The sequence below is a fragment of the Gilliamella sp. Pra-s52 genome, from assembly GCF_009795805.1.
Classification (GTDB): Bacteria; Pseudomonadota; Gammaproteobacteria; order Enterobacterales; family Orbaceae; genus Gilliamella.
In genome coordinates this window covers 288,357-346,027 of sequence record NZ_WTEY01000001.1, presented here as the reverse complement: position 1 = coordinate 346,027, position 57,671 = coordinate 288,357, and the positions used below count along the sequence as shown (strand labels likewise).

Here is a 57,671-nt window from a genome sequence, read left to right as displayed (position 1 = left end):
GACTTACGAGGATCTCTATCGCACGGTAAAGATGTTACGATTGATTGTAATGTAATTATTGAAGGCAATGTCAAATTAGGTAATAACGTATTTATTGGTGCTGGTTGTATTTTGAAAAATTGTACAATTGATGATGATTCAAGTATCAGTCCATATAGCATTATTGAAGATTCAACCATCGCTAAACAATGTACTATTGGGCCATTCGCCCGCTTACGACCGGGTTCACAACTTGATGAACAAGCTCATGTCGGCAACTTTGTTGAACTAAAAAAGACACATCTAGGCCAAGCAAGCAAAGCTGGACACTTAAGCTATCTTGGTGATAGCGAAATTGGCAATAATGTCAACATTGGTGCAGGCACCATCACCTGTAATTATGATGGTGCCAATAAATTTAAAACCATTATTGAAGATGATGTGTTTGTCGGTTCTGATACGCAATTAATTGCACCTGTAACAGTGGGTAAAGGGGCAACTATTGCAGCAGGAACAACGGTTACCAATAATGTGAATGAGAATGAATTGGTCGTAAGCCGAGTAAAACAAAAACAACTTGCTGGTTGGAAACGACCAACAAAGTCAACTGACGAGGAATAAACTATGTGTGGTATTGTGGGTGCTATCGCCAAACGTGATGTTGCTGAAATATTATTAGAAGGTTTAAAACGATTAGAATATCGTGGTTATGACTCCGCTGGACTTTCAATTATTTCACCACAAGGTGAATTACAGCGTATTCGCCGTGTTGGTAAAGTACAAGCACTAAAAGACGCAGTTGAGCAACATCCAATAAAAGGAACTACAGGAATTGCTCATACCCGATGGGCAACCCACGGTGAACCAGTTGAACATAATGCCCATCCTCATGTATCTAGTTTTATTGCTGTTGTGCACAATGGCATTATTGAAAATTTTGAACCACTACGTGAGAAATTGATCTCTAAAGGTTATCAATTCCGTTCAGAAACCGATACCGAAGTAATTGCCCACTTAATTCATAACATTATAACAACCGAAGATTGTTCCTTATTTGACGCTGTACAAAAAGCTATTCCACAATTGCGTGGCGCTTATGGTACCGTAATTATGGACACCCGCAATCCTGATATCCTTATTGCGGCACGCTCAGGTAGTCCTTTAGTTATCGGTTGCGGCATAGGCGAGCACTTTATCGCATCTGATCAATTAGCACTATTGCCAGTTACCCGCCGATTTATTTATTTAGAAGAAGGCGATATCGCACATATCACTCACCGAACAGTGACCATATTGGATAAAAATCACCAAGAAGTAACAAGACCATGTATAGAATCTGATGCACAATATGATGCGGGCAGCAAAGCAGGCTATAGTCATTACATGCAAAAAGAGATCTACGAACAACCTAATGCGATTAAAAATACGCTTGAAGGTCGCATGATGCATGGCAAGGTCGATTTATCAGAGTTAGGCGAGCAAGCGGAAGCCATTCTTAAACAAGTTGAGCATGTTCAAATTGTTGCCTGTGGTACTGCTTATAATGCTGGTATGGTTGCACGTTATTGGTTTGAAGCTTTAGCTGGAATTCCTTGTGATGTCGAAATTGCGTCAGAATTTCGTTACCGTAACCCAGCTCGCCGCAAAAATAGCTTATTTATCACACTTTCACAGTCGGGCGAAACAGCAGACACACTCGCGGCATTACGATTAGCGAAAGAAAATAATTACCTAAATACCCTTGCGATCTGTAATGTAGCAGCCTCAACACTCGTGCGTGAAGCTGATTTAGTGCTATTAACCAAAGCTGGGGTTGAAATTGGCGTTGCATCAACTAAGGCCTTTACCACACAATTAACGGTTTTATTGCTACTAGTTGCTAAATTAGGACGCATAAATAATATGGCAGAAAGTACCGAGCAAGCTATTGTGCATGCGTTACAAATTTTACCAAACCGCATTGAGCAAGTGCTCATGGCAGAACCTCAAATTAAGAAATTTGCTAGACATTTTGTCAACAAACATCATGCGTTATTCTTAGGTCGAGGTGATGAGTATCCAATCGCTATGGAAGCTTCGCTAAAACTCAAAGAAATATCTTATATTCACGCTGAGGCCTATGCTGCTGGTGAACTCAAACATGGTCCACTGGCATTAATTGATGCGGATATGCCTGTTATTGTTATGGCACCAACCAACGAAATGCTAGAAAAATTAAAATCTAATATAGAAGAGGTTCGAGCACGGGGTGGTCAACTGTATGTCTTTGCTCAAGAAGATGCTGGCTTTGTTAGTGATGATACCATGCATATTATCAATCTTCCCCATATTGAAGAGCCAACCGCACCGATTTACTACACCGTACCAACCCAGTTACTGGCGTATCATGTTGCTTTGATCAAAGGCACCGATGTCGATCAGCCTCGTAATTTGGCAAAATCGGTAACCGTGGAGTAAGTCTGGCTTTATAAGCTACAAAAGTTTATTATTGGTTTTGATATAAAATATCAAAACCAATAACGCATAAAAACCTTCCAGAAAACATATTGATTTTATTAAAATTTTTAATGAAATTATCGTCACTTAGTCAAAATTTGATTAACATTAATTACCTATTGGAATTAAAAGACACCTATTTATCACGTGAATTTATTATCCAATGGCAAGAAAGTGACTTTGTACTCATTCAGTAATTATTGAAGACTTTAACCTATAAGCATTAGGCGTTGAAATTACTGCTAGTTTACTCTGGCTACTAGAAAATACCTGCCATCTTAACAAGTTGGTGCGTTATCATAATTATCCATAAAAAATACGAGTAGATAATGAACCAAAATTTACTAGAAATACGCTCACCAGTTGGGTAAAACTTCATGATATCACTATTGATTATATTGAGCTTACAGCCAATATCAAAACAGTTACATTGAACAATACCACACTTATTTAACTGAAGTATTAGAATTGTATCTTTTTAACAATCTAGAGAAAACTTGGAGTATAACCGAAGAATGACTAAATATTCATAGCATATTTAATCAGTTGTCTTTTTAATAGTGGGCTATGATCTATGGTATTCATGCCAATTGTTCTTAACGTTTTTTTTAGTAAATTATCACCATTAAACATATCTTGAATAGTTCGCATAGCTGCAAGCATAATTAATGTATCTTTACGGCGATTAAACTGATACGATTTTAAATTACTAGCCAAACCTATATCTTTTTGTTCATTAACTAATGTTTTAATTGTAGAAACTAATAAAGCGGAATCTTGAAAACCTAGATTTACACCTTGTCCAGCTAAAGGATGAATAGTATGTGCCGCATCACCAATCAACACAAATCTATGCTTAACAAACTGTTTTGCAAAGCGTTCTTTTAAAGGAAATACCATACGCGAATTAATTAATTGGCATTTACCCACTTTATCGCCAGTTAACGCAAATAGTTTATTTGAAAATTCAAATTCAGAAATTGATGCTAAAACCGCAGCATGATCAGGTTTAGTCGACCAAACTAAACAACTTTTATTTTCCTGCCAAAGTGGAAGAAAAGCAATAATTCCATTTGGATAAAAAACTTGTTTAGCACAAGATTGATGAGGGTATTCTGTTTCAACCGTTGTAATGACAGCATTATGAAGATAATTGCGTTCAAATGTAGAAATATTTTCATATTTACGCACCCAAGAATGAGCACCATCTGCACCTATCATTAATTTAGCTTGTAAAACACTTTTATCAGCAAGAGTCAGAAAGACAAAGTCGTCATTAAAAGCACAATCAATTGCTTCACAATTATACATATTAATGTTAGGACAATTTAAAGCATATTGGTACAGATAATGAGAAATAACATTATTTTCTATAATATAACCTAAATTTGGGCAATTATAATTTTTAGCATGTGCGGATAAATGTGCTTGACCATTTTTTTCCCATACACCTATCTCAGTAAATTCTTGCACGCGATTGCTATTGCATAAATCATCCCAAATGCCTATTTGCGAAAAATACTGTTGGCTCGAACCATTAATAGCAGAAGCTCTAATACCGATTCCTACATGCGAAAAGAATTCGTGTTGATGAATTTTATTATCTATAATCGCAATATTTAGAGCATTTTTACTCAGTGCACAAGCGGTAGCTAAACCAACTAACCCACCGCCGACAATTACCACATCAAATTGAATATTCATTTGAATAAATGCAACTATTTAACTTAATCTATCATCATTCTTTGGTTCAACCTCATCATCATTCATCGCTTTTTTAAAGCCTTTCAATGCTGAACCAAGATCAGAACCTAAATGACGCAATTTTTTAGTGCCAAATAATAAAATGACCACAGCAAGAAAAACTAAAAGATGTGGGATGCTAAAAGACATAATCAAATCCTCTCAATAAATATAGCTCTTCATTAGGATAGGTTACAAAACAAATTTTATGACGAATTTATTATACTCTTTTTATTGTAGGATTTCATGAATAGTTCAGAAATAAAAAAAGCCTGTATAAAACTATACAGGCCAACATGAAATATAAGGAATATAAGGAAAGAAAACAATGAAAAATCCTTACCATTCTTATTATCCATTTTTTTTCGCCTACGTCAACGTTTTTATTTGTTTTTTTATTTATTTTTATTTGTTTAAACATTGCGCAAAAAAATAAGCCATTAAAAAACAATTAGATAAACAAAAACAAAACCACCATAAAATATTGATTAATATCAAAAACAATTAAAAAAATAAAATTTATCATTTAAATAAATATTTTTAGTATAAAAACACGAAAAACAAAATAAAAAAACACATTACCACTTTCATAAAAGTGATAAGAATAACAAATTAAAAACAGAAAAAAATAAAAAATAAAAGCATAAAACAAAAAAATCACGCAAATTAATAAATAAAAAATTTTTTATTGTATTTTCAATGTATTTACTATTTAAAATCAAAAAAAATACTTTATAATTAATAAAATTACACAAGAAAAATAATGGAGCAACGATGAAAGCAACTAAAAATAATAATGTCAAAACATTTAAAGATAGATTACACAGTTCAATGCAGGGGTTATCTGTTTCCGCTTTCGCTAAAAAATGCGATATGTCTGAAACAGTAATTAGAGATTATTTATCCGGGAAAACCTACCCTTCACTTACTCGTCTAGAAGTAATTGCTGAAAAATGTAATGTATCTTTCAATTGGCTTGCCACTGGTCATAGGCAAGAATTTGTGGACTCGAAAAATGAAGAAGATGTCTACAATGAAAATATTTATCGAATTCCTGTCTACAAAAAACAATTACCAACTAAAGAAGAAGCACAAAAAGAACGTTTTGTTAGAGAAACACCTCCGGTTATGAACTACCCTATTATTGAGGGTTGGGTAAAACATCGAGGCTTAGATGCAAAAAGATTAATCATATATTGGGCCAAAGGTGATTTAATGTCACCTGAAATAGAAAATAATAACGGTCTAATTCTTAATACTGAAATAAGTGATATTGTTGATGGAGCAATTTATTTAATTGAATATGAAGATATAACCTTTCTAAGAAAGGTACGCTTAACACTCAATGGATGGTTATTGATTTGTAATAATAGCCAACATCCTACCATCGAAGTACCCAAGAATGACTTCCATAAATATCATATTGTTGGACGTGTTGTACTAATTATTAAAGACATTTTTTAATGTTTTTAATAATTATATCAACTTCCAATACATAATCTAAAATTGAGGAAATATTTAACGTGTATTTCCTCATAGGTTTATTTAATATTTTTATCATCAAAAACTGCAAGAATATAATTAAGCATTCTTTGTTTAACATATTAAATACAACCTTAGTCTTAGTGAAAAAACATTTGTATTTATTTGCACTCCTTTTATTTTTCTATATTATTGACAACATCAACGGTGAAAATTTTTATTATTAATTAGGTCTAATATGTATCAATTTTTTGAAAAATTGGTGTCATCTTACCCAAAAGATGAACCTCAATCCATGTCTAAAAATTTTTTTAGTTTCATATGGCAATCAACCAAAGGGACTCGATTACTTTTACTGTTACTGATTATTTTTAGTGCTTTAGGTGGTGCTTTTGAAGCTTTTTTATACGCTATTTTAGGTAGAGTTATTGACTGGATTGCCTCTGTTGAACCTAACAAATTTTGGCAACAAGAGAAAACAACATTAGTACTATTAGCCTTAATCATTTTAGCAAGTACCTTTATTATTGGACTACAAACTATTATTAAGCATCAGTGCCTAGCTGGGAATTTTCCGATGAGAATGCGTTGGAATCTACACCGATTAGTACTAAATCAAAGTATGCATTTTTTTCAAAATGAGTTTGCAGGAAGAATATCAGCAAAAGTCATGCAAACAGCACTTGCGATTCGAGATACTTGTTTTTTAGTATCAGATATTTTTATCTATGTCTTGATTTCTTTTATTACCATGGCAACCATCATCGGGCAATTAAATATTTGGTTATTAATTCCATTTGTAACCTGGTGTCTAATTTATGGTATTGCCATGTATTATTTCATTCCCCGTTTAAGTAAGGTTGCTAGCATGCAAGCTGATGCCCGTTCTACAATGACAGGGCGAGTAACGGACGCCTATACCAATATTATGACAGTCAAACTATTTTCTCACTCGGGTAATGAGGCAAAATATGCACAAGAATCAATGGATGAATTTTTAGTTACTGTTAATAAACAAATGCGTTTAGTCAGTACTTTTGAAATTGTTAATCATTTATTATCAGTTTCGTTAATACTAAGTACAACAGGCGTTGCCCTATGGTTGTGGACAAATCAATTAATTGGTATTGGTGCAATAGCAACAACAACAGCTGTAGCGCTTCGACTAAATGGTTTTTCACACTGGATCATGTGGGAAATGACCGCCTTATTTGAAAATATTGGTGTTGTGAAAGATGGAATTAATACTTTTTCTATAACTAAAACAATAGTCGATCAACCTAATGCATCTAAGCTTAATATAACTCAAGGAAAAATCGAGTTTAAACATATTAATTTCAGCTATGATGAAAAAAAACAAATTTCAATAATTAAAAATTTAGATCTAACGATACAACCAGGTGAAAAAATTGGTTTAGTCGGTCGTTCAGGAGCTGGAAAATCATCGCTGATCAATTTGTTACTCCGTTTTTATGATTTACAAAGTGGCAAAATTATAATTGATGGGCAAGATATTACGTCTGTTACCCAAGAAAGCCTACGAGCTCAAATTGGTATGGTGACACAAGATACTTCTTTACTGCATCGAACAGTTCGAGAAAACTTGCTCTATGGTAACAATCAAGCTACTGAAGAACAAATGATTACCGCAGCCCAAAAAGCATATGCTGATGATTTTATTAAAACATTAGTTGATGCAAGTGGTAGAAAAGGCTATGACGCATTTGTTGGTGAACGAGGTATAAAATTATCGGGGGGGCAAAGACAACGAATAGCTATTGCACGCGTCATTCTTAAAAATGCTCCTATTTTATTATTAGATGAAGCAACAAGTGCCCTGGACTCTGAAATCGAACAAGCAATTCAAGAAAGCTTATACACGTTAATGGAAGGAAAAACAGTTATTGCCATTGCTCATCGTTTGTCAACTATTGCCGCAATGGATAAATTAATCGTACTCGATCAAGGTAAAGTTATTGAACAAGGAACCCACCAAGAATTACTTAAAAAAAATGGGTTATATGCACAACTTTGGAAACATCAAAGTGGTGGATTTTTAGGGGAAAATATTTAATTAAATACTTTACTAATAAATAAATCAGGACACATACTCATATAAAATCTATGTGTCCTTATTGAGCAATTAGTTCATAAAATTTTTATAAAATTCTGATTCAAATCGCATAATTGCACTATTTTTAGGACCATTTTGGCTATCCGCATGGTAACCCGATAATAACTGTACAAAAGCCATATATCTACCATCGGATTTTTGTATAAATCCAGCTAAATTATAGCATCCTTGAATATAACCTGTTTTAGCACGTATCAAGTCCTTAAATGGTGCTTGGTTAAAGCTCTTGCGATTTTGTAAGGTTCCATCAACCCCCGCAATTGGTAGCTTTTCAATAATTTTTAATTGTTCGTTATGGGCTGCAATATATTGTAAAACTTCCATTAATTTGTCGGCGCTCACCAAGTTTAATCGAGATAAACCAGAACCATCAGCAATAACTAAGTTTTCAAGATCAATACCCGCTTTTTTGCGTAAAATTTGCTTAACGGCATCCCCCCCATTACGCCATGTTCCTTGAACATTATAATAATGCGCACCTAAAGTTCTAAAAATAACATCCGCATACAAATTATTTGATTTTTTGAGCATCACCGTTAATAAATCAGAAAGTGGCGCTGATTGGTTAGATGCTAATAAATTTAACTTTGAGCTACTCCTTTGATTAACTTCAAATAGCGATCCTGTATAAGTTATCTTTTGTAATTTAAGTTCATTTTTTAAAATAGTAGAAAAATATTCAACACCATCAATCACCGCAAATTTTAATGGTATTTTATCTGAACTTGCGGAAATACAGCCTGATAGATAATATCGATTTTTATATGAATAATTAACATCTAATTCACAATACCTATCATTAATGTCTTTACTATTTTTTGCTATAGTTTTTACACTCCCGATCACCACAACAGGAATATTAGATGGGCCGGAGATAGAGGCTTTTTCACCTACTTTCCCTGGTGTCACTGTTGCATAAAAACAATTATCATCAATAATTGCTGCTGACGGGGAGGTATTATAACAAGCTGTTAAATTATTCCATGACCACCCTTGAGCTTTGTCATGACTAGTAAAAATTGAAGTATCTAAAATCACATTTCCTACAATTTTTTCAATACCTTTTTGGCGTAAAGTAGTAATCATATTTTTTAATTGAGATCGAGTAAACGTTGGATCACCACTTAATTGAATAATTAAATCACCATTTAACTGCTTTTGAGTTATTGCCCCATTGGTTTGTATACGCGTTATAAATCGAAAATCACTACCTAATTCAAGTTGAGCGGCTAAAGCTGTTATTACCTTTTGAGTGCTTGCTGGTTGTTTGAATTGATCACTTTTATATTTTGCTATTGTCTTAGGTTTAGTTCCAACCGATTGAACCAAAATGGATAAATCACTTCCTTTAGGTAAAGAAGATAGATAAGGTTCTACTGGTTGTGCATGTAATAATCCTGAAAAAAAAGGAAGGATGAAAAAAATAATTACCCTGAATTTTATCATGAATGTTGGCTCAAAATGTTATTAAATAAAAACAGTTAAATGTGAATTGCAAATATAACTTTTTTTGATATAGCTAGCAATATATACTCAAGCACTTTTATAATTATGTACTATTGAATAATTCAACATAATAATAAGAAAAATTAACTCCATATAACTTTTAAAACTAGGTAATATAATTATGACTCAACATTCATTAGGTTTTCCAATAGAAACGATGCTAGTATTTATTGGGTTAGCCCTGGCTGCAATTATTATTGATTTATACGCGCATCATAGCGATAAACCTATCAATTTGAAAAATGCCATTATCTGGTCATTATTTTGGATAATAGTCTCATTTGCATTCGCTCTATTTTTATACATTCATCACGGAAGTGAAATAGCTAGTTTATTTATTACAGGCTACGTTCTTGAAAAAACTTTATCAGTCGATAATTTGTTTGTAATTATGGCTATTTTTTCATGGTTTTCTGTACCAAATAATTATCGTCATCGCTTACTTTATTGGGGGATTATTGGTGCTATTATATTTCGTGCCATATTTGTTATTCTTGGTACAGGGTTACTATATTTAGGTCCTTGGATGGAGTTTGTGTTTTCAATATTGGTTGCTTGCACAGGAATAATGATGTTGAGGGGGCAAGATAATGAGCAAGATATAAAAGATTATTCAAATCACTTTGCATTTCGCATTGCTAAAGGTATTTTTCCATCTTATCCCAAAATTGTTGGTCATCACTTTTTATTATCACAAAAACAACTTGATGCTGAACTTATAAAACCTGAGAATAATAATTTAGTTGGTAAAATACCTAAAAGTTTTTTTTATGCTACACCGCTATTTTTATGTATTGTTGTAATTGAACTTAGTGACGTTATGTTTGCATTTGATTCAGTTCCTGCTGTAATCGCTGTTAGTCAAGAACCATTAATTGTTTATAGTGCCATGATTTTTGCTATTTTGGGCCTTAGAACAATGTATTTTATTTTACAAGCAATGAAGCAGTATTTAGTTCACATCGGTAAAGCGGTTACTTGCTTACTTTTTTTTATTGCAGGAAAATTAGCTTTAAATGCAAGTAATCATCTATTTGGATATGGTATCGATATAGATGCAACCACAAGTCTTTATATCGTTCTAGGTATACTAACCTTAGGTATTATTGCCAGTATTATTTGGCCAGAAAGAAATAAAAATTAATGTTACAAATCATAGGCAGGTTTTCCTGCCTTAATTAGGAACGTTTTAAAGATCGAATATAGTAACTCACACCTAAAATAATAAACCAAATAGGCGTTGCAACTAATGCTTGACGAGTATCAGCTTCTAAACTAAGTAACAAAACCATTAAAGCAAAAAAAACCAAACAAACATAACTCATCAAAATTCCACCCGGCATTTTAAATTGGGATTGTTTATGCAAGTTTTCTTTTTTACGACGATAAGCAATATAAGAAATAAGAATCATCGACCAAATAAACATAAATAAAATAGCCGAAATTGTAGTTACTATGGTAAAAGCCTCCATTACATTAGGTACTAGATAAATCAACACAACTCCACCAAATAAACAAATACACGAAAATAATAAACCATTTGCAGGAACTGAACGACTTGACAACTTACCAAAAGGCTCTGGAGCATCCTGTTTTTTAGCCAGCCCAAATAACATTCTGCTTGTTGAGTAAATACCACTATTAGCTGAAGATGCAGCAGATGTTAATACTACAAAATTAATGATACTTGCAGCTGCAGGTAGGCCAATTAAGGTAAATAATTCAACAAAAGGGCTTTTATTCGGAGAAATAAATGTCCATGGTGTTACACTCATAATAATGATCAAAGCAAAAACATAAAAAAAGATAATACGCACAGGCACTGAATTAATAGCACGTGGTAAATTTTTATTTGGGTCAACTGTTTCAGCTGCTGTTGTACCAACTAATTCAATTCCTACAAAAGCAAAAATAGCAATTTGAAAACCTGCAAAAAACCCCATAGAACCATGAGGAAAAAATCCACCATATTCCCATAGATTCGAAAATGTAGCTGATGTATTAGTTTGTTCTGAATAAAAAGTAGTTAAAATCATTACCAAACCAATTCCAATCAAGGCTAAAATTGCAATAATTTTAATCATTGAAAACCAAAACTCTGTCTCACCAAACATTTTTACTGTTAATAAGTTTAGAGTTAATAGCAACACAATAGTTAACAACATTGGTATCCATGACTGTAATTCAGGAAACCAATGTTGAGTATATCCAGCAATTGCAACAACGTCTGCAATCCCTGTAACAACCCAACAAAACCAATATGTCCAACCAGTAAAAAAACCAGCCCAAGAACCTAAAAGATCATTAGAAAAATCACTAAATGATTTATAATTCAAATTAGAAAGAAGAATTTCCCCCATCGCACGCATAACAAAAAATAAAATGAAACCAATAATCATATACACAAAAATAATAGAAGGCCCAGCAAGACTGATGGTCTTTCCTGAGCCCATAAACAAGCCGGTCCCTATAGCTCCACTAATTGCGATTAATTGAATATGACGGTTGGAAAGGTTTCTCTTTAGATCATGCTTTGAGGATGTAATGCTCATCGCTATTATTTCCTTTTATTTTCACAATTTTTAGGTTTTCTAGGAATATAGGACTATAAAGTCTATAGAATAAAATCGCAAGCTGAATCGTTATGAAAAATTTTTATAATTACATTATATTTATTGCTAGTTTCTTATAATAGAATTGTGTAGCATAAATAACTATATTCCTTAATTTATTATGACTATTTACTCAAATGAAAGAAAACATTCGTTATTATCGTTTTTATTTTTTATGCATTTTATTTATTTTATTTGTTCTATTTTTTATACTAAAAAATTCAAATAAACCAACTAATCAAGGCCAACAATATAAAGATGGAGAACTATCTTTACCACTTAACAGAAATCATCCTCAATTAAATATCCCTGTCAATATATCAGACTACATTATCCAAATTGAAAAAATTAAATTATCATCCCCTGCATTATATCGTAAAAATGAGCATATTTATAAAGCGATAAATGAGTGGATTGAACGCTCTTTAAAAACTGATGAATTTTATAAAGTTGGACTTAATAGTTATGAAATGGCTGGACAAGATGGATACGGTAATGTGCATTTAACTGGCTATTACACCCCTATAATCAAAGCAAGACATCAACCAACAGAAGAATTTAAATATCCGATTTACAAAATGCCAACTGATAATGGAGAACAATTACCAGATCGTGAACAAATTTATAATGGTTCATTAACTGGTCAAGGACTTGAAATAGCCTATAGCAACTCTTTAATGGATAACTTTACTATGGAGGTACAAGGTAGCGCTTATATTGATTTTGAAGATGGTTCACCTTTAGTTTTTTTCTGCTATGGAGGTAAAAATAATCATAGTTATTCAAGTATAGGAAGATTATTAGTTGAACAAGGTGAAATAAAAAAAGAAAATATATCTATGCAATCAATCAAGGATTGGGCCAAAAATCAAAACGAAGAACAACTTAAATCTTTACTAATTCAAAACCGCTCATTTATTTTTTTCAAACCACAACATAATGCTGAGGTAAAAGGCGCTGCTTCAGTACCTTTAGTTGCTAATGCTTCTATAGCCTCTGATAAATCATTAATACCAATTGGTTCAGTGGTATTAGTTGATGTTCCTCTTCTTGATGACAATGGAAAATACCACGGTAAGCGAGAAATCCGTTTAATGGTAGCACTTGATGTAGGAGGTGCAATTAAAGGACATCATTTTGACCTTTACCTCGGCATCGGAGAAAAACCGGGTAAATTAGCAGGATACTATAACCATTATGGGCGCGCATGGGTGATAAAACCTTAAACAACTAACATCGACGCAATCAAAAGAACCTGCTAAAATAAGGTTATATAAGCCCAATTAAGGATAACTCATGAGATTATGCGACCGAGATATCGAAGCGTATTTACGACATGGTAAATTAAAAATAACGCCACAACCTGCAACAAACTTTATTAATGGTGCAACCGTTGATGTTAGATTAGGTAACCAATTTAGAACTTTTCGAGAACATACCACTCCTTACATAGATTTAAGTGGACCTAAAGAAGAAGTCTCTGCAGTACTAGAACGGGTGATGAGTGAAGAAATGGTATTACCCGAAGGTGATGCCTTTTATCTTCATCCGGGTGAATTAGCATTGGCAGTAACATTAGAATCAGTTTCTATTCCTGACGATTTGGTCGGATGGTTGGATGGTCGTTCGTCACTTGCCAGACTTGGACTAATGGTCCACGTTACGGCTCATCGTATCGATCCTGGTTGGCAAGGACAAATTGTATTAGAATTTTACAATTCAGGAAAGATCCCACTAGCACTTAGACCAGGTATGACAATCGGAGCACTTAGTTTTGAAACATTAACAGGACCTTCTGCAAGACCATATAACAGAAGACAGGATGCAAAATATAAAGACCAACATGGAGCAGTCGCCAGTCGTATTGATAAAGACTAAACAGTTTATAACCTTAAAAAAGGAATATTAATATGATCAAAAAATTTTTGATTGCTCTATTTACCTTAATCTTAATTATCTCAATAAGTATTATTTCGCTTATTATCTTTGTAGATCCTAACAATTTTCGTGGATTTATTTCTAATACGGTAAAAGATAAAACAGGTTATGAATTATCTATTAATGGAAATTTACGCTGGCATATATGGCCACAAGTAAGCATTTTAACCGACTCAATAAAACTATCTGACGATGGTGCTGAAAAACCCATTTTAATAGCAGATAATATGAGGCTAGATGTTGAATTATTACCACTTTTCTCAAAAAAGCTATCAGTTAAAAACATATTTATAAAATCAGCGGTTATTAACATTACCGATGAAAGTATAGGAACTATTACAAAAAATAAAATAAAGACACCATCCAATACTGCCACTAATGAAACAACTAATTCAAAAAATCAAAAAAAAACATCCAATTGGGAATTTAACCTAAATAAATTTGAAGTTACCGATAGCACAGTAATGTTACAACATAATGATGAGCTTATTAATTTTAGAAAAATTAACCTATCACTAGAACAAAATAAAGATAAAAATATTTTCATTGATTTAAAAGGTAATATAGATAAAAACCAACAAAATATATCTTATCTAGCACACGCCTCTGTCGATTTGAATCAATTTCCAAAGCAAACAATAATCGATTTAAAAAAATTAGATTTTACTTATAAGGGCATCAGTAATTCGGAAAAAGAATTAAAAGGTAATATTACTTGTATATTCAACTACCAACAACTCCCAATGTTGCTAAAAAGCCAAAATTTATCATTTTCAATTAATGAAAATGATTTTACTGGAGATATAAGTGCCGATTTAACAAATAAACCATATATAGATTTACAATTAAATTCAAATAAAATAGATCTGACTTCCTTTTTAGAGATAAATGAGAAATCCGATAAAAAAGCAACTACCCAACAAACTTCACCTGTAGTATCAAATATCAAAAAAAATGATAATGAATTAAGCTTTCTAAATACTTTTAACGCCAAAGCTAGATTAAGTATTAAACAATTGAATGCCAACAAAATAATATTAAACAATGTTGATATTGCTCTAACAAATAATGATGGTATTGCAACAATTAAAAATGTTAATTTTGATTTTGCTAAAGGACATGTAGCAGTAACAGGTATTGCGAATGGCAAACAAAAAAGTACGCTAATAAAGCTTAATACCAAAATAACAAACATTGATTTAACCACATTTTTTAGCCAAATAAATATCACAAATGATTTAGAAGGCTTATTCAATGCTACGGGGAATATAGAAAGTAATAGTTTATCAAGCTCCAAATTATTAACTAACTTACGCGGAAATCTAGAGATTGCTGTCACAGATGCTAGACTTAAAAACATTAATATTCAAAGCATTATACAAAATGCAGTAGCTCAATATACAAAAGATATTATGACACCTGAAAACCAAGAGAAATACACCAAATTTCATAAAATTTTAGCAAATGCCTACTTAAAACAAGGTAATTTAGAATTTACTACATTAAATGCTAATTCAGAAACACTTGATGTCATTGATGGTTCAGGAAGAGTTGGAATATTAAAACAAGACTTAGATATTAATTTAAACTTAAAAATGCTTGGAGGCTGGAATGGTAAAAGTGAAACAATTGGAAAGTTACAAAAATTAACAATACCTCTGCGTATTTATGGTCAATTTGCTAATCTTCACTATCAAATCAATATTGGTAAATTAGTTTCCGATGTACTTAGTGATAAATTACAAGAACGTTTAAATAAACTTCGTGACAAATTAGAAAATCACGACTCTAAAAATAATTCAAAAGCAAAAGCAAAAGCAAAAGCAACCGATATCTTAGGAGAATTACTAGGAAAATAACAATAAAAAAGGTGAATTAAAATCACCTTTTTTATATCAAAATTAAAACTACCTTATAAAATAAACTTACTTAAATCTTCATCTGCTACAAGTTTATCTAGATGATCACTTACATATTTAGCATCAATAATGATAGTATTTCCATGAAGTTCACTAGCTTCAAATGAAATTTCTTCCATCAAACGTTCCAATACAGTATGCAGCCTACGAGCACCAATATTTTCATTTTGTTCATTTACTTGCCATGCTGATTCCGCTATTTTTCGAATACCATCAGGAGTAAAATCAATATTTACACCTTCTGTTGCCATTAATGCTTTATATTGAACAGTAAGTGAAGCATTTGGCTCAGTTAAAATACGTTCAAAATCTTCACTTGTTAGAGCTTGTAATTCAACCCTAATTGGCAATCTACCTTGTAATTCAGGAATCAAATCAGATGGATTTGCGGTTTGGAAAGCACCTGATGCAATAAACAAGATATGATCTGTTTTAACCGACCCATGTTTAGTCGATACAGTACACCCCTCAACTAATGGTAAAAGATCTCTTTGTACTCCTTCACGTGAAACATCAGGACCCGATGAGTTACCGCGCTTGCAAACTTTATCTATCTCATCAATAAAAACTATGCCATTTTGCTCAACTGCTTCAATAGCTGCATGTTTGAGATCATCAGGATTAACTAATTTAGCTGCTTCTTCTTCAATGAGTTGTTTAAACGCATCTTTAATCTTCATTTTACGTGATTTTGTTTTTTGCCCACCTAAATTCTGAAACATTGACTGTAATTGATTTGTCATCTCTTCCATACCTGGAGGAGCCATAATTTCAATACCGATATTAACACCAGCTATCTCAATTTCTATCTCTTTATCATCAAGAGAACCTTCACGTAGTTTTTTACGAAAAGCTTGTCTTGCTGTTGAATCATTATTATTTTCAACTTGTCCCCAACCATCCTTAGCCGGTGCTACAAGCACATCCAAAATACGATCTTCAGCTAATTCTTCTGCTCGATTACGATTGCGTTCAATAGCTTCTTGGCGAATCATTTTTACCGCAGAATCAGTTAAATCACGAATAATTGAATCGACTTCTTTTCCTACATAACCAACTTCAGTGAATTTAGTCGCTTCAACTTTAATAAATGGAGCATGAGCTAATTTTGCTAAACGTCTTGCAATTTCAGTTTTACCAACCCCCGTTGGTCCAATCATAAGTATATTTTTAGGTGTAACTTCATGGCGTAATGTTTCATCAAGTTGCATACGACGCCAGCGATTACGTAATGCAATGGCCACAGAACGTTTTGCTTTATCTTGCCCTATGATATGTTGGTTTAATTCGCTTACAATTTCGCGAGGAGTCATTTCAGACATAATAATATTCTCTTTGTTCAATTAATAGTTGAGTTCTTCAATAGTTTGAAAGTTGTTGGTATATACACAAATATCACCAGCAATTGACAACGATTTTTGTACAATATCGTGAGCAGAAAGTGAGGTATTATCTAGTAGAGCACGAGCTGCCGCTTGAGCATAAGGACCGCCAGAACCAATAGCAATTAAATCATCTTCTGGTTGTATAACGTCACCAGTACCTGTAATAATAAGTGATGTACTTTCGTCAGCAACAGCCAATAAAGCTTCTAGTTTACGTAACATTCTATCTGTTCGCCAATCTTTAGCTAATTCAACAGCAGCTTTAGTTAAATGCCCTTGGTGCATTTCTAATTTTCGCTCAAATAGCTCAAATAAAGTGAAAGCATCGGCAGTACCACCAGCAAATCCTGCAATCACTTTGTTATTATATAAACGACGAACTTTACGGGCATTACCTTTCATAATAATACGTTCGCCCAACGTGACTTGACCATCACCACCAATAACGACTTGCCCTTTACGACGGACACTGACAATTGTTGTCATGTTCTGTTCCTTTTTTAACTTAAATAATTTGATTCAGAATGGATAGACGATATATTGGGATGATTAATATAAATTCAATATTTTTATTAGAGAATATTGATAATTTATTGCAAAAAATTAGAAACTTTAGAAACATCGTGTCTGCATATAAAATTATTTCGGTTGAAAATCAATTTTCATTATTTTTACTTGATCATAAAATGCACTTGTAGGTTTTGGAATTACAGCTTGTTTAGTAGCAGAAAGTGCTTCTCGACATAATGCTTCATCACCACCTTTCGCAGTAACATCGAGTAATAAACCATCAGGTGCTATTTGAATTTCTAATACACAATTACGACCACTATATAATTTGTTGGGATTAATAAATTTATTACTAATAGCATTTTGAACCAAAGACTTATATTTATCAAGTGCTCCATCTGAAACGCCTTTACGACTAGCCGATCCACCAGACGGACTAGGAGTACCAGATGTCAACCCACCTAACAAGTTATCGAGTTCTTTATCTTTTTTAGCTTGTGCGGCTTTTCTTGCTTTTTCGGCAGCAGCTTTTTCAGCGGCTTGCTTTTTTGCTTGATCTTCCTTTTGCTTAATTAGCTCTTCTTGTTTACGCTGATTTTCAATTTTTTGTTTTTCAATAAGTTCTCGCTCAGCTCTTGCTTTAGCCTCTTGTTCAGCTTTTTGTTTTGCTAGTTCTTCTTGCTTACGTTGATTTTCTTCACGCTGTTTATCTAATAATTCTCGCTCTGCTTTTAATTTAGCTTCTTGTTCAGCTTTCTGTTTTACAAATTCAGCCTGCTCTTGCTCTAAGCGCTGTTTTTCAGCCTCCCTTGTCTGATATTCTAATTGTTCTTTAGCTTTTCGCTCCTCTTCTTCTTTTTGCCTTGCTATCTGTGCAGCTTTCGCTGCTTCAGCTTCTTTTCTCTGCAATTCCTCTACTTTTATGCGCTCTCTTTCTAATTCTTTAAGTCGTTGTTGCTGAGCCAGTTGTTGCTCTTGTAGCTCACGAGCCTGATTATCTATTTGTTGCTGTCTTTTTTGTTCAGCTTCTTTTTGACTAACTTGGGTTTTTAATTGCCTTTGATACTGTTCGGTCATGACCGAAGAATCAACCATAATAGCATCTATAGAATTACCATTAGCGTTACCATAGTTAGTATCATTAGAATGCATAGCTTTATAACCCAAAACAGCCAATAAAATTGCATGTAATATAATGGATATTATAATAGCTATACTTAATTTTGAATTTGGTTTATAAGACATTGCTGACTTCTTGCTATATTATATTATTTAAATTGGTTGAGTCATTAATCCTACAGACTTAACACCAGCAGATTGTAATAAATTCAACGCTTTTATAATTTCTTCATATGGAACATCTTTAGCACCACCAACTAAAAAAACAGCTTTTTCGTTAAGAATCATCTGTTGCTTAACTTCTGCAATAATGTGTTCTTGTGATAAATTACTTTGACGATCTTGGTCAATAATCAACGTATATATACCTACACCAGAAACTTCAATAATAATCGGTTTATTTTCAGAAGGCGAAACCGTTTTAGACTCCGATGCTTCAGGCAAATCAACTTCAACACTTTGACTAATAATTGGAGCTGTTGCCATAAAAATAAGCACTAATACCAAAAGCACATCGAGTAAAGGTACTATATTAATTTCAGATTTAATTGAAAAACGTGATGAACGTCTGCTCATAATTATTTCCTAACAGCAACAGCTTGACGTTGTAAAATTGCTGAAAATTCATCAATAAAGTTAAGGTAGCTTTGTTCAATTCGACTCACTCTTAATGATAAACGATTATAAGCAAGTACCGCTGGAATAGCAGCAAATAAACCAATAGCTGTTGCAATCAATGCTTCAGCAATACCAGGAGCAACCAATTTTAATGTGGCTTGTTTAGCTTCACCCAAAGAAATAAATGCATGCATAATTCCCCAAACAGTCCCAAACAAACCAATATATGGACTAATGGATCCCACCGTGCCCAAAAAAGGAATATGTAATTCTAGGTTATCAAGCTCACGATTCATCGCTAAACGCATAGAACGCAATGATCCATCTAAAGCTGACTCAGCCATATTAGGGTTAATTTGATACAGTCTTGAAAATTCTTTAAAACCTGAATAGAAAATATGTTCTGTACCACTAATTTCTTCTTTATGAAATTTTGCTTTATCAAATAACACATTTAAATCATCAGCTGTCCAAAAATTATTATCAAATTGCTCAATTTGTTTTTTAGCTTTACCTAAAATTTTAGTTCTTTGAAATATAATAGCCCATGACATAATAGAAAAAGTAAGCAGCAGCAACATGACAGCTTGAACTAACAAACCTGCTTGCAAAAACAGATCAATAATATTCATATAAACTCCAAAACTAGTAACTTAGGAAGCCCACATGGCTTCATTTTCGTAATATTTACACAAGCAATAAGGACATCAGCTGTACTAATAACTTGGTTATTTTGATTAAAAATAGTCTGCTTAAAAACAATAGATGCCTTGCGAACTTGCCCAATGCAAGTCTCAATAGACAACATATCATCTAAACGAGCTGGAAAATGGTAACCAATATCCATCTTTTTTACCACAAAAGCAATACCTTCTTGCAATAACATTTGCTGGTTAATATTAAACTGTCTTAGTATTTCTGTCCTTGCTCGTTCATAAAAAGCAAGATAACGTGCATGATAAACTACACCACCAGCATCTGTATCTTCATAATAAACTCTTGCATTCCAATTGAATTTTTTCATATCAAAATCGCACTAACTATATTTGATTACATTATATCTAAATATAAAATTTGCTGCATTATGATATAAAAAAAAACAAATGAAAACAATTATCATTACAATTTATGATTAATATCTTTTGCAACAACTAAAAAGGCGACTTTTCGTCACCTTTTTATTACTTTTCTATTATTCTATAACAAATACTACTTGTTATTAGATTCTTTTTCATTACTATCGCGTTCAACCCATAAACCAGTTACAGCAGATAACATACATGCCGCAATCAGTCCTATAAACCATAAAACGTAATACATAATATCTTCCTTAATAAAGTGAATGCTTATTATTTTCGATATGATTTTTGTCTAACCGTCCAAACATTTTGATATATGACCAAATGGTATAAAAAAGAACAATAGGCAAAAATATAAGAACGACAATAAACATAATATTAAGTGTTAATTGACTTGATGATGCGTCCCATATTGTCAAACTTGCGTTCGGCATAATGCTTGATGGCATAATAAATGGGAAAGTTGCAATACCATAGGTAAATAAAACACATGCAATTGTTAATATAGATGAAACAAAAACTAATGCATTTTTATTTAAACCAGAAAAAAGAATAGTCAACAGTGGTAACACAATCCCCAAAGCAGGCACTATCCATAAAATAGGGTAATTCATATAATTAGTTAACCATGATGCATCAGTAGACACAGTTTTATTTAACGGTTGTGATGCTGCATCATAATCGATGATACTAGTAATTTCATAACCATGAATACCAAATGCAACCCAAACTCCCGCTAAAACGAAAGCAATTAACATAATTAAGCTAGCGATTTGTGTAGCCTTTCTGGCTCTTAAATAAAGTTCACCTGATGTTTTCATTTGTAACCATGCGCCACCATGAGCAACAAATAACATTAAGCTAACAACACCAGTCAACAACGCAAAAGGGTTAAGCAAACCAAAGAAGTTACCCTCATAGAACACGCGATAAGAGTTATCAAATCGGAATGGAACACCTTCTAATAAATTACCAAAAGCAACACCAAAAACCAATGCTGGCACAAAGCTACCAGCAAAAATACCAGTATCCCATAAATTACGCCATTTTGAATTTTCTAATTTACTGCGATAATCAAAACCAATTGGTCGAAAAAACAGCGCACAAAGCACTAAAATCATTGCAATATAAAAGCCAGAAAACGAGGCTGCATATGCCATAGGCCAAGCAGCGAATATTCCCGCACCAGCAGTAATTAACCAAACTTGGTTACCATCCCAATGGGGAGCAATTGCGTTTATCATAATTCGACGTTCAGTGTCAGTTTTACCAATAAACGGTAATAAGATACCCACGCCCATATCAAAACCATCAGTGACAACAAAACCGATTAAAACAACACTAATCAGCACCCACCAGATGACACGTACAATTTCGTAATCAATCATTGTATATACTCCCCTATGCTTTATTCTGATATTGGTTGTGTTTTTTCATAATAATAGTTGCCTGTACCTAAAGAGCTTGGACCTAAACGAGCAAACTTAAACATCAAGAACATTTCTGCAACCAAGAACAAAGTATAAAGCCCACAAATAAGCACCATAGTAAATAATACTTCACCTGGAGTTAAGGAAGAATTTGCTACGCCTGTTGGTAAAATATCTTGAATTGCCCATGGTTGACGGCCATATTCAGCCACAAACCAACCACATTCACAGGCTAACCATGGTAAAGGTAAAAATAGAATCAATAAACGGCATAACCAACGTTTTTCGCCGATTTTATTTTTATAGGTAGTCCATAAAGCGATACCTGTTCCCAAAATCATTAACAAACCAAAACCGACCATGCCTCTAAAAGCCCAAAATAATGGCCAAACAGCAGGAATTGAATCCTCTGTTGCTGCTTTGATATGTTCTTCCTTTGCTTGAGGGATAGTCAAATTATCCCGATCAGTGAAACGTTTGACTAAATAACCATAACCTAAATCAGATTTATTGTCTTCAAACGTTTTAAGAACTATTGGATCTTGACTTCCTTGCTGAATTTTTTCCAAATTCGTATAAGCTAAAATACCATTACGAATTCTAGTTTCATTATTTTTTAATATATCTTTTAATCCGATTACTTGAGTATCAAATGAACGAGTGGTCATTATACCCATTGCATAAGGAATCTCTATTGAAAATAAATTTTCTTTATTTTTTTGTGATGGAAAAGCAATAACATTAAATGATGCTGGCGCAGGTTGAGTTTCCCACTCAGCTTCAATGGCAGCAAGCTTAGCTGGTTGAACCGTTGTCATTTCGTGCCCTGCTTCATCCCCCATAATGGCAACAGCAATTGACATGATAAAACCAAATGTAGCTGCCACAGCAAAGGAACGTTTTGCAAATCCAATATCTCGTTTTTTTAGTAGATAATAAGAACTAATACTTAATACAAAAATCGCACCAGTTAAATAACCTGCTGCTACAGTATGAACAAATTTATATTGAGCAACTGAGTTAGTAATTAACTCGAAAAAATTGGCCATTTCCATACGTGAATTGATAGGGTTAAACTCAGAACCCACCGGAAACTGCATCCAACCATTAGCAACTAATATCCAAAGTGCTGAGAGATTAGAACCAAATGCAACACACCAAGTCACCATTAAATGTTTACCGCGACTCAATCTATCCCAACCAAAAAAGAATAAACCAACCATTGTTGATTCAAGGAAGAAAGCCATTAAACCTTCAATCGCTAATGGTGCACCAAAAATATCACCCACATAGTGTGAATAATAAGACCAGTTAGTGCCAAATTGAAACTCCATGGTTAAACCAGTTGCTACACCTACGGCAAAGTTAATACCAAACAATTTGCCCCAAAACTTCGTCATATCTTTCCAGACTTGCTTACCACTAACAACATATACGGTTTCCATAATTGCTAGCATAAACGCTAAACCTAGCGTTAATGGAACAAAAATAAAATGATACATTGCAGTAAGTGCAAACTGGAGGCGTGAAAGTTCTACTATATCTAACATAAGCGCTCCCTAATCCTTAAATGCTCACAAAATTTTACGTTATTGACTGCTATTATACACTGATAATTACAGAATAAAAATTGATGTACATCAAAAAATCTATATCTTAATTTGTTTGTTCACAGCATCGCCGATATCGGTAAGACTTTTTACAACTGTAATGCCTGCAGATTGCAATACTTTAGATTTTTCAGCCGCTGTCCCCTTATTTCCTGAAATAATTGCACCAGCATGTCCCATACGTTTCCCTGATGGAGCAGAAACACCTGCAATATAAGCTACAACGGGTTTAGTTACGTGTTTTTTAACGTATTCAGCTGCCTCTTCTTCGGCACTACCACCAATTTCACCAATCATAACAATGATTTCAGTTTTAGGATCTTGTTCAAGTAATGCTAAAATAGAAATAAAATCACTACCAGGAATAGGGTCACCGCCAATACCAACACACACAGATTGCCCCAAACCAATATCCGTTGTTTGTTTAACCGCTTCATAAGTTAATGTACCAGAGCGAGAAACAATCCCCACTTTCCCTGCTAGGTGAATATGTCCAGGCATAATACCTATTTTACATTCATCAGGAACAATAATACCGGGGCAATTTGGTCCGATCATAACAACATCATTTTGTTGTAGTTTTTCTTTAACAACAAGCATATCTAAAGTTGGAATACCCTCAGTAATACAAACAATTAATTTAATACCTGCATCAATCGCTTCTAAAATAGAATCTTTACCAAATGCTGCTGGTACATAAATAACGCTTGCCGTCGCCCCTGTTACATCAACAGCCTCTTTAACAGTGTTAAAAACTGGCAAACCTAAATGTGTTGAACCGCCTTTACCCGGTGTCACCCCACCGACTAACTTAGTACCATAATCAAGCGCTTGCTGTGAATGAAAAGTACCTTGACTACCGGTAAACCCTTGGCAAATAACTTTGGTTTCTTTATTAACTAAAATTGACATAATAACTATTCTCCATGCGTCCTATTATTAAGCAACAGCAACGATTTTTTGGGCCGCATCTATTAAACTTTCAGCAGTAATAATATTTAATTTACTTTTAGCGAGAATTTCTCTAGCAAGTACAGCGTTATTACCTTCAAGACGAACAACAACAGGAACAGTAAGACCAATTTCCTTAATTGCACTAATAATACCATCAGCAATTAAATCACAACGAACAATACCACCAAAAATATTAACCAAAATTGCTTTCACATTTTTGTCAGATAATATCAATTTAAATGCCTCTGCAACGCGTTCTTTCGTTGTGCCTCCACCGACATCCAAAAAGTTAGCTGGCTCACCGCCATGCAGTTTAATAATATCCATAGTTGCCATCGCAAGACCTGCACCATTAACCATACAACCAATATTGCCATTTAATGATACATAGCTAATACCTTGTTTTGCAGCGATTGATTCACGCTCATCTTCTTGCGTTGTATCTCTTAAAACATTTAAGTTAGGATGTCTAAAAATAGCATTATCATCTAAAACCACTTTTGCATCTAAACAAATAAGTTCATCTGAATCAGTAATTACTAAAGGATTAACTTCGGCTAATGAAACATCATTTTCTAAAAAAAGCTTTGCAAAATTGACAAACAGCTTTGTAAATTGGTTCACTAATTTACCTGTCAGTCCCAATTTGAATGCAAGCTCTCGAGCTTGAAAAGCACAAGGTCCAGTTAAAGGATCAAGCGAGGTTTTATAAATTAAATGTGGCGATTTTTCAGCAACACTTTCAATGTCAACACCACCTTCTGTTGAAGCCATAATTACAACACGCTTAGAGCTACGATCAACCACTGCCCCCAAATACAATTCCTTATGAATATTAGACGCTTTTTCAATTAAAATTTTGTTAACTGGTTGGCCTTTATCGGTTGTTTGATAAGTAACTAAATATTGCCCCAACCATTTTTCAGCAAACTGCTTTATCTCACTATAATTTTGAGTACAAATAACGCCACCGGCTTTACCTCGCCCTCCTGCATGAACCTGACATTTAGCCACCCAAGTACCTAAATCTTTCTGTGAAGATAATTCAGCTAATATATCTTGTACTTCACCAATTGAGTTACAAACATATCCTTCTGGTATGGGTAAATTATATTGTTTAAAAAGACATTTAGATTGATATTCATGCAAGTTCATAAACGAATTCCACAGCCTAAGTTAACATAAAATAGACAACAATTTTAATTCAACATAAATAAATTGTATAGCAAATAATAACTTATGTTTAGCGTAAGTTAGGATTATTGCTGATAGTTAGTGACAATGATATACTTCTAAAAATATCTTAATATCGTAAATAGTAAAGGTAAAAATATGAAACAAGTTGGTATCTTTTTTGGTAGTGACACAGGTAATACAGAAAATGTAGCAAAACAAATCCAACTAGCTTTGGGTAATGACAAATCTGACATTTTTGACATAGCCAAAACAACTAAAGAAGACATTGAGCAATATGATTATCTATTTTTTGGAATTCCAACTTGGTACTATGGTGAATCGCAAGCCGACTGGGACGATTTTTTTCCAAATTTAGAAAAAGTTGACTTTAACGGTAAAGTGGTAGCTATTTTTGGTTGTGGCGATCAAGAAGATTACGCCGAATATTTCTGTGATGCTATGGGTACACTTCGTGATATTATCGAACCTAAAGGTGCAAAAATCGTTGGGCACTGGTCAACTGAAGGCTATAGTTTTGAAGCATCAAAAAGCTTGGTTGACGACACTCACTTTATTGGTTTAGCGATTGACGAAGATCGCCAACCAGAGTTAACTGAAGAACGCATCAACAATTGGGTTAATCAAGTCAAAATAGAAATGAAAATTTAATCTATTAAAACGATTTCTTTTATTTACCATATATAGTTTCTATAATGGTTAAATATTTATAACTTAACGGGAAGTAATATGACTAATCACGATAATGATAATAATGCAGCTCTGAAAAGCGCTGGTTTAAAGGTTACGTTACCACGATTGAAGATTTTAGAATTATTACGAGATCCTTCATGCCAACATATCACAGTAGAAGATCTTTATAAAAAACTACTTGATATGGGTGAAGAAATTGGGCTTGCAACCGTCTATCGTGTTTTGAACCAGTTTGATGATGCTGGAATTGTCACTCGCCATAACTTCGAAGGTGGCAAGGCAGTTTTTGAACTAGCGACACAACAACATCACGATCATTTAATTTGCTTGGATTGTGGCGAAGTGTTTGAGTTTCGCGATGATATTATCAATGCTAGACAAAAAGAAATCGCAGAACAATATGGTGTTAAGTTAACTTATCACAGCTTATACCTTTATGGGCATTGCCAATCTGGTAATTGTAAAGCGCATCCTGAACTTCATCACAAAAAATAAGCCTATTCCAATAGGCTTTTTGCTTATTTAAAATATGACAACTTACCTTTTTACTAGGTTAATACTTAAATGAAACAGCTTTTAAACTTTATTCCTCTTGTATTCTTTTTTATTTTTTTAACAATGTACGACGTCTTTGTGGGCGTTCAAGCATTAATGATCGCAGCAACAGTATGCTTTCTTCTTATTCTTATTTTATATAGAAAAATAGATAAAATAGAGTTAATTTCTTATCTGATGATCATGGTTTTTGGTGGATTCACACTTTATATGCGTGACCCTAATATAATCAAATGGAAAGTAACTATTATTAATTTCTTATTTGCTATGGCGTTATTAGTTAGCCAATTTATTTTCAAAAAAAACCTACTTCAAAAAATGCTCAGTAAAGAAATACAACTAGATACAAATATTTGGAATAAACTAAATTTATTATGGGTCGTTTTCTTTATATTATGTGGCACAATTAGTTTAGGTGCGACCTATTACACTACAGATAATTTTTTCTGGATATTTAAAGTATTTATTTTACCTGGCGCATCGTTACTATTGTCTTTAATATCAGGTATCTACATCTATAAAAATATGAATAAAGATATAGACAATAAACAATAATATAGTACAAATGGAGTATTTTAGCATGACACAAAATATAGCCCCTAAGGGACAACTAGTCCTAAGAACTCTGGCTATGCCTGCAGACACCAATCCCCATGGACATATTTTTGGCGGGTGGATCATGTCTCAAATGGATCTTGCTGGTGGTATTTTATCAAAAGAGATCGCTAGAAATCGAGTTGTAACAGTTAATGCTAGTAGTATTACATTTTACAAACCAGCAATGGTAGGGGATGTTGTTTGTTGTTACGCACAATGCATTAAAACAGGAAAAACATCTATCACCATTGGTATTGAGGTTTGGGTAAAAAAAGTCATTGATACATTTGATACTACAGAACGTTTTTGCATAACCGATGCTGTATTTACTTATGTTTCAGTTGATAAGCATAATAACCCCAAACCATTACCAGAAGTTTTTCAAAATTATGATTGCACTAAAGATCCGCTTACTAAATTAAACTTAACTAATAATTAACTAAGTATGCAATTTACCACATTTCATGCTTTAATTAGCACTTTGATCTTTTTTGTTTATTGGTTGATCATTGTTTCAACAACATTACGGATCGTCTTCAAACGAAGACCAACAACTTATGTCATTGCATGGATGTTAGTTATTTATATATTACCACTTGTCGGAGTGTTCCTTTATTTTGCCCTAGGAGAGGCTCACTTAGGACAACAACGCGTTAAACGGGCGCAAAAAATGCGTCCAACTATTTCAAAGTTTATTAATCGTCTAAGTGAATTTTCTGATATTTTTACCAGTAATGTTAGTCAAGTAAGTAAACCAATTTTTCAACTTTGCAAACACCAAACAGGTCTTGATGGAATTAATGGTAATCACATCGAACTACTAAGCGAAACTAACGAAATTTTTGACCGTTTAATTGACGATATAAATAAAGCAACATCAAATATCGAAATGGTATTTTATATCTGGAATGAAGGTGGTCGTGCTGATGATGTTGAACAAGCACTAATACAAGCAACTAAGCGAGGTGTAACTTGTCGATTAATGGTTGATTCTGCAGGTAGCAGACATTTTATAAAAACTGATGCGAATAAAAGAATGCGTGATGCAGGAATTATCATTGTTGAAGCTTTACAAGTAAACTTACTTCGATTTATGTTTAGACGACTGGACTTACGCCAACACCGAAAAGTAGCCATCATCGACAATTATATATCCTATACTGGCAGTATGAATATAGTTGATCCTCGCTTTTTTAAACAAAATAAACATGTTGGTGAATGGGTTGATATTATGGTCAGAATGAATGGCCCTATAACAACGTTAATGAGTGCCATATACGCCAGTGATTGGGAACTAGAAACAGGCAAACATTTAACTCTACCCAAAATAACCGACTTCGCCGAACCACCAGAGGATAAAAAACACATAATGCAATTAATAGCATCTGGCCCAGGTTATATGGAAAACATGATTCACCAAGTGTTATTAACAGCGATCTATTCAGCACAAGACCAAATTATTTTTACAACACCTTATTTAGTACCTAGCGATGATATTTTACATGCTGTCTGTACCGCAGCTCAAAGGGGAGTAGAAGTCATCATCATCATCCCCAAAAAAAATGACTCACTAATGGTAAAATGGGCAAGCCGAGCATTTTTTTCTGAATTATTAAATGGTGGTGTAAAACTCTATCAATTCAATGATAACCTATTACACACAAAAAGCGTTCTAATCGATAACCAGCTAAGTCTTGTTGGTACTGTTAATTTAGATATGCGTAGCTTATGGCTTAATTTTGAAATCACAACAGTGATTGATGACATAGAATTCGCTAAATCGTTAGCATTGCTCTTAAAAAAATATTTATCTAACTCAGATAAAGTAAAAACTGAAGAATGGAACCAACGCCCAATTTGGCAACGGGTTGTTGAACGGCTGTTTTACTTTTTTGCACCATTACTATAATTTTTATTTAGTTCTTCAAGCATCCCCTTTATTATTTATTAATAACCATTCTGAGAAATATCTGGTAAAAACTGATTGTTTGTTAATCTATAAACATCACTCTCGATAGAACCATCAGCATTAAGTTTAATTTCTCGCCAACCGGGAGCATCGTCACTTGATAATTGAAAATCATAGCATTCAGGTTTAAATTGAAAACAAGTTGAAGGCGTTGAAAAAGCATTACAATGATGCCAAATATAATCCTGTTTTTGATGAATGTGGCCCCAACCAATTCCCTTTATATTAGGATGTTGTTGAATAATCTGCTCTAATTGTCCACTATTTTTCAAAATGTGCTGATCTAACCAATGGCAGCCAGAACTAATTGGATGATGATGTAAAAAAACTAACACATATCTAGAAGAGTATTTAGTTAAAGCATTTTGTAAAAACTCAAGTTCAGATTCTGGTAAAAAACCATAAGCCTGCCCCACAACTTGGCTATTTAATAAAACAATTAACCATTTGCTTCCTAGTTGAACTATTTTATTATCGGCAAGTTGATAGTTATCAAATACATCTTGCATATAAGCATAATTATCATGGTTACCAGCCAACCATACACAAGGCGTATTAAACTTATTTATTTGCTTAGCAAAACGGGCATAAGCTTTTTTAGAACCGTCCTGAACAAAATCACCACTCGCTACAATCAAATCAAACTTCTTGTTACTACGTTCAATTTCATTAATAACTGATAAAAAGCTAGCATTAGAATGAACTCCCAACAACGAGCTATCATCATCTGAAAAAAGATGAGTATCAGTTATATGTAATATTCTACCGTAATTTCTATTCCGAATTGGAAGTTTTAAAAATGACTCCAAAATTTACCCCAATTATTTATCAATCTATAATTATGGTTAATAATGTCAGCAACAAAATAAACATTGTGACTGGAAACATAATTTTTATTATAAATCCTAGTGTTATATTAAAGTGTAAAATAGATCACACTTTTATGAAAGAAATAATTAAATCTAATCATTAAAAAATTATTTCCACTCTTTTTTTAATGACTCATGATTAAGCTCTAACCATTGAAGTGCAATAATGGATGCAGCATTATTAATAATTCCATCTTCTACCCATTGATAAGCTTGAGATCGGCTTACAACATGAACTTTAATATCTTCGTTTTCTTCAGCTAGGCCGTGAATACCTTTAGCGGTTGATGAATCAACTTCACCCACCAAAATATGCAGTCGTTCAGTCAAACCTCCTGGTGATGCCAAATAACTGATTATAGGTTTACATCTACCTACAGTGACTCCGGCTTCCTCCATAGCTTCACGCCTTGCTACATCTTCATATGACTCATTTTCATGATCCATCATACCGGCAATAAGTTCTAGCATCCATGGACTATCTTGAGTTTCAATAGCGGCAATTCGAATTTGTTCAATTAATACAACGTCATCACGTTTAGCATCATAAGCTAAAAGTACAACCGCATGACCACGTTCCAAAATTTCACGAGCTACAACTTCGCTCATTGAACCATCAAATTTACGATATTGAAAACGATATTCAAATAAAGAAAAAAAACCTTTATACAAAACTTTCTTAGTCAAATTAACCACATCGTTTTTATCAAAACGAACTGGATTACCTTTAATTTTCATATAAAATCCCAAATTTAAATTGAATTTGAATAAAAAGTGCGAATAGACATAAACTATGCTTACTATATGTTAATTATCTGCTAAAATTATACCATTAAAAATACTACTATATTTTAATGATTTTTAAAGAGAAGATTGATGAAAAAAACTTTAACCTTTTTAGTCGGCTTAATATTAAGCCAATCTGTCTTTGCTGAAAATTTAATACAAGTTTATGAACAGGCAAAAGAAACTAATCCAGATCTACGCAGTTCATTAGCTGAAAAAAACAAAGCATATGCAGCAATTTCTGGTTCTCGAGCGAGTTTGCTACCACAGATTGGTTTGAGCGCTTCTTATGGTGTTAATCATGGTCGACGTGATAACAGTGGTATAAAATCTAAAAGCGGCAACTTATACCAAATCGCAGTATCACAAAGCATTTTTAATTTCTCAAATTGGAAAGCCTTAGATATTACTAAAAAACAAGCAAGTATTGCCGATATTGCCTATCAATACCAAGGTCAAACATTAATCTTAAATACTTCTGTTGCTTATTTTAATGTGTTAAAAGCACTTGATGCATTAAGCTTTATTGATGCACAGAAAAAAGCAATTGGGCGCCAATTAGAGCAAACACGCCAACAACATCAAGTTGGTTTAGTAGCAATTACTGATGTACAAAATGCTCAAGCAAACTATGATCTGACTGTAGCTCAACAAGTTAACGCATTAAATGAGTTAAACAATGCAATCGAAAATTTACGCCAAGTAAGTGGTCGTTTTTATTCAAATTTAGCAAGTATTAACAGTAATACATTTAAAACTGAAACCCCAACACAAATCAGTACATTATTAAAACAATCTGAAACGTCTAATCTTAATTTATTAACAATGAGGTTAAATCAAGACATAGCACGTGAGCAAATCAAACTCTCACAATCAGGTCATTTACCAACAGCAAGTTTAGATGCATCGACAAATTTAAATAAAACTGATAGATATGGTAACAACATAGCACCAGGTGCACATGGTGGCAAATCTTATTCAGGGAACAACTATGTTGGCGTCAGTGTAAATCTACCTATATTTTCAGGTGGAGCAACAATGTCTAAAGTTGAACAAGCCCAACAAAACTATGTAAGTTTCAGCGAAAAACTAGAAAGCACTAATCGTAGTGTTATTAATCAAGTCCGTTCATCGTACAATAATATTTCATCATCCATTAGTGCAATTAAAGCTTATCAACAAGCCGTCGTTTCTGCGCAAAGTTCATTAAACGCCACCAATTCGGGTTATCAAGTTGGAACACGAACCATTGTTGATGTATTAAATGCTACTACACAACTATATAATTCTAAACGAAACTTATCTGATGCAAAATATAATTACTTAACTAGTCTACTACAACTTAAATATGCTGTTGGCACATTAACTGCAGACGATTTAGTCTATCTAAACAATATGTTAGGAAAAGAAGTTAGCACTTTAGTAACTATAAAATAATTATCGTATTAGTTATATAATAAAAAAGGCGAAATAATCGCCTTTTTTATTATATTTAAACGTAATTATCACTCAAGCCATCGCATTCAGCACAAATTCAATAAATGCTTTTAACTTTGGTAGTTGCTGACAATCAGCTGTGTAAAGCATATTAAGCTGCTTCGCGGGTGGTAAAAATGACTGTAATACAGGAAGTAATTTCTTTTGCGTGATCGGTTCTTGTAACATAGCTTCAGGTAACATTGTGATACCTAATCCTTCAATTGCCGCTATCGCTAAAGCCGACGTCTGATTGCTTTGAAATGATCCTGATATAGGAATATTAATTAATTCACCATTAATCATAAATGGCCAAATATAGTCTTTGCTATTTTGATTAGCATACTGATAAACCAAACACCGATGTTGTTTCAAATCATATGGTGTTAGTGGAATACCATATTCTGCCAAATAATTTGGTGAAGCAGCAAAAATAAGTTGATGAGGATTAAGTCTACGAGCAATGAGGCTAGAATCACTCAAATCACCAATACGAAACGCGATATCAAAACCATCCTTAACTAAATCAACATAATGATCACTCAACTGAATATCAACACTAATTTTTGGATAACAATTTAGAAACCGACTAATTAGTGACACTAAAGCAGAATTACCAAACGTAAATGGTGCACTAATTCTAAGCACTCCACTAGGTTCGTCTAAAAATTGTTGTGCAAGCATAGTGGTAGCTTTAACTTCACCCAAAATACTTAAGCAACGTTCATAATACTGCTTACCAAATTCAGTAAGATTTTGTGAGCGAGTTGTTCGATTAAGTAACTTTAGCCCTAATTGCGTTTCTAAAAAAAGAATATATTTCGCAACCATTTGAGGAGAGGTATTTAATGAAATAGAAGCTGATGCAAATGAACCTGTTTTTACAGTCAATACAAAAGCTTCCATACTCCTAAATAAATCCATATTACCAACCGATAGTTGTTAATAAAACAACTTTTAAGATATTTATTACTTTTTATTTTACAAATATCATAGCATAAATCAAGCGAATATCTAAAAGGAGTAAATATATGAAAAAAATCGGCATTATAGGTGCAGGATTTGTCAGTCAAGCTTGCGCAACACTATTTATGCAAGCAGGTTATCAAGTTATGCTAAGCAATTCTAGAGATAAAAGTACACTATTTAGTGTAGCTACACGCTTAAACTGTCAAATTGGAAGCCAAGAAGAAGCCATTAAATTTGCTGATATCATTCTCGTTGCTATTCCTTTTATCAATTATACACAGTTACCCACTGAATTACTCCGAGGCAAAATAGTACTTGATGCTACTAACTATTACCCTGAACGCGATGGGTATTTAGAACCATTAGATAAATATGAAATAACAACCAGTGAGTTAGTGGCCAAACATCTTAATAAGTCCAAAGTCGTTAAAGTCTTCAATGCAATTCTTGCTAAAGATGTTGTTAAAGATGCAAAACCTAATGATCAATCCGATAGAAGAGCAATTCCTATCGCTGGAAACGATTTAGCCGCCAAACAGACTGTTATCAATCTACTAGAAAATATCGGCTATGATTATATTGATGTAGGTACTTTATCAGACAGTTGGCGATTTGAACGAGCAAAACCAGCCTATTGCATACCACTAAATCGTCAGCAGTTAAGTGATGCTATAGCACAAACCACAAGAGAATTTGAAGTACCGCATAATTCATGGCAAACAAATAATCAACAAAGATAAAAAATCAAAATAAGCCCTTTCTTCTATCATAATGAAGACACATTTATCGCCTATTCAATAGGTTAAATAGTGTTACTTAAAAAGAAATTTGAAATATTAATTAAAGGAAATAAAAATGATCAATCCAAATAAAAGATATACTGTTATAACCGGCGCCAGTTCTGGCATAGGTTATGCAACCGCCCTTGCCTTTGCCAAACGAAATAAAAACCTTATTATTACAGCAAGAAGACAAGAAAATTTAGAACATTTACGACAAGAAATAGCAAAAATTAACCCAACATTAGAAGTAATTATAAAAGTTTGTGATTTATCACAGCCAACCAACGCTTATTCCCTTTTTAATGATTTAAGCAACTATTTTATTGAAACATGGATTAATAATGCTGGTTTTGGTCATTACGGCAGTGTTCGTGATCAAGATTTAGTAAAAATAGAATCAATGCTTCATTTAAATATTGAAACTCTAACGATTTTTTCAACACTATATGTACGTAAATATCAAAATGAACCCGGAACACAACTCATAAATATCTCCTCACGAGGCGGATATACTATCGTTCCCAATGCAGTAACCTATTGCGCAACAAAATTCTATGTCAACGCCTTTACCGAAGGGCTAGCACAGGAATTAAAGCAAGCTAATGCCCAATTAACCGCAAAGGTATTAGCTCCCGCTGCAACAAAAACAGAATTTGGTGAAAAAGCCAATAATGTCAGTGAATACAACTACGATACGAGTTTTACAAAGTACCATACAGCCAAGCAAATGGCCGAATTTTTACTGGCTTTATACGATAGTAACAACATTATTGGCGAGATTAATACTAAAGATTTCTCTTTTTCACTAAAAGACAGCATATTTCCTTATTCAGGAAATCCGTCAGAAAATCAAAATTAAAACAATAACGAATTTACATGCAATGTTAAATCAAACAGCAACATATGATTTTTAACAAAATTAAACTTTGGCAATCGTTATTTTGATTGCCCATTTTAAGTTAAAAATAAAAATATAACAGCCATTATAATTAAAGGCCATTTCTAAATAACAGCCTTCTAACTTTTCACCACAGCAAACACCATCAACGTCAACAAACGATTTACCTTGAGGTAATTATTTTAATGTGACATTAGATATCGGTTTTATCTGTTTATCCTAAAAAAGGCTTACTAAAATATTAATAAAAACCTATCAATAATAAACTTAATAAAGCCATCAATTGATAAGCAAAATAATAAAATACTCATATTGAAAATATGATTATAAAACCAATTAATGACTAGAACTTAAATTAATATTATTACAATATAAAAAAACAAATATACATACAATTACATTTGAATTAGATTCATTAATGATTCTATTTTTGCAATTCTATCTTCAACTTTTTTGGCAGCACCATCCAACGAATATCCATCTTCCATTAATTCTTGAATCAAAACAATTTTTTTTATATTCGCTAAATCAAATTGACGAGACTTAGATTGTGGATCAACTGTTTTAATGATGCCTTTTTCTTCCCAATATCGTAATTTTCTAACTGGAATTTTTGTCATTTCAGAAACCTCGCCAATACCAACAATCACGGTTGATAAAAAGTCATCATATGAATTCTTAACAGAAATATCTTCCATAGCAAAACCTTTTTCATCATTTATTTTTCTATATTTTATCGATTAAATTATATTGTTACAACAAATTATGTTGATTTAAAAACCGAAATGGATATATACTGCAATTATTGTAGTTTAAATACAACAATTAAACTTAAAGGACTTATCAATGAAATATAAGTTAATCGTAGGAACAACATTAATTCCTTTTATAGCGCTTGCTGTTGTCACCCTTCTCTACATTTTTTTACCCATTCCAGAAAATTTACTAATTTTTATCAAAGGTAGTACACCAAGTAATGTCAGCTTATTAACAAGTATATTTGGTATTTTTTACGCGATTGGACTAATTATTTGGGGAATTTTATCGGATAAAATAGGCAAAGATTTTACTTTAGCAATAGGCTTACTACTTTTAGCATTAATCACTTTTATTATTCCATTGATAAGTGGTTATTATTTATTGTTGTTAGCACGTTCCATCCAAGGCTTTTGTGCAGCCTCATTTCCACCTGTTGCATTAGCGTGGATTTCGGTTAACCTTGCTGATGCAACAAAATCTAAAGCAATCTCAATTATTAGTTGTACGTTTCTACTCGCAACAACCATTGGGCAATGGTTTGGTTCAATAATGATTGTTGATTCACTGCACAAATCTATGTGGTTTTTAGGTACTATTTACACATTAGGCGGTGTATGCTTTTATTTCAACAGTTCAAAAAGCAATAAGAAAAAACCAACACTACAAAAAACATCAATAACTTCAATTTTTAGTAAACTTCCCAACATTTTGTTTAATAAAAAATTATTTCCTATCTATTGTTGTTCGCTCTTTGTTCTACTTAGTTTTGTTAGTCTTTATTCAATATTACACCATAGTTTATTAATTATTTATGTACCAACACTACGTAATATAAGCATTATTGCTATATTATTTAGTCTAACAGCTGGTTATCTATTTAAGCTAATCAAACCATTATACGTATTATTCATTGCATTATGCCTAATGAGCACTTCGTTATTAATTCACTGTTTTTATATTAATGACCAATTAAATTTTGTTAGTCTTTTATTTATTATCCATTTTATATTTGTTTTTGGACTAGCCTATGCCATTCCATCAATGATTACATGTATTACAATCGAATCTGAAGCTGAAAGTCGTGGCATTGCCGTATCGCTATACACCTGTGTTTTATTTATTGGTGCGAGTATAGGCGCCTTTTTACCAACCATTTTTGAAATGAATAATTTAATTTTACTCATCACCCTTTTTCTATTTATTTGTGCATTGCAACTAATATTAAATAAAAGAAATTACCATTAAGGTTTTTTTATAATGAAAAAAATATTTATTAGCTTAATACTTATAACAAGTTTTTTAAATTCAAGTTGTTACGCCAAAGAAATGAGTACAATAAAGGAACAAACTATGAACTCAACACAAATACAACAAGCAAAAAACATACTTGTACCAAGCTTTCAAAAGTTATTACAAAATGCAGAACGTGATTTTAATTTAGTATTAACTAAACAGGGACTCCACAATAAACAGCCTGTCACTCTTTATCGTTTTGAACCCAATGAAAGCATACATCTTGAACAACAACATGTTTCATTATTAATAAATGATACCACTAAAAATTTACAAGGATTAGTAAGATTACTACCTAAATATCAGTCTTCTAGCCAACAAGTTTCCAAAGAAACCGCATTACAAATTACTCTAAATTTTCTTAAAGACTATGCACCAGATTTATTAGATAACTATAATAATAAGTGGATCAATACCCATAACGAAACTATTATTGTTGATGGCAAAAAAAACACACTAACTGGTATGAAAGTCAAATGTCGTGATTTAAATACTGGCCTCTATTTTTGGACTATCATAGGACCTGATCAAACAGTGATGGTTTTTGAAAGAGATATTGAATGGGATTTTATTCGAGCAGGAAGACAAACTCAAAAATGGTTACATGATAGTTGGTTAGCTAAACACCTATAATAGAAAAACAATACTAAAAAACAAATGCTACAATTATTTATCAAATTAACAAATTTCATACCGAAACGTATAGTTTCCTGAAACATCTTAACAAGCATATCAACTTGTTAAGATGCCGTTTATTTATAATAAAGATATCAGTTACGAAATTCGCATTCCCGGTTTAGCGCCACTATCTGGAGATAACAAGTACACACCGTCACCATCATCTTTACCACTTGCACAAAGCACCATACCTTCTGAAACACCAAAACGCATTTTACGAGGAGCTAAGTTAGCAATCATAATGGTTAAACGACCAATTAACACATCAGGATCAGGGTAAAACTGCTTAATACCTGAAAACACGTTACGGGTTTCATCGCCAATATCAAGTGTCAATTGAAGTAATTTATCAGATCCCTCAACAAAACAGGCATGTTTAATCAACGCTACACGCATATCGACTTTAGCAAAATCGTCAAAATTAATCGTCTCAGCGATAGGTTCAGCAACGAGTGGTTTTGTTGGTTGCGCTAGTGCAGCTTGTTGTTTTGTTTCGTCAATCATAGCGGTGATTTTATCCATATCAATACGGTTAAATAAGGCTTTGAACTGATTAATCTTATGATTTGTTAAAGCGTTATCAATAGAATTCCATGTTAATTGACTATTTAAAAATGCCTCACTGCGCTCAGCTAACGAAGGCACAATTGGTTTTAAATAGGTCATCAAAATGCGGAATAAGTGAATACCCATCGAGCAAATATCTTGCAATGCTTGATCTTGCCCTTCTTGTTTAGCAACCACCCAAGGGGCTTTTTCGTCAATATAGCGATTCGCTTCATCAGCGAGTGCCATAATTTCACGAATAGCCTTACCTGATTCGCGTTGTTCAAAATAGTCAGCAATTACTTTAGATTTTTCAACAAACAAGGCATACAATTCAGGCTCTGCCACTTTGGCTGATAATTTACCGTCGAAACGTTTATGAATAAAACCAGCCGAACGCGAAGCAATATTAACAACTTTATTGACTAAATCGCTATTTACACGTTGAACAAAGTCTTCTAAATTCAAATCAATATCATCAATATGTGACGACAATTTAGCTGCATAATAATAACGCAAACAATCAGGATCTAAGTGTTTTAAATAGGTACTTGCTTGAATAAAAGTACCACGCGATTTCGACATTTTTGCGCCGTCAACCGTCACATAACCATGTACAAAGATATTAGAAGGCTTACGATATTCACTGCCGTCTAACATTGCCGGCCAAAACAAACTATGGAAGTAGACAATATCCTTACCAATAAAATGATATAATTCAGTACTTGAATCTTTACGCCAAAACTCATCAAAAATCGGCTTATTTTGTTTATTGCAGTAATTTAAAAAAGACCCCATATAACCAATTGGCGCATCTAACCAAACGTAGAAATATTTGCCTGGCGCATCAGGGATTTCAAAACCAAAATAAGGGGCATCACGGCTGATATCCCAAGGTTGCAAACCAGATTCAAACCACTCTTGCATTTTATTCGCCACTTGGTCTTGAAGTGTTCCTGAGCGAATCCACTCTTGCAACATATTTGAAAAAGCAGGCAAATCAAAAAAGAAGTGTTCAGACTCTTTTAAAATCGGCGTGGCGCCCGAAACCACAGACTTAGGATCAATTAAATCAATAGGATTATAAGTAGCGCTACACACTTCACAGTTATCACCATATTGATCGGGCGCTTTACAACGTGGGCAAGTGCCTTTTACAAAGCGATCGGGCAAAAACATCTGTTTTTCGGGATCGAATAACTGCGAAATGACTTTGGTTTTAATATAGCCATTTGCTTTCAAACGTTTATAAATCTGTTCTGATATTTCGCGGTTTTCTGGGCTATGGGTTGAATGGTAATTATCATAACTGATATTAAACCCAGCAAAATCGCGCTGATGCTCGGTTTTAACTTCACTAATCATCTGTTCTGGCGTAATACCAAGTTGTTGTGCTTTGAGCATAATTGGCGTGCCATGGGCATCGTCAGCACAAATAAAATAGATCTCATTACCACGCATACGTTGATAGCGTACCCATACATCAGCTTGAATGTGTTCAAGCATATGACCTAAGTGAATTGCACCATTGGCATAAGGCAGTGCACAAGTCACCAATATTTTGCGTTGAGTTGTCATGTTGATTTATTACCCTTTTTTACATAATGGCAGAAATAGTACATCAAACGTGGGATTATCGCTAGATTTATGCCATAATTTAATAAAATTTCTATGCCCAATTAGCTTTGTTGGTAGTTAAATAATTTTGTTAAAAAATGCCAAATAACGCCTAACTATTTATCATGCGCTAAACCTTTAACGAATCAAACTAAAAAGCAAACAAGCATAAATATTGATACATAAAGAGATCACAATAATGAATATTGAAGTAAAAAAAATTCTTGAGAATTTTACTCATCCAACTTTGCAAAAAAATTTATTTGAACTTGGCGCAATACAAAAAATCGAAATATTAAACCACCGCTTATCTATTAACCTAACCATGCCTTTTGTTTGGCAAAGCGGTTTTGACGCCTTAAAAAAAACAACTACTCCTGAATTACTTAAACTTAACGGTATTAACGATATTGATTGGTGCCTTGAATATAAAATTGCCACCTTAAAACGTGCTAATAACCAACAGGCCATTAATAATATAAAAAATATTATCGCCATCAGTTCTGGTAAAGGAGGCGTGGGTAAATCATCAACAGCAATCAATTTAGCATTAGCTTTACAAAAGCAAGGCGCTAAAGTAGGTATTTTAGATGCCGATATTTATGGCCCCTCGATTCCAACCATGTTGGGTACAGAAAAAGAGCACCCATTAACACCAGACAATAAACACATGACCCCAATTATGGCATATGGATTAGCCAGTAACTCCATAGGTTATTTAGTTGACCCTGATGGTGCAATGGTATGGCGTGGACCAATGGCAAGCAAAGCATTACTACAAATATTACAAGATACGCTTTGGCCTGAACTTGATTATCTTGTTATTGATATGCCACCAGGTACTGGAGATATTCAATTAACGCTTGCTCAAAATATTCCAGTAACGGCGGCCATAATTGTTAGCACCCCACAAGACATTGCATTAATTGATGCCAAAAAAGGTATTACCATGTTTAATAAGGTCAACATTCCAACACTAGGAATTATTGAAAACATGAGTTACCACATTTGTGAAAATTGTGGTCACCACGAAACAATATTTGGTGAAGGAGGCGCACAACGTTTGGCCAATCAATATCAAACAAAATTGCTTGGACAAGTACCACTTCATAAAATCTTACGCCAAGATCTTGATACAGGAAAACCCACCGTCATTAGCCATCCTGATAGCGAATTTACTCAACTTTATGGCCAAATTGCCGAACATATTGCTAGCGAGTTATATTGGCAAGGCAAAACGATTTTGCCTGATATAGCGTTTAAAACATTGTAACTTAAAAACCAAACTATTGGCTGTAAAAACCACAGCCAAAATTAGATAAATTTTATAACAAACAATACTGACTAATTTCCTCGATGATTTATTAATGAAATTTGATTAATATAGAAATTCCTCAATGTGTTAACAGCAACGTTATCAACGATAACAGTAATCGGCTAATTCATTCGATAAAAACAGATAATGCTATTGCTGATCTGCTCATTTAGTTCTATATTCAACTAACGCTATCATGTGCAAAAGCTTCAATGCATTGGAAGTCGTTACACTATCCCCCCATAATTTGTCACAACACTAAGGAAACAATTATGCAAAAAAGAGCGAATGAAGTCACAATGCGTGGTAACCCAATTACTTTATTAGGTCCAAAAATCAATGTCGGTGATTTGGCACCTGATTTTACTGTGCAAGATCTAGAGATGAAACCGATAAAATTATCCGATTTTAGCGGCAAAGTAAGAATAATAAATTCAGTACCATCAATTGACACATCGGTCTGTAGTGCCCAGGTTCACCATTTCAATGTCGAAGCAGCAAAACTAAAAGATACCGTAATATTTTCAATTAGTGTTGATCTACCTTTTGCATTAAACCGTTATTGTGCAGCTGAGGGGATTGATGCCGTTAAAGTCACCTCAGATCATAAAGAACTCAACTTTGGTTTAAAATATGGCGTTGTTATTGAACAGCTACGGTTACTTACTCGAGCCGTATTTGTCATTGATAAAAATGACAAGATTGTTTACGTTGAATATGTAAAAGAGACCTCTTTAGAACCTGATTATGACAAAGCCCTAGCGGCAGCTAAAGTATTAGCATAAATCACGATATAATATATCGCTACCTAATAATATTGGTAGCGATATACTTTAAGATTAATTTATAGCAACTATTTAATAGACAAAAATATTCAGTTATAATCAAAAGTAATCTAATCTTCCCGCCACAATCTTAATCATGAATAATAACATTACCCGATCTCGTATTTGGTCATCTATTCTATGCCTTGCATTTGCTGCATTTATTTTTAACACAACAGAATTTATACCTGTTGGTCTACTGCCTGATATCGCAAAAAGTTTTTCGATGGATAATGCTCATGCCGGATTGTTACTAACAATTTATGCGTGGTCGGTTTCGCTACTATCGTTGCCACTAACGGTATTAACCTCCCAAATGGAACGAAAAAAGCTACTCATATTACTATTCTGCTTATTTATTGGTAGTCACCTATTAGCTGGGATAGCGTGGAATTTCTACAGCTTAGTGGCAGCCAGAATTGGCATCGCTTGTGCACATGCCGTCTTTTGGGCTATCACAACGCCACTCGCCGTTCAACTAGCACCCAATGGCAAAAAAGCCAAAGCCATGGGCTTTATTGTGATTGGTGTTTCAATGGCTACCATACTCGGCATTCCGATTGGAACAATAATCGGGCAATGGGTCGGCTGGCGCGTAACCTTTTTATGTATTGGCTTCTTCGCCTTTTGTGTCATGCTAATACTGATTAACTTATTACCTAAGTTACCAAGCACCAACATCATTTCGATGAAAAACATACCACAGGTACTAAAACGCCCAGTACTGCTTAACATCTACCTACTCACTGCGATCATTATTGCAGGACACTTTACGGCTTACACCTACATCACCCCATTTATGACAAATGTTGGTGGATTTGATCAACACGTCATTGTCGGTTTATTACTGGTTGTTGGATTTTCAGGCATGATTGGCAGTGTGATTTTTGCCAAATATGCCAACAAAAACCCAACGGCCATTTTGTTTATTCCCGTATTAACATTAGGCATTTGCTTATTATCGCTTGACGTTAGTTCGCTCAGCATCTACACCGCCATTATTCAGTGCTTGGTATGGGGGCTTTCAGTGACCATTATCGGCATGGTTATGCAAAGCAAAGTCATTGACGCTGCACCTGACGCAACCGACATTGCCACATCGGTTTATTCGGGCATCTACAACATCGGCATTGGAGGGGGCGCATTTATTGGCAGTAAGGTACTCATTTTCCTATCAACCAAAGACATCGGATTTGTAGGGGCAATTTTTGTCATCATTGCCCTACTATTGTTCGCCTTTCATTCTAGAAAGCTGTGGAACATCAAAACGGAAGAATCACAACAGAATTAATCCCCCACAAGCCAAACAGCATTATTTATTAACCACAATGATAAATAATGCTCAACATGGCTGATTGGCAAAGGGTTATGACTGACTTAACGACTCTAACTGCTCCCACCTTTCAAAGACAGCCTCTAGCTCGGCTTCTTTGTCGGCTAACTGCTGCAATATGGCGTTAGTCACCTCGTGAGGTTGATTAAAAAAGTCGTGATGACTCACTTGCTGTTGCAAATCGGCAATATCGCTTTCTAACTGCTCTAACCGACTTGGCAATTGTGCTAGCTCGCGTTGCTCGTTATAACTCAGCTTAACACGTTTTTTAGTGGCTTGTTCATGACGAGGCAAAGTTGCAACGTTGTTAGCTTCTTTTTTGGCTGACTCAGCATTCTGATTAACCGTCGCCACTTTAACTGGCTGAGCTTGCTGTTGTTGTTGAAGTGCATCGGCATAACCGCCAGCATAAACACCAATACGGCCTTGATCTTCAAAAAACCAACATTGAGTCACCACATTATCAACAAATTGCCGATCATGGCTAACTAACAAAACGGTTCCTTGATAATCGTTGACTAACTCCTCTAACAACTCGAGCGTTTCGATATCAAGATCATTGGTGGGTTCGTCAAGGACTAACAAATTACTGGGTTTTAAAAACAGCTTAGCTAGCAATAAACGATTACGCTCCCCACCAGATAGCGCTCGCACAGGTGTTCTTGCCCGTTTAGGTGGAAACAAAAAGTCTTGCAAATATCCCAATACATGACGTGATCGACCATTTACCATCACCTCTTGTTTACCTTCAGCCAAATTATCCATCACTGTTTTTTCGGGATCGAGCTCTAACCGATACTGGTCAAAATAAGCTACTTCAAGCTTTGTACCACAATGTACACTACCTGATGTCGGTTGCAAATTACCTAACATCAGCTTAAGCAACGTTGTTTTACCAATACCATTAGGCCCAATCAACGCTATCTTATCACCACGCAACACTTGCACACTAAAATCATTTACGAGCAACTTATCTTCAACTTGATAAGTTACATTATCAAGCTCAAAAACGATCTTCCCTGAACGTAACGCCTCTTCAATTTGCATCTTGGCATTACCCATAACTTGACGACGCTCATTATACTCTTGACGCATTGCCTTTAACGCACGTACTCGCCCTTCGTTACGTGTACGGCGAGCTTTAATACCTTGTCTAATCCAGACCTCTTCTTGAGCAAGTTTTTTATCGAATTCTGCATTTTGTAACGCTTCAACGCGTAGTGCTTCCTCTTTGCCCAACAGATAATTATCGTAATTACCACTCCAAGACGAAATATGCCCTCGATCTAAATCAATAATACGTGTTGCCATTTGACGAATAAACGAACGATCATGAGAGATAAACACAATACTGCCATTAAAGCTTTTTAAAAACTCTTCTAGCCATTTAATGGTCTCAATATCTAAATGGTTTGTTGGTTCATCAAGCAATAAGACTGTCGGTTGACAAACCAACGCCTTTGCTAAAGCCGCTTTACGCAACCACCCACCCGATAACGAAGACAACAACGCATCGCCATCTAACGACAATGACGAAATCACATTACGAATACGGCTATCTAATTGCCAACCATTTTGATGATCTAACTGTTCTTGCAATTTGGCTAATTTAGTTAAATTACTTTCACTAGGATCTTGCTCAATACGGTGGGATAAATCGTAATAATCTCTTAACAACTGCGCCTGTTCGTGCAAACCTTCAGCAACAAAATCAAATACATTACCTTGCACATCACGTGGAGGATCTTGCTGTAAGCGTGACACAATCACATTATTTTCATAAATAATTTGCCCTTCATCTAGTGGCACTTCTTTATTTAGTACTTTAAGTAACGTCGACTTGCCAGCACCATTACGGCCAACAAGACAAACACGCTCGCTTGGCTCAATAGACATATCGATATGATCAAGTAGCGGTGCATCGCTAAATGAAAGATAAGCATTGGTAAGATTAATTAATGACATATTATTGGTTTTTATTGGATATTAAGTAATAAGACGCTATTCTATCACAAAGTTGCCCAAGTCAACTAAATCAAATACCAAAGATACACTAATAGGTCTCACAAATATTAGAAATCACTATTCAGCTCTATCAAAAAAAACAATTACTGTTTATATTAACTAACAAAATATTATTTAGATTTTTATATGAGGATAATTATGAGTCACATGTGGACATTTCAGCGTGTCGGTGGGCTTGATCAAGTTGTATTTAAAAACGCCAATGACATTATCAATTTACCTAATTTAGATCCTAAATTATGGGTAGCACTAAGTTGCCCAACCACAGGTCTTGATTTTGACGAAAGAACCTTAGAACTACTTGATTCAGATAAAGACGGACGTATCCGTATTCCTGATATCCTTGATGCTATTAGTTGGACACAAGACAAAATCACCTCATTTGACAGTATTTTACAGTCCAGTGAAACACTGCCTTTATCCGAAATTAACACCTCGACCCCACAGGGGCAAAAGCTATCGATTACCGCACACAGCATCTTAGCTAGCTTAAATAAAAACGGCATAGATTATTTAACGCAAGATGATATACAGCAATCAATACAAAGCAATGCAAACAAACTTTATAATGGTGATTTAATCTTCCCTGCCTCAAGCGAATTATCGGCTGACATGCAAACCTTTATCCAAACCGCCATCGACACAACGGGTGCACAAAAAGATATGAGTGGACAAGATGGCATCGATCTAAATATTGCCACCACCTTCGTTGACAACCTAAAAACATGGTTACAATGGCAAACACAAATCAGCACCACACCAACTCCATTTAGGGAAAACAGCGCCGAAATTTGGAAGTTAATCGAACAACTCAAACCTAAAATTGATGATTATTTTTTACGGGTTGAACTTGCACAATATGCACCGCAAGCACAAACCTCGCTCAATGTCGATGAAAAATTCATTGTGCCTACACAAAATGGACTATTATCAGACAAAGACTTAACTGAACTACCCCTATCAAAAATCGACATCAACAACACACTTGATCTTGTCAATGGGCTTAACCCACTTTGGAAAGCAAAAATTAGCCGCTTCAAAACATTAGTAGAATCATCGCTATCCAATCCCGACCAACTCACCCAACAAGAGTGGCAAGATATTCAACAAAATTTAAAAACTTATGCCACACTAATCAGCGCAAAACCCGAAATAGCGCAATTAACTGTTGCAACAAAACCATCGGCTAGCATAGAAGACATCCCCAACAACACCATCGTTAACTTAGCCAACGGTGACTTACTTAACGAATTTAAACAAATGGTTGAACAAGACAATCAAACACCGATATCCGCATCAGACATAATCACATTAGAAAAGTTAGTTCTATTTCACAAACATCTTTACCGCTTACTGGTTAACTTTGTTTCTTTTGCGGACTTCTTTTCGCTAAAAACACGAGCTGCCTTTCAGCTAGGAAAGCTGTATATTGATGGACGTTGTGCTACTCTCTGTGTTGCTGTTGATAACATTGCCAAACACACAGTAATGGCAAACTATTCCGAGCTCTGCTTACTCTATTGTGAATGCACAAGAAATGGACAAAAAAAGACCATTGCTGCTGCAATAACCGCAGGACAAGGTGATTTATTGATTGAAGGACGTAATGGCGTATTTATTGACAACGACGGCAACGACTGGGATGCCAATGTGGTCAAAATCATCACTAAACCCATCAGCATACAACAAGCAATTTCGGCACCTTATCAACGAATGGGGCGCGTAATTACTGAACAAATAAATAAATGGGCAAGCAGTAAAGATGCCAACATTGAAAAATCAAGTGAACAGGCACTACAAAACCCAAACAACAAATTTGACATTGGCAAAAGTGTGGGAATTTTTGCCGCAATTGGGTTAGCAATTGGCGCAATCGGCACAGCATTAGCCACAATATTCCAAGCCATTTTTGCACTAGCTTGGTGGCAAGTACCTTTGGTTTTTATAGGATTATTCCTGATTATTTCTGGCCCTTCTGTTATTTTGGCATGGTTAAAATTACGTCGAAGAACACTTGGACCATTACTAGAAGCATCAGGTTGGGCAATTAATGGGCAAGTTAAAATTAACTTAATGTTAGGAAGCTTACTCACCAGTAAAGCCCAGCTCCCTGCCGATGCAAAACGCAATTTGCGTGATCCAATGAAACAACGTCACCACAAACTCGCTATTATTTTTTGGTTAGCAATTTTACTCGGTATTGGGGCTACAGGAGGTTGGTTATGGCATGAGGGTTACCTTGACCATTACATTAAGGAACACAAACAAGAACAGATACAAAATAAAACCGAGACAAACGCCAACATTGATAAATAAAATCAACTTAACAACACATTTCGCCGACAATTGTCGACTGTCGGCGAAATTAAACAACAATCAATGCTGGTAAACCGGCAAACATCGGCAAATAGCTAACACCTTTTCTTTCACGGCTTGAATCGTTTGCTCATCATCAATATTATCTAAAACATCACAAATCCAATTGGCTAAATCACGCGATTCGGCTTCCTTAAAACCACGACGAGTAATCGCCGGCGTACCAATACGCACACCAGATGTTACAAACGGACTTTGCGGATCTTTCGGCACACTATTTTTATTAACGGTAATATTCGCACTGCCTAACGCAGCATCGGCTTCTTTACCAGTAATATTTTTATCAACTAAATCAATTAAAAATAGGTGATTGTGTGTTTCACCAGAAACCACCTTATAACCACGTTTTAAAATCACCTCAACCATAGCTTTAGCGTTTTTCACTACTTGTTGTTGATAAGTTTTATACTCAGGCTCCATCGCCTCTTTTAACGCAACGGCTTTAGCCGCTATTACATGCATTAAAGGTCCACCTTGCGCACCAGGAAAGACAGCAGAATTTAACTTTTTATATAACTCTTCACTACCACCTTTAGCCAAAATCAAACCACCACGAGGACCCCCAAGCGTTTTATGCGTTGTTGTCGTCACCACATGCGCATAAGGGACAGGATTAGGATAAACTCCTGCCGCAACTAACCCAGCGACATGCGCCATATCCACAAATAAATAAGCCCCCACACTATCGGCGATTTCACGCATACGTTGCCAATCCACTACCCCAGAATAAGCCGAAAACCCACCAATAATCATTTTTGGTCTAGATTCTTGGGCTGTTTTAGCCAACTTGTCATAATCAATACGCCCTGAATCATCAACTCCATAATCCACAATATGATAAAGCTTACCTGAAAAGCTAACGGGTGAACCGTGCGTCAAATGTCCACCTTCAGACAAATTCATACCTAAAACAGTATCACCGGTATTTAAAAGCGCCATATAAACAGCAAAATTCGCTTGAGAACCAGAATGTGGTTGCACATTGGCATAGTCTGCACCAAATAGAGCCTTAGCCCGTTCAATTGCTAATTTTTCAACAATATCAACATATTCACAACCACCATAATAACGTTTACCAGGATAACCTTCGGCATATTTATTGGTTAATTGCGAACCTTGTGCTTGCATTACGCGTGGACTGGTGTAGTTTTCAGATGCGATCAATTCAAGGTGATCTTCTTGACGCTGCTCCTCACCTTTTATCGCATCCCAAAGTTCCTTATCGTACTCGGCAATAGCCATCTTGTTGCTAAACATATTGGCTCCTTATCATCTAATTATACAGTTTGTCGGATTTTGCTTTATTGGCAGCAAAAATGGATGTTACACTCACATGGTTACTTAACAACCAAATCATTTCAATCTTTTTTTATTAGTTATAAGTAATATTAATAAACAGCAATAAAAATAGTAGCGTAACTTTTAAAAAGAATAACTGACATAAATAGTACTGCTTAACAGTATCATTTAAACAACTCAAAGCCACTCATAAGAATATTGATTTTATTTAAGTTATTAAAATCACAACAAAACAAAAACATCAATAAAATCAATATCTTTTCTGACAATTTTGTGTGGGATATAATGTTTTTTTGTTGGTTGATAGAGTGGATTGGTATAGTAGTTTCGAACGTTTGGGATTTTGGTGATCAAAATAGCTGTTGTGGTCACGTCCAATTTTGGGGGGCAGTTCAAAATCCCCTAAAAACCCCACGCATTGTCTGCATAATGTGGTCTACGGCTACCCTCCGCCGTCGCTCGCTCTTAACGCACCCGTTTGTGGGATTACTCATATCATCCTGATACTCGCCTCTACGAGGCCATCTTCGCTATGCTCAGATGTTCAAATTTGTTCCAGACAAATTTGTCGCTCCAGACAGAGAATAGCCTCGCCAAACATCCTGTTTAGCGTGCTAACCTCGCTCTGTTGTCGGCACATTCTGACGCCGAAATACGACAGACAATATAGCCGATTATTATTTATAATTATCTGATTAATTTTATTTTTTAATTACCACCTACACGGCGTTAAAGTGAATAAAACGGCATCGCTTGTTGTCACATCATTTCTAAACCACCTACACGGCGTTAAAGAACAGTTTTGGCTTGATTCGTATTGCTTTGATTTTCTAAACCACCTACACGGCGTTAAAGTTTGCAAATCAGCAATCATTCTTTGGAGTTCATTTCTAAACCACCTACACGGCGTTAAAGCTGCTACTTGACCAAAATAAGTAGAGGTGCGATTTCTAAACCACCTACACGGCGTTAAAGGCGTTGCGTTAACTGTTCATTACGGAATCATATTTCTAAACCACCTACACGGCGTTAAAGACCCTCAAGGCTCTTAATTGAGCTTTTTTCTTTTTTCTAAACCACCTACACGGCGTTAAAGCTTAATGTAGCTTTGCTTTCAACGTTGGCAACTTTCTAAACCACCTACACGGCGTTAAAGCTTGAAGCATTGCGAGACGTAAGTCATCAATTTTTCTAAACCACCTACACGGCGTTAAAGTAGAGCTCAAGATTTGATAAATCTTGCTATATAAAGATAAACAACAATTTTGGCTTTGAAAACCCTTTTTTTAAGCTATTTTTTAATATTTTGATTTTATTGAATTTTAAATTATCGTAAAAAAAAGGGTTCGTCGAGTTTTGCATTTAAAAAAAATAGACAGAAAATAAATTTAATCAAATTAACACTTTTTCTAAATAATTTTTAGGCAGTAATCGCATGCTTTTTTATAAAAAAGAAGTTAGAAATGCAATTGATTTTATTAAAATTTTTATTTTATCATGTTTTAAAAAATCACTTCCCTATCCCTTAAAACAATACTCATCCCCAATGGCGCTGCCTTGAACACCATATTGACGCAAATTATGATCAACGGCATTCATTGATTGCCAGTGGTTTTCACACCATTCTGGCGCAAGTAAGGTTGGCTTTCTGGCGTTAGCAGATATACGGTGATAAACAATATCTGCTGGGGTTTGTCTGATGATGTCGCCAGCAATATCAACATATTGCGCTAACGACAAAACTTCAAGCCGTCCTGCTCGCCATGCCTTTGCCATAATACTGCCATCAACAATATGTAATGGATGCAGCTTTAAGCCATCGACTCCGCTATTTAATACGCGCTCAAGGGTGATGATATTGTCCTGCTTGGTTTCTTTAGGCAAACCAATAATTAAGTGTGTGCATACTTTTATGCCCAGTTTGCGGGCTTTTTGAACCGTTTGGTGATAATCATTAAAGGTGTGTCCACGATTGATATCGTGTAACGTTTTGTCATGTGCAGTTTGCAAACCAAGCTCTAACCATACTTCAAAACCTTGCGATTGGTAACTTGCCAGTAATTCAAGTGCTTCACTAGGAACGCAGTCAGGGCGTGTACCCACGCAAAGCCCGACAATATCAGCACTATTTAGCGCCTGTTGGTACATGTCTTTGAGTATGGCAACTTCGGCATAGGTGCTAGTATAGGCTTGAAAGTAAGCTAGGTAGCGTTTGGACTTTTTCATTTGATGAGCTTGCGATACAAGTTGATCGGCAATCGATTTAACTTGTATTGATTCATCAATGATCGATGCTACATTACAAAAAGTACACCCACCAACGCCAATCGTGCCATCTCGGTTAGGGCAGCTAAAACCGCCGTGTAGAGTAAGTTTGTAGATCTTTTCACCGTATCGACGTTGGAGATCAGAACCAAAAGTGTTAACCACAAGATGAAGTTGCATAATAGACCAGAATAAGCGTTTTGGGTATTTTACGGAGTTAGTGAGTTGACTTCAAGTTGGGTGTGTTGAATTACGTTTTTCGCCTCAAAAAAACTTCAATAAAATCAATACCTTTCCTGACTGTTTTTTGTGCGTTTTGTGGCGTCTTTCGCTATTTTTGCACGTTGCTTATTAACAAGTATATAATACCCCTTTAAAACTTGAGGCAATCTGCATGCAACTGGCGTTTTGTATTTATAAATATTTTCCTTTTGGTGGTTTGCAACGTGATTTTTTGCAAATTGCTAAAGCTTGCCAAGCTCAAGGTCACCATGTACGAGTTTATGTGATGTCATGGCAAGGCGATAAACCAACAGACTTTGATGTAGTTTTGGTGCCTAAAAAAGGCTGGTCTAACCATAGCCGTAACCAATCTTATTACCGTTGGGTGAAGGCTCATTTACAAGCAAATCCTGTTGATTGTGTGGTTGGCTTTAATAAAATGCCTGATTTGGATGTTTATTTTGCGGGTGATACTTGTTATGCCGAAAAGGTGTCACACAAGGGCTTTTTGTATAAATGGTCAAAACGCTGTAAACACTATTTAGCTTTTGAAGATGCCGTATTTAATCAACAAAGCCAGACCAAAGTTATGGTACTAACAAAACAGCAGATCAGTGACTTTGAACGTTATTACCATACTGATCCATCACGCTTTTACCTATTGCCACCAGGCATTGCGCAAGATCGCCAATATCATTCTCAATCAAGTGCTAAAGGTAAGCAATTTAGGCAAGCCAATCAAATTGATGAGCACAATTTTGTTATTGTGCAAATTGGATCGGATTTTAAACGTAAGGGTGTGGATCGTTCTTTAACCGCCATTGCTGCACTACCTTGCAATTTAAAACAAAAAGTGACTTTTTTAGTGGTGGGACAAGATAATCCCGATGCTTATCAAAAACAGGCTAAGCAACTCGGCATTGAGCATCAAGTACGTTTTTTTGCAGGGCGGAATGATATCCCTGATTTTTTGTTTGCGGCTGATTTGCTATTGCACCCTGCAAGGCAAGAAGCGGCAGGTATGGTGCTTATTGAGGGATTAGCCGCTGGGGTGCCAATGATTGTGTCAAGCATTTGTGGCTATGCTTATCATATTAATGATGCCAATGCTGGTGTTGTGCTTGATGAACCTTTTGTACAATCGGCGCTAAACAATGCTTTGCAAAATGCCATAACAAATCACGATCAGTTATTAACATGGCATCAAAATGCAATATATTATGGTAAAACCGCTGATTTATACCATTTAGCACAGCGTGCCACAGAGATTATTTTAGGTTGTGATAATCATGAATGAAATTAAGTTAAAAGCGCCTTTTGAGCAGTTATGGGCTGATAAAGATCCCTTTGCAGAAGTTGAGTTAATATCGGGCAAAGTCTATCGCGCAGTAAAGCAACGTAAGACGTTGAATTTTGAGCTTGGTGGCGAATCGTATTTTATTAAAATTCATCGCGGTACCACCGTGAAAGAGATTGTTAAAAATCTTATTTCGTTACGTTTGCCTGTTTTAGATGCCAAGCAAGAGTGGAATGCGATTGAGCGTTTAGCACAAGTGGGCGTTAATACGATGGATGGGCGGGCATTTGGTCGTAAGGGGCTAAATCCGCTGACTCGTCATTCATTTATTGTGACAAAAGATCTTAACCCTACCATCAGTTTAGAAGACTTTACTAAACCGTGGTTAACTAATCCACCTAGCTATCATATAAAACGTTCTTTAGTGATTTATTTGGCAAAAATGGTGGCTCAAATGCACGCTGCTGGGGTGAATCATCGTGATTGTTATTTGTGTCACTTTTTGCTTGATATTCCGCTGTTTGAAGATCATCAGCAAATAAAACTGTCGGTAATTGATTTACACCGTGCTCAGATCCGTAAAACGGTTCCTGTTCGCTGGCGTGATAAAGATTTAATTGGACTTTATTTTTCAGCCATGAATATTGGACTAATCGATCGTGATATTTGGCGTTTTTTGAAAGTGTATTTTAATCAACCTTTAAAAACAATTTTGCGCAATGAGTCTAAGCTAATGGCAAGCATACATCGAAAAGTTGAACGAATTCGTAAAAGGACAGAAAAGTATCATCTTTAAAAATAAGGAGGTACCATGTTTATTGAGCAAATGGATATTTCAGGATTTAAAGGTATCAAAGCACTATCTTTAACCTTGAATCCAAGCGCTAGCGTGCTAATGGGTGAAAACCGTTGGGGGCGTTCAAGTTTAATTAGTGCGTTGCAATTGTTGTCGCTTGATAATCAGTTTTATCAATTTGTGGATTCTGATTTTTATCACGATCAATACGATGTCTATGGCAATAAGATTGTGATTAAAATTACCTATTGTGAATCCTATTTTAATGAGCTTAACAATCCCATTTATCAACCATTATTACCCGCGGCTTTCCCTGTTGATCAAGATAAACTGCGCCGAATTACTTATCTTATTACCGCAAATAAACAAACCAATAAGATTATAACTCAACATGCGTTGGTGGACTTACAACAAAGGGCATTAGCGTTTGCTGATCATAAATCATTAATTGCCCATTTAATAGGTCTTAATCCTGTTATGGCGTTGAAAAGTTCGATTAGTCCACAAAACTTACCCATAACCAATCAACCTTTATCGGAATACTATACTTCGCAACTCTGTGAGCAATTAAAAGCCTATTCGACCCAAATAACACCTGATGAGTTGCACCGCGGTTTGCAAGCTGCAAGAGCACTTTTGGAGTATTATTTTGCCGATCAGGAGCACCGTTACCATTATAAGCATGTAGCCCAAAACAGCTCACCACGTAGCGAAGATTGGGATTCGCTGGAGCGTATTAATAATGTATTAGATGATCTTGATAACGATTATTTGCGTACCGCATTACTGGGCATTTTAGGGGCGATTGTTAATGCCAAAGGGCATAATACGCTTTCACAACACGCTGTGCCTATTTTAATTTTAGAAGAGCCTGAAAGCCAGTTGCATCCGATTATTTTGTCGGTTGGCTTTCGGTTGTTGAAACATCTACCAACGCAAAAAATCATTACGTCTAATTCGAGTGATTTGGTTTCGTTATTTCCTTTAGAGTGTCTGTATCGATTAATTCGCCTACCCGATAAAATTGTGCCCAAATATATTACTCCCCAATCTTTTGGCGTTGATGATAGTCGGCGAATTTTATTCCATATTTTTTACCGTCGTGCCAGTGCTTTATTTGCCCGTTGTTGGCTGTTAGTTGAGGGGGAAACCGAAGTTTGGCTATTGCGTGAATTGGCGGAACAGAGTGGTTATCATTTGAGTTCAGAGGGTGTTCAACTTATTGAGTTTGCTCAGTGTGGTTTAAAACCGCTTATAAAATATGCCAATAAAATGGGTATTCATTGGTATGTTATTACCGATGGAGATATGGCAGGTAAAAAATATGCCGATACCGTAAAATCGTTATGTGGCGAAGATAAAAATCCTAATGATCACTTAACCGTTTTACCTGCAAGAGATATTGAAAATTTTTTATTTAAGCATGGATTTAGTCATGTCTATAAACTTGCTGCTTATAATACCACACAGCATATTGATCTGCCGGTACACCAAATTATACAAAAAGCGATCCATAAAAGCTCAAAACCTGATTTAGCTATTGCGGTTTGTGACGATGCCAAATTACGAGGTATAGATGCTATACCTCGTTTGCTAATGGATACTTTTGCCAAAATTATTAAAACGTCTAAAGCGTTTGTTTAGCTATTTTTTGAGATCAATATCAGGAAGATCAAACCATTCCGTCAAGATTAATTGACGAAATGGTATAAAAGTGAACTATTTAGCAATTCGCTTATATTTAGCTCGTTTTGGTTCAAGCGCTTCAGCACCAAGCGTGCGTTTTTTCCATTCTTCATATTCGGTAAAGTTACCTTCAAAGAATTCTACATGCCCTTCGTCTTGGTAATCTAAAATATGTGTGGCAATGCGATCTAAGAACCAACGGTCATGTGATATCACTAAAGCGCAACCCGGGAATTCAAGGAGTGCGTTTTCAAGTGCTCGTAAGGTTTCGACATCTAAATCATTCGTCGGTTCGTCAAGTAATAATACATTACCGCCCACTTGTAATAATTTAGCTAAATGCACTCGCCCACGTTCACCACCCGATAGCTCACCCACTCGTTTTTGCTGATCAACACCTTTAAAATTAAAACGCCCTACATAAGCACGGCTTGGTATTTCAAAATTACCAATGCGCATAATGTCTTGACCATTTGAAATTTCGTCCCAAACGGTTTTTTTGTCGTCCATACTGTCACGGAACTGGTCAACCGAAGCAAGCTGCACTGTGTCACCTAAGCTAATAGTACCTGAATCGGGTTGTTCTTTGCCTGATAGCATTCTAAATAGCGTTGACTTTCCTGCACCATTTGGACCAATAATACCGACAATCGCTCCTTTAGGAATACTAAAAGATAAGTTATCAATCAGTACACGGTCGCCATACGATTTAGTCAGGTTGTTTACCTCAATCACTTTATCGCCTAAACGTTGCCCAAGTGGAATAAAGAGCTCGTTAGTTTCGTTACGTTTTTGGTAATCGTTGCTGTTTAATTCTTCAAAGCGCGCTAAACGGGCTTTACTTTTAGCTTGACGACCTTTTGGATTTTGACGCACCCATTCAAGTTCTTTTTCGATTGATTTACGACGAGCTGATTCCGTTGCCGCTTCTTGCGCTAGACGCTGATCTTTTTGTTCTAACCAAGACGAGTAGTTACCTTCCCATGGAATACCTTCGCCACGGTCTAGCTCTAAAATCCAACCTGCAACGTTATCTAAAAAGTAACGGTCATGGGTAACGGCAACTACCGTACCTTCATAATCATGTAAGAATCGTTCGAGCCAAGCCACCGATTCGGCATCCAAATGGTTAGTTGGTTCGTCAATAAGTAACATATCTGGCTTTTCAAGTAATAATTGACAAATTGCCACTCGACGACGCTCACCGCCCGATAAGTTTTCGATTTTAGCATCCCAATCAGGTAAACGTAGTGCGTCGGCAGCTCGCTCTAATTGGTTATCAAGGTTATGAGCATCTTGCGTTTGAATAATGGCTTCAAGCTCAGCCTGTTCCTTGGCTAATTTGTCAAAATCAGCATCAGGATCAGCATAAGCAGCATAGACTTCGTCTAATCGAGCTAGCGCTCTTTTAGCATCACCAACCGCTTGCTCTACAGCTTCGCGCACGGTTTGTTTAGGATCTAATTTCGGTTCTTGGGGTAAATAACCAATTTTAATTCCCGGCTGTGGGCGTGCTTCGCCTTCGATTTCGGTATCAACCCCTGCCATAATTCGCAGTAAAGTGGATTTACCCGCACCATTTAAACCCAGCACACCAATTTTAGCCCCCGGGAAAAAGCTTAAAGAAATATCTTTTAAAATATAGCGTTTAGGAGGAACAATCTTCCCCACTCGATTCATAGTATAAACATATTGCGCCATGTCATTTTCCGTAATTTAAAAACAATAAGAATGATATTGTAACGATTCTTTTATTCGAATCTAGTGATAATTTATTATCGTTTGATTTAATGGAATATTATGTATATCTATTTACTCTTTTACTCTATTTTTGATTAAATAGAATATCCAAATGAAAATTGCCATAAGAGAAAGTAAAGCACCAGCAATAGCCACAGCGAGCCATCCATAATGGTTAAATAAATAAGTGGAACATAATGACCCTACTGTTCCACCAATAAAATAACATAACATATAACCTACGTTCATTCTGGTCGCCATATGTGGATCGTTTTGATAAATTGCATTTAAGCAAGAT

Annotated in this window: 50 protein-coding genes and 1 CRISPR repeat array (2 of these 51 cut by a window edge); of the genes, 25 read left to right on the top strand and 25 right to left on the bottom strand. The window is 34.9% G+C overall.

Going from position 1 to position 57,671, the window contains the following annotated elements:
- Together glmU and glmS are read left to right on the top strand one after the other, a co-directional pair.
- Positions 1 to 600: the 3' portion of a bifunctional UDP-N-acetylglucosamine diphosphorylase/glucosamine-1-phosphate N-acetyltransferase GlmU gene (gene glmU, locus GQ594_RS01590; RefSeq protein WP_442903519.1), read on the top strand. It extends 780 nt beyond the left edge of the window; only the last 600 of its 1,380 coding nucleotides appear in the window; its start codon lies beyond the left edge, outside the window; the stop codon is at positions 598 to 600.
- 3 nt (positions 601 to 603) lie between these two features.
- Positions 604 to 2,436: a glutamine--fructose-6-phosphate transaminase (isomerizing) gene (glmS, locus tag GQ594_RS01585; RefSeq protein ID WP_160411157.1), complete on the top strand. Its 1,833-nt coding sequence runs from the start codon at positions 604 to 606 to the stop codon at positions 2,434 to 2,436.
- 558 nt (positions 2,437 to 2,994) lie between these two features.
- Here the strand turns inward: glmS and GQ594_RS01580 are convergent.
- Together GQ594_RS01580 and GQ594_RS01575 are read right to left on the bottom strand one after the other, a co-directional pair.
- Positions 2,995 to 4,179, bottom strand: coding sequence for an FAD-dependent monooxygenase (locus GQ594_RS01580; RefSeq protein WP_160411156.1), 1,185 nt, complete (start codon positions 4,177 to 4,179; stop codon positions 2,995 to 2,997).
- A gap of 18 nt (positions 4,180 to 4,197) precedes the next feature.
- On the bottom strand, positions 4,198 to 4,368 hold the full coding sequence (locus GQ594_RS01575) for a Sec-independent protein translocase subunit TatA (RefSeq protein WP_202112414.1): 171 nt from the start codon (positions 4,366 to 4,368) through the stop codon (positions 4,198 to 4,200).
- Positions 4,369 to 4,992: 624 nt separating this feature from the next.
- On the opposite strand from GQ594_RS01575, the gene GQ594_RS01570 reads away from it, so the two are divergent.
- Both GQ594_RS01570 and GQ594_RS01565 read left to right on the top strand, forming a co-directional pair.
- On the top strand, positions 4,993 to 5,682 hold the full coding sequence (locus GQ594_RS01570) for a LexA family transcriptional regulator (RefSeq protein ID WP_160411155.1): 690 nt from the start codon (positions 4,993 to 4,995) through the stop codon (positions 5,680 to 5,682).
- A 256-nt stretch (positions 5,683 to 5,938) separates the two neighbouring features.
- Positions 5,939 to 7,774, top strand: coding sequence for an ABC transporter ATP-binding protein (locus GQ594_RS01565; protein WP_160411154.1), 1,836 nt, complete (start codon positions 5,939 to 5,941; stop codon positions 7,772 to 7,774).
- 69 nt (positions 7,775 to 7,843) lie between these two features.
- On the opposite strand, the gene dacB is transcribed toward GQ594_RS01565, so the two are convergent.
- Positions 7,844 to 9,280, bottom strand: a complete 1,437-nt coding sequence (gene dacB, locus GQ594_RS01560) for a serine-type D-Ala-D-Ala carboxypeptidase (RefSeq protein WP_160411153.1) — start codon at positions 9,278 to 9,280, stop codon at positions 7,844 to 7,846.
- Positions 9,281 to 9,461: 181 nt separating this feature from the next.
- Between dacB and GQ594_RS01555 the strand changes: the two genes are divergently transcribed.
- Positions 9,462 to 10,484, top strand: a complete 1,023-nt coding sequence (locus GQ594_RS01555; protein ID WP_160411152.1) for a TerC/Alx family metal homeostasis membrane protein — start codon at positions 9,462 to 9,464, stop codon at positions 10,482 to 10,484.
- Positions 10,485 to 10,518: 34 nt separating this feature from the next.
- On the opposite strand, the gene cycA is transcribed toward GQ594_RS01555, so the two are convergent.
- Positions 10,519 to 11,892 (bottom strand): D-serine/D-alanine/glycine transporter, encoded by a 1,374-nt coding sequence (gene cycA, locus GQ594_RS01550; protein ID WP_160411151.1) that lies wholly within the window; start codon positions 11,890 to 11,892, stop codon positions 10,519 to 10,521.
- 197 nt (positions 11,893 to 12,089) lie between these two features.
- Here cycA and mltA point away from each other — a divergent pair, with 197 nt between their 5' ends.
- The 3 genes from mltA (at position 12,090) to asmA (ending at position 15,749) form a co-directional block, all read left to right on the top strand.
- A complete protein-coding gene (mltA, locus tag GQ594_RS01545; RefSeq protein ID WP_160411150.1) occupies positions 12,090 to 13,178 on the top strand; it encodes a murein transglycosylase A in 1,089 nt (362 codons plus the stop codon).
- A 70-nt stretch (positions 13,179 to 13,248) separates the two neighbouring features.
- Positions 13,249 to 13,830 (top strand): dCTP deaminase, encoded by a 582-nt coding sequence (gene dcd / locus GQ594_RS01540; RefSeq protein WP_160411149.1) that lies wholly within the window; start codon positions 13,249 to 13,251, stop codon positions 13,828 to 13,830.
- 32 nt (positions 13,831 to 13,862) lie between these two features.
- Complete coding sequence (asmA, locus tag GQ594_RS01535) at positions 13,863 to 15,749, top strand: outer membrane assembly protein AsmA (RefSeq protein WP_160411148.1); 1,887 nt, start codon at positions 13,863 to 13,865, stop codon at positions 15,747 to 15,749.
- Positions 15,750 to 15,802: 53 nt separating this feature from the next.
- Here asmA and hslU read toward each other — a convergent pair whose 3' ends face one another.
- The 11 genes from hslU to sucC all read right to left on the bottom strand — a co-directional run bounded on the left by hslU (position 15,803) and on the right by sucC (position 25,669).
- Complete coding sequence (hslU, locus tag GQ594_RS01530) at positions 15,803 to 17,131, bottom strand: HslU--HslV peptidase ATPase subunit (protein ID WP_160411147.1); 1,329 nt, start codon at positions 17,129 to 17,131, stop codon at positions 15,803 to 15,805.
- Positions 17,132 to 17,152: 21 nt separating this feature from the next.
- Positions 17,153 to 17,680: an ATP-dependent protease subunit HslV gene (gene hslV, locus GQ594_RS01525; protein ID WP_160411146.1), complete on the bottom strand. Its 528-nt coding sequence runs from the start codon at positions 17,678 to 17,680 to the stop codon at positions 17,153 to 17,155.
- 153 nt (positions 17,681 to 17,833) lie between these two features.
- Entirely contained in the window at positions 17,834 to 18,949 is a 1,116-nt protein-coding gene (gene tolA, locus GQ594_RS01520; RefSeq protein WP_160411145.1) for a cell envelope integrity protein TolA, read from the bottom strand.
- A gap of 27 nt (positions 18,950 to 18,976) precedes the next feature.
- Positions 18,977 to 19,399, bottom strand: a complete 423-nt coding sequence (gene tolR / locus GQ594_RS01515; protein WP_160411144.1) for a colicin uptake protein TolR — start codon at positions 19,397 to 19,399, stop codon at positions 18,977 to 18,979.
- 2 nt (positions 19,400 to 19,401) lie between these two features.
- On the bottom strand, positions 19,402 to 20,073 hold the full coding sequence (gene tolQ / locus GQ594_RS01510) for a protein TolQ (RefSeq protein WP_160400344.1): 672 nt from the start codon (positions 20,071 to 20,073) through the stop codon (positions 19,402 to 19,404).
- Positions 20,070 to 20,465: a tol-pal system-associated acyl-CoA thioesterase gene (gene ybgC, locus GQ594_RS01505; protein ID WP_160400343.1), complete on the bottom strand. Its 396-nt coding sequence runs from the start codon at positions 20,463 to 20,465 to the stop codon at positions 20,070 to 20,072. Before ybgC ends, tolQ begins: the two co-directional genes overlap by 4 nt.
- A 185-nt stretch (positions 20,466 to 20,650) precedes the next feature.
- Entirely contained in the window at positions 20,651 to 20,761 is a 111-nt protein-coding gene (locus GQ594_RS01500) for a cytochrome bd oxidase small subunit, CydX/CbdX family (RefSeq protein ID WP_160411143.1), read from the bottom strand.
- Between the two features lie 10 nt (positions 20,762 to 20,771).
- Positions 20,772 to 21,908, bottom strand: a complete 1,137-nt coding sequence (cydB, locus tag GQ594_RS01495) for a cytochrome d ubiquinol oxidase subunit II (protein ID WP_160411142.1) — start codon at positions 21,906 to 21,908, stop codon at positions 20,772 to 20,774.
- A 20-nt stretch (positions 21,909 to 21,928) separates the two neighbouring features.
- A complete protein-coding gene (locus GQ594_RS01490; protein WP_160411141.1) occupies positions 21,929 to 23,500 on the bottom strand; it encodes a cytochrome ubiquinol oxidase subunit I in 1,572 nt (523 codons plus the stop codon).
- A gap of 99 nt (positions 23,501 to 23,599) precedes the next feature.
- Positions 23,600 to 24,472: a succinate--CoA ligase subunit alpha gene (gene sucD, locus GQ594_RS01485; RefSeq protein WP_160411140.1), complete on the bottom strand. Its 873-nt coding sequence runs from the start codon at positions 24,470 to 24,472 to the stop codon at positions 23,600 to 23,602.
- A 27-nt stretch (positions 24,473 to 24,499) separates the two neighbouring features.
- Positions 24,500 to 25,669, bottom strand: a complete 1,170-nt coding sequence (sucC, locus tag GQ594_RS01480) for an ADP-forming succinate--CoA ligase subunit beta (protein ID WP_160411139.1) — start codon at positions 25,667 to 25,669, stop codon at positions 24,500 to 24,502.
- 177 nt (positions 25,670 to 25,846) lie between these two features.
- Here sucC and fldA point away from each other — a divergent pair, with 177 nt between their 5' ends.
- The 5 genes from fldA to cls all read left to right on the top strand — a co-directional run bounded on the left by fldA (position 25,847) and on the right by cls (position 29,462).
- Positions 25,847 to 26,359, top strand: coding sequence for a flavodoxin FldA (gene fldA / locus GQ594_RS01475; protein ID WP_160411138.1), 513 nt, complete (start codon positions 25,847 to 25,849; stop codon positions 26,357 to 26,359).
- Between the two features lie 78 nt (positions 26,360 to 26,437).
- Positions 26,438 to 26,896, top strand: coding sequence for a ferric iron uptake transcriptional regulator (gene fur / locus GQ594_RS01470; protein WP_160400336.1), 459 nt, complete (start codon positions 26,438 to 26,440; stop codon positions 26,894 to 26,896).
- Positions 26,897 to 26,965: 69 nt separating this feature from the next.
- Positions 26,966 to 27,511 (top strand): inner membrane-spanning protein YciB, encoded by a 546-nt coding sequence (locus tag GQ594_RS01465; protein ID WP_160400335.1) that lies wholly within the window; start codon positions 26,966 to 26,968, stop codon positions 27,509 to 27,511.
- A gap of 25 nt (positions 27,512 to 27,536) precedes the next feature.
- A complete protein-coding gene (gene yciA / locus GQ594_RS01460; RefSeq protein ID WP_160400334.1) occupies positions 27,537 to 27,992 on the top strand; it encodes an acyl-CoA thioester hydrolase YciA in 456 nt (151 codons plus the stop codon).
- A 6-nt stretch (positions 27,993 to 27,998) separates the two neighbouring features.
- Positions 27,999 to 29,462 carry a cardiolipin synthase gene (cls, locus tag GQ594_RS01455; protein ID WP_160400333.1) on the top strand — a complete coding sequence of 488 codons (1,464 nt, stop codon included), beginning with the start codon at positions 27,999 to 28,001 and terminating at the stop codon, positions 29,460 to 29,462.
- 38 nt (positions 29,463 to 29,500) lie between these two features.
- Here cls and cpdA read toward each other — a convergent pair whose 3' ends face one another.
- Together cpdA and nudF are read right to left on the bottom strand one after the other, a co-directional pair.
- Positions 29,501 to 30,331, bottom strand: coding sequence for a 3',5'-cyclic-AMP phosphodiesterase (gene cpdA, locus GQ594_RS01450; RefSeq protein WP_160411137.1), 831 nt, complete (start codon positions 30,329 to 30,331; stop codon positions 29,501 to 29,503).
- 168 nt (positions 30,332 to 30,499) lie between these two features.
- A complete protein-coding gene (nudF, locus tag GQ594_RS01445) occupies positions 30,500 to 31,129 on the bottom strand; it encodes an ADP-ribose diphosphatase (RefSeq protein WP_160411136.1) in 630 nt (209 codons plus the stop codon).
- A gap of 138 nt (positions 31,130 to 31,267) precedes the next feature.
- On the opposite strand from nudF, the gene tolC reads away from it, so the two are divergent.
- The gene (gene tolC / locus GQ594_RS01440; RefSeq protein WP_160411135.1) at positions 31,268 to 32,614 is read left to right on the top strand and encodes an outer membrane channel protein TolC; all 1,347 of its coding nucleotides are present in this window, start codon (positions 31,268 to 31,270) and stop codon (positions 32,612 to 32,614) included.
- A 72-nt stretch (positions 32,615 to 32,686) separates the two neighbouring features.
- Here the strand turns inward: tolC and GQ594_RS01435 are convergent, their stop codons facing one another.
- Positions 32,687 to 33,577 carry a LysR family transcriptional regulator gene (locus GQ594_RS01435; protein WP_160411134.1) on the bottom strand — a complete coding sequence of 297 codons (891 nt, stop codon included), beginning with the start codon at positions 33,575 to 33,577 and terminating at the stop codon, positions 32,687 to 32,689.
- Between the two features lie 107 nt (positions 33,578 to 33,684).
- Here GQ594_RS01435 and GQ594_RS01430 point away from each other — a divergent pair, with 107 nt between their 5' ends.
- Positions 33,685 to 34,362, top strand: coding sequence for an NADPH-dependent F420 reductase (locus GQ594_RS01430; protein ID WP_160411133.1), 678 nt, complete (start codon positions 33,685 to 33,687; stop codon positions 34,360 to 34,362).
- A 115-nt stretch (positions 34,363 to 34,477) separates the two neighbouring features.
- Entirely contained in the window at positions 34,478 to 35,263 is a 786-nt protein-coding gene (locus GQ594_RS01425; RefSeq protein WP_160411132.1) for an SDR family NAD(P)-dependent oxidoreductase, read from the top strand.
- 434 nt (positions 35,264 to 35,697) lie between these two features.
- Here GQ594_RS01425 and GQ594_RS01420 read toward each other — a convergent pair whose 3' ends face one another.
- Positions 35,698 to 36,000, bottom strand: coding sequence for a MerR family transcriptional regulator (locus GQ594_RS01420; protein ID WP_065582444.1), 303 nt, complete (start codon positions 35,998 to 36,000; stop codon positions 35,698 to 35,700).
- A 148-nt stretch (positions 36,001 to 36,148) separates the two neighbouring features.
- Here GQ594_RS01420 and GQ594_RS01415 point away from each other — a divergent pair, with 148 nt between their 5' ends.
- On the top strand, positions 36,149 to 37,306 hold the full coding sequence (locus tag GQ594_RS01415; RefSeq protein ID WP_160411131.1) for an MFS transporter: 1,158 nt from the start codon (positions 36,149 to 36,151) through the stop codon (positions 37,304 to 37,306).
- A gap of 105 nt (positions 37,307 to 37,411) precedes the next feature.
- Positions 37,412 to 37,987, top strand: coding sequence for a hypothetical protein (locus GQ594_RS01410; RefSeq protein WP_160411130.1), 576 nt, complete (start codon positions 37,412 to 37,414; stop codon positions 37,985 to 37,987).
- Between the two features lie 141 nt (positions 37,988 to 38,128).
- Here the strand turns inward: GQ594_RS01410 and metG are convergent, their stop codons facing one another.
- Entirely contained in the window at positions 38,129 to 40,156 is a 2,028-nt protein-coding gene (gene metG, locus GQ594_RS01405; RefSeq protein WP_160411129.1) for a methionine--tRNA ligase, read from the bottom strand.
- Between the two features lie 238 nt (positions 40,157 to 40,394).
- Between metG and apbC the strand changes: the two genes are divergently transcribed.
- The 3 genes from apbC (at position 40,395) to GQ594_RS01390 (ending at position 43,625) form a co-directional block, all read left to right on the top strand.
- Positions 40,395 to 41,468 (top strand): iron-sulfur cluster carrier protein ApbC, encoded by a 1,074-nt coding sequence (gene apbC / locus GQ594_RS01400; protein WP_160411128.1) that lies wholly within the window; start codon positions 40,395 to 40,397, stop codon positions 41,466 to 41,468.
- A gap of 314 nt (positions 41,469 to 41,782) precedes the next feature.
- Positions 41,783 to 42,295 carry a thiol peroxidase gene (tpx, locus tag GQ594_RS01395; RefSeq protein WP_160411127.1) on the top strand — a complete coding sequence of 171 codons (513 nt, stop codon included), beginning with the start codon at positions 41,783 to 41,785 and terminating at the stop codon, positions 42,293 to 42,295.
- A gap of 136 nt (positions 42,296 to 42,431) precedes the next feature.
- Positions 42,432 to 43,625 carry a sugar transporter gene (locus GQ594_RS01390; protein ID WP_160411126.1) on the top strand — a complete coding sequence of 398 codons (1,194 nt, stop codon included), beginning with the start codon at positions 42,432 to 42,434 and terminating at the stop codon, positions 43,623 to 43,625.
- A 75-nt stretch (positions 43,626 to 43,700) separates the two neighbouring features.
- Here GQ594_RS01390 and GQ594_RS01385 read toward each other — a convergent pair whose 3' ends face one another.
- Positions 43,701 to 45,632 (bottom strand): ABC transporter ATP-binding protein, encoded by a 1,932-nt coding sequence (locus GQ594_RS01385; protein WP_160411125.1) that lies wholly within the window; start codon positions 45,630 to 45,632, stop codon positions 43,701 to 43,703.
- Between the two features lie 198 nt (positions 45,633 to 45,830).
- Between GQ594_RS01385 and GQ594_RS01380 the strand changes: the two genes are divergently transcribed.
- On the top strand, positions 45,831 to 48,008 hold the full coding sequence (locus tag GQ594_RS01380; protein WP_160411124.1) for a phage holin family protein: 2,178 nt from the start codon (positions 45,831 to 45,833) through the stop codon (positions 48,006 to 48,008).
- 60 nt (positions 48,009 to 48,068) lie between these two features.
- On the opposite strand, the gene glyA is transcribed toward GQ594_RS01380, so the two are convergent.
- Entirely contained in the window at positions 48,069 to 49,325 is a 1,257-nt protein-coding gene (gene glyA / locus GQ594_RS01375; RefSeq protein ID WP_160411123.1) for a serine hydroxymethyltransferase, read from the bottom strand.
- A gap of 749 nt (positions 49,326 to 50,074) precedes the next feature.
- Positions 50,075 to 50,583: a CRISPR direct-repeat array (repeat unit 28 nt; unit sequence TTTCTAAACCACCTACACGGCGTTAAAG).
- Between the two features lie 302 nt (positions 50,584 to 50,885).
- The gene (locus tag GQ594_RS01370) at positions 50,886 to 51,812 is read right to left on the bottom strand and encodes a TIGR01212 family radical SAM protein (protein WP_160401287.1); all 927 of its coding nucleotides are present in this window, start codon (positions 51,810 to 51,812) and stop codon (positions 50,886 to 50,888) included.
- Between the two features lie 214 nt (positions 51,813 to 52,026).
- Between GQ594_RS01370 and GQ594_RS01365 the strand changes: the two genes are divergently transcribed.
- From GQ594_RS01365 to GQ594_RS01355, 3 genes are read left to right on the top strand one after another with little or no spacing between them, the layout of a single operon-like run.
- The gene (locus GQ594_RS01365) at positions 52,027 to 53,151 is read left to right on the top strand and encodes a glycosyltransferase family 4 protein (protein WP_160411122.1); all 1,125 of its coding nucleotides are present in this window, start codon (positions 52,027 to 52,029) and stop codon (positions 53,149 to 53,151) included.
- Complete coding sequence (gene rfaP, locus GQ594_RS01360) at positions 53,144 to 53,947, top strand: lipopolysaccharide core heptose(I) kinase RfaP (RefSeq protein WP_160411121.1); 804 nt, start codon at positions 53,144 to 53,146, stop codon at positions 53,945 to 53,947. Before GQ594_RS01365 ends, rfaP begins: the two co-directional genes overlap by 8 nt.
- 15 nt (positions 53,948 to 53,962) lie before the next feature.
- Entirely contained in the window at positions 53,963 to 55,591 is a 1,629-nt protein-coding gene (locus tag GQ594_RS01355; protein ID WP_160411120.1) for a DUF2813 domain-containing protein, read from the top strand.
- Positions 55,592 to 55,666: 75 nt separating this feature from the next.
- Here the strand turns inward: GQ594_RS01355 and ettA are convergent, their stop codons facing one another.
- Positions 55,667 to 57,334 carry an energy-dependent translational throttle protein EttA gene (gene ettA / locus GQ594_RS01350; protein WP_160411119.1) on the bottom strand — a complete coding sequence of 556 codons (1,668 nt, stop codon included), beginning with the start codon at positions 57,332 to 57,334 and terminating at the stop codon, positions 55,667 to 55,669.
- A 111-nt stretch (positions 57,335 to 57,445) separates the two neighbouring features.
- A protein-coding gene (locus GQ594_RS01345) for an MFS transporter (protein WP_160411118.1) crosses the window boundary here: on the bottom strand, positions 57,446 to 57,671 show its final stretch. The gene runs 968 nt beyond the window's last position; only the last 226 of its 1,194 coding nucleotides appear in the window; its start codon lies beyond the right edge, outside the window — the gene reads right to left on this strand; its stop codon occupies positions 57,446 to 57,448.

Coding starts and splice junctions, on each gene's coding strand:
- glmS (WP_160411157.1), top strand. CDS start 604: ATGTGTGGTATTGTGGGTGCTATCGCCAAACGTGATGTTGCTGAAATA.
- GQ594_RS01580 (WP_160411156.1), bottom strand. CDS start 4,179: ATGAATATTCAATTTGATGTGGTAATTGTCGGCGGTGGGTTAGTTGGT.
- GQ594_RS01575 (WP_202112414.1), bottom strand. CDS start 4,368: ATGTCTTTTAGCATCCCACATCTTTTAGTTTTTCTTGCTGTGGTCATT.
- GQ594_RS01570 (WP_160411155.1), top strand. CDS start 4,993: ATGAAAGCAACTAAAAATAATAATGTCAAAACATTTAAAGATAGATTA.
- GQ594_RS01565 (WP_160411154.1), top strand. CDS start 5,939: ATGTATCAATTTTTTGAAAAATTGGTGTCATCTTACCCAAAAGATGAA.
- dacB (WP_160411153.1), bottom strand. CDS start 9,280: ATGATAAAATTCAGGGTAATTATTTTTTTCATCCTTCCTTTTTTTTCA.
- GQ594_RS01555 (WP_160411152.1), top strand. CDS start 9,462: ATGACTCAACATTCATTAGGTTTTCCAATAGAAACGATGCTAGTATTT.
- cycA (WP_160411151.1), bottom strand. CDS start 11,892: ATGAGCATTACATCCTCAAAGCATGATCTAAAGAGAAACCTTTCCAAC.
- mltA (WP_160411150.1), top strand. CDS start 12,090: ATGAAAGAAAACATTCGTTATTATCGTTTTTATTTTTTATGCATTTTA.
- dcd (WP_160411149.1), top strand. CDS start 13,249: ATGAGATTATGCGACCGAGATATCGAAGCGTATTTACGACATGGTAAA.
- asmA (WP_160411148.1), top strand. CDS start 13,863: ATGATCAAAAAATTTTTGATTGCTCTATTTACCTTAATCTTAATTATC.
- hslU (WP_160411147.1), bottom strand. CDS start 17,131: ATGTCTGAAATGACTCCTCGCGAAATTGTAAGCGAATTAAACCAACAT.
- hslV (WP_160411146.1), bottom strand. CDS start 17,680: ATGACAACAATTGTCAGTGTCCGTCGTAAAGGGCAAGTCGTTATTGGT.
- tolA (WP_160411145.1), bottom strand. CDS start 18,949: ATGTCTTATAAACCAAATTCAAAATTAAGTATAGCTATTATAATATCC.
- tolR (WP_160411144.1), bottom strand. CDS start 19,399: ATGAGCAGACGTTCATCACGTTTTTCAATTAAATCTGAAATTAATATA.
- tolQ (WP_160400344.1), bottom strand. CDS start 20,073: ATGAATATTATTGATCTGTTTTTGCAAGCAGGTTTGTTAGTTCAAGCT.
- ybgC (WP_160400343.1), bottom strand. CDS start 20,465: ATGAAAAAATTCAATTGGAATGCAAGAGTTTATTATGAAGATACAGAT.
- GQ594_RS01500 (WP_160411143.1), bottom strand. CDS start 20,761: ATGTATTACGTTTTATGGTTTATAGGACTGATTGCGGCATGTATGTTA.
- cydB (WP_160411142.1), bottom strand. CDS start 21,908: ATGATTGATTACGAAATTGTACGTGTCATCTGGTGGGTGCTGATTAGT.
- GQ594_RS01490 (WP_160411141.1), bottom strand. CDS start 23,500: ATGTTAGATATAGTAGAACTTTCACGCCTCCAGTTTGCACTTACTGCA.
- sucD (WP_160411140.1), bottom strand. CDS start 24,472: ATGTCAATTTTAGTTAATAAAGAAACCAAAGTTATTTGCCAAGGGTTT.
- sucC (WP_160411139.1), bottom strand. CDS start 25,669: ATGAACTTGCATGAATATCAATCTAAATGTCTTTTTAAACAATATAAT.
- fldA (WP_160411138.1), top strand. CDS start 25,847: ATGAAACAAGTTGGTATCTTTTTTGGTAGTGACACAGGTAATACAGAA.
- fur (WP_160400336.1), top strand. CDS start 26,438: ATGACTAATCACGATAATGATAATAATGCAGCTCTGAAAAGCGCTGGT.
- GQ594_RS01465 (WP_160400335.1), top strand. CDS start 26,966: ATGAAACAGCTTTTAAACTTTATTCCTCTTGTATTCTTTTTTATTTTT.
- yciA (WP_160400334.1), top strand. CDS start 27,537: ATGACACAAAATATAGCCCCTAAGGGACAACTAGTCCTAAGAACTCTG.
- cls (WP_160400333.1), top strand. CDS start 27,999: ATGCAATTTACCACATTTCATGCTTTAATTAGCACTTTGATCTTTTTT.
- nudF (WP_160411136.1), bottom strand. CDS start 31,129: ATGAAAATTAAAGGTAATCCAGTTCGTTTTGATAAAAACGATGTGGTT.
- tolC (WP_160411135.1), top strand. CDS start 31,268: ATGAAAAAAACTTTAACCTTTTTAGTCGGCTTAATATTAAGCCAATCT.
- GQ594_RS01435 (WP_160411134.1), bottom strand. CDS start 33,577: ATGGATTTATTTAGGAGTATGGAAGCTTTTGTATTGACTGTAAAAACA.
- GQ594_RS01430 (WP_160411133.1), top strand. CDS start 33,685: ATGAAAAAAATCGGCATTATAGGTGCAGGATTTGTCAGTCAAGCTTGC.
- GQ594_RS01425 (WP_160411132.1), top strand. CDS start 34,478: ATGATCAATCCAAATAAAAGATATACTGTTATAACCGGCGCCAGTTCT.
- GQ594_RS01420 (WP_065582444.1), bottom strand. CDS start 36,000: ATGGAAGATATTTCTGTTAAGAATTCATATGATGACTTTTTATCAACC.
- GQ594_RS01415 (WP_160411131.1), top strand. CDS start 36,149: ATGAAATATAAGTTAATCGTAGGAACAACATTAATTCCTTTTATAGCG.
- GQ594_RS01410 (WP_160411130.1), top strand. CDS start 37,412: ATGAACTCAACACAAATACAACAAGCAAAAAACATACTTGTACCAAGC.
- metG (WP_160411129.1), bottom strand. CDS start 40,156: ATGACAACTCAACGCAAAATATTGGTGACTTGTGCACTGCCTTATGCC.
- apbC (WP_160411128.1), top strand. CDS start 40,395: ATGAATATTGAAGTAAAAAAAATTCTTGAGAATTTTACTCATCCAACT.
- tpx (WP_160411127.1), top strand. CDS start 41,783: ATGCAAAAAAGAGCGAATGAAGTCACAATGCGTGGTAACCCAATTACT.
- GQ594_RS01390 (WP_160411126.1), top strand. CDS start 42,432: ATGAATAATAACATTACCCGATCTCGTATTTGGTCATCTATTCTATGC.
- GQ594_RS01385 (WP_160411125.1), bottom strand. CDS start 45,632: ATGTCATTAATTAATCTTACCAATGCTTATCTTTCATTTAGCGATGCA.
- GQ594_RS01380 (WP_160411124.1), top strand. CDS start 45,831: ATGAGTCACATGTGGACATTTCAGCGTGTCGGTGGGCTTGATCAAGTT.
- glyA (WP_160411123.1), bottom strand. CDS start 49,325: ATGTTTAGCAACAAGATGGCTATTGCCGAGTACGATAAGGAACTTTGG.
- GQ594_RS01370 (WP_160401287.1), bottom strand. CDS start 51,812: ATGCAACTTCATCTTGTGGTTAACACTTTTGGTTCTGATCTCCAACGT.
- GQ594_RS01365 (WP_160411122.1), top strand. CDS start 52,027: ATGCAACTGGCGTTTTGTATTTATAAATATTTTCCTTTTGGTGGTTTG.
- rfaP (WP_160411121.1), top strand. CDS start 53,144: ATGAATGAAATTAAGTTAAAAGCGCCTTTTGAGCAGTTATGGGCTGAT.
- GQ594_RS01355 (WP_160411120.1), top strand. CDS start 53,963: ATGTTTATTGAGCAAATGGATATTTCAGGATTTAAAGGTATCAAAGCA.
- ettA (WP_160411119.1), bottom strand. CDS start 57,334: ATGGCGCAATATGTTTATACTATGAATCGAGTGGGGAAGATTGTTCCT.